The organism is Sphingomonas sp. 2SG, from assembly GCF_005503285.1.
GTDB lineage: Bacteria > Pseudomonadota > Alphaproteobacteria > Sphingomonadales > Sphingomonadaceae > Sphingomonas > Sphingomonas taxi.
Genome location: NZ_SCMZ01000014.1, coordinates 1 through 56,068, shown reverse-complemented (window position 1 = coordinate 56,068; position 56,068 = coordinate 1). Strand labels below are relative to the sequence as shown.

At 69.5% G+C, this 56,068-nt stretch carries 54 protein-coding genes, 1 tRNA gene and 1 pseudogene (1 of these 56 cut by a window edge); 27 read left to right on the top strand and 29 right to left on the bottom strand.

What is annotated here, in order from left to right; translation table 11 throughout:
- On the bottom strand, positions 1–2,495 hold the 5' portion of the coding sequence (pepN, locus tag FFS23_RS08070; protein ID WP_137898191.1) for an aminopeptidase N. 115 nt of this gene lie to the left of the window's left edge; 2,495 of the gene's 2,610 nt are visible here — the first part of the coding sequence; the start codon lies at positions 2,493–2,495; the stop codon falls past the left edge of the window.
- A 115-nt stretch (positions 2,496–2,610) separates the two neighbouring features.
- On the opposite strand from pepN, the gene FFS23_RS08065 reads away from it, so the two are divergent.
- Together FFS23_RS08065 and FFS23_RS08060 are read left to right on the top strand one after the other, a co-directional pair.
- The gene (locus tag FFS23_RS08065) at positions 2,611–4,281 is read left to right on the top strand and encodes a M28 family peptidase (RefSeq protein ID WP_137898190.1); all 1,671 of its coding nucleotides are present in this window, start codon (positions 2,611–2,613) and stop codon (positions 4,279–4,281) included.
- Between the two features lie 74 nt (positions 4,282–4,355).
- A complete protein-coding gene (locus FFS23_RS08060; RefSeq protein ID WP_137898189.1) occupies positions 4,356–5,174 on the top strand; it encodes a Rossmann-fold NAD(P)-binding domain-containing protein in 819 nt (272 codons plus the stop codon).
- On the opposite strand, the gene FFS23_RS08055 is transcribed toward FFS23_RS08060, so the two are convergent.
- From FFS23_RS08055 to FFS23_RS08035, 5 genes are all read right to left on the bottom strand, one after another.
- Complete coding sequence (locus FFS23_RS08055) at positions 5,084–6,001, bottom strand: DMT family transporter (RefSeq protein WP_137898188.1); 918 nt, start codon at positions 5,999–6,001, stop codon at positions 5,084–5,086. The two genes, FFS23_RS08060 and FFS23_RS08055, sit on opposite strands and share 91 nt — an antisense overlap.
- Complete coding sequence (locus FFS23_RS08050; RefSeq protein ID WP_137898187.1) at positions 5,998–6,999, bottom strand: threonine aldolase family protein; 1,002 nt, start codon at positions 6,997–6,999, stop codon at positions 5,998–6,000. The genes FFS23_RS08055 and FFS23_RS08050 overlap by 4 nt, the downstream gene beginning before the upstream one ends.
- Before the next feature lie 244 nt (positions 7,000–7,243).
- Entirely contained in the window at positions 7,244–7,534 is a 291-nt protein-coding gene (locus FFS23_RS08045) for a hypothetical protein (RefSeq protein WP_038664791.1), read from the bottom strand.
- Positions 7,535–7,593: 59 nt separating this feature from the next.
- Positions 7,594–8,256, bottom strand: a complete 663-nt coding sequence (locus FFS23_RS08040) for a cell wall hydrolase (RefSeq protein ID WP_137898186.1) — start codon at positions 8,254–8,256, stop codon at positions 7,594–7,596.
- A 1,207-nt stretch (positions 8,257–9,463) separates the two neighbouring features.
- The gene (locus tag FFS23_RS08035; RefSeq protein WP_137898185.1) at positions 9,464–11,617 is read right to left on the bottom strand and encodes a transglycosylase domain-containing protein; all 2,154 of its coding nucleotides are present in this window, start codon (positions 11,615–11,617) and stop codon (positions 9,464–9,466) included.
- Between the two features lie 112 nt (positions 11,618–11,729).
- On the opposite strand from FFS23_RS08035, the gene FFS23_RS08030 reads away from it, so the two are divergent.
- Complete coding sequence (locus FFS23_RS08030; protein ID WP_137898184.1) at positions 11,730–12,311, top strand: NADPH-dependent FMN reductase; 582 nt, start codon at positions 11,730–11,732, stop codon at positions 12,309–12,311.
- 18 nt (positions 12,312–12,329) lie between these two features.
- Here FFS23_RS08030 and FFS23_RS08025 read toward each other — a convergent pair whose 3' ends face one another.
- Positions 12,330–13,598 (bottom strand): dicarboxylate/amino acid:cation symporter, encoded by a 1,269-nt coding sequence (locus FFS23_RS08025; RefSeq protein ID WP_137898183.1) that lies wholly within the window; start codon positions 13,596–13,598, stop codon positions 12,330–12,332.
- 171 nt (positions 13,599–13,769) lie between these two features.
- On the opposite strand from FFS23_RS08025, the gene FFS23_RS08020 reads away from it, so the two are divergent.
- Entirely contained in the window at positions 13,770–14,843 is a 1,074-nt protein-coding gene (locus tag FFS23_RS08020; RefSeq protein WP_137898182.1) for a PLP-dependent cysteine synthase family protein, read from the top strand.
- Here the strand turns inward: FFS23_RS08020 and FFS23_RS08015 are convergent.
- The 6 genes from FFS23_RS08015 to FFS23_RS07995 form a co-directional block, all read right to left on the bottom strand.
- Complete coding sequence (locus FFS23_RS08015) at positions 14,759–15,403, bottom strand: hypothetical protein (RefSeq protein ID WP_137898181.1); 645 nt, start codon at positions 15,401–15,403, stop codon at positions 14,759–14,761. The two genes, FFS23_RS08020 and FFS23_RS08015, sit on opposite strands and share 85 nt — an antisense overlap.
- On the bottom strand, positions 15,400–15,642 hold the full coding sequence (locus FFS23_RS08010; RefSeq protein WP_038664807.1) for a hypothetical protein: 243 nt from the start codon (positions 15,640–15,642) through the stop codon (positions 15,400–15,402). Before FFS23_RS08010 ends, FFS23_RS08015 begins: the two co-directional genes overlap by 4 nt.
- Positions 15,643–15,866: 224 nt before the next feature.
- Entirely contained in the window at positions 15,867–16,748 is an 882-nt protein-coding gene (locus FFS23_RS08005; RefSeq protein ID WP_137898180.1) for a hypothetical protein, read from the bottom strand.
- A 24-nt stretch (positions 16,749–16,772) separates the two neighbouring features.
- Positions 16,773–16,937: a hypothetical protein gene (locus FFS23_RS20065; RefSeq protein ID WP_156143850.1), complete on the bottom strand. Its 165-nt coding sequence runs from the start codon at positions 16,935–16,937 to the stop codon at positions 16,773–16,775.
- The gene (locus FFS23_RS08000; protein WP_137898220.1) at positions 16,934–18,463 is read right to left on the bottom strand and encodes a helix-turn-helix transcriptional regulator; all 1,530 of its coding nucleotides are present in this window, start codon (positions 18,461–18,463) and stop codon (positions 16,934–16,936) included. Before FFS23_RS08000 ends, FFS23_RS20065 begins: the two co-directional genes overlap by 4 nt.
- 15 nt (positions 18,464–18,478) lie before the next feature.
- Positions 18,479–18,847, bottom strand: coding sequence for a CsbD family protein (locus tag FFS23_RS07995; RefSeq protein WP_137898179.1), 369 nt, complete (start codon positions 18,845–18,847; stop codon positions 18,479–18,481).
- Between the two features lie 378 nt (positions 18,848–19,225).
- Between FFS23_RS07995 and FFS23_RS07990 the strand changes: the two genes are divergently transcribed.
- Positions 19,226–21,679 carry a TonB-dependent receptor gene (locus tag FFS23_RS07990; RefSeq protein ID WP_171009421.1) on the top strand — a complete coding sequence of 818 codons (2,454 nt, stop codon included), beginning with the start codon at positions 19,226–19,228 and terminating at the stop codon, positions 21,677–21,679.
- Positions 21,679–22,545, top strand: coding sequence for a tyrosine-protein phosphatase (locus FFS23_RS07985; protein WP_137898177.1), 867 nt, complete (start codon positions 21,679–21,681; stop codon positions 22,543–22,545). Before FFS23_RS07990 ends, FFS23_RS07985 begins: the two co-directional genes overlap by 1 nt.
- 55 nt (positions 22,546–22,600) lie before the next feature.
- Here FFS23_RS07985 and FFS23_RS07980 read toward each other — a convergent pair whose 3' ends face one another.
- Together FFS23_RS07980 and FFS23_RS07975 are read right to left on the bottom strand one after the other, a co-directional pair.
- Positions 22,601–23,761, bottom strand: a complete 1,161-nt coding sequence (locus FFS23_RS07980) for an MFS transporter (protein ID WP_137898176.1) — start codon at positions 23,759–23,761, stop codon at positions 22,601–22,603.
- A 14-nt stretch (positions 23,762–23,775) separates the two neighbouring features.
- Positions 23,776–24,810 carry an aldo/keto reductase gene (locus FFS23_RS07975; protein ID WP_137898219.1) on the bottom strand — a complete coding sequence of 345 codons (1,035 nt, stop codon included), beginning with the start codon at positions 24,808–24,810 and terminating at the stop codon, positions 23,776–23,778.
- A gap of 90 nt (positions 24,811–24,900) precedes the next feature.
- Here FFS23_RS07975 and FFS23_RS07970 point away from each other — a divergent pair, with 90 nt between their 5' ends.
- From FFS23_RS07970 to FFS23_RS07955, 4 genes are all read left to right on the top strand, one after another.
- The gene (locus FFS23_RS07970) at positions 24,901–25,815 is read left to right on the top strand and encodes a LysR family transcriptional regulator (protein ID WP_137898175.1); all 915 of its coding nucleotides are present in this window, start codon (positions 24,901–24,903) and stop codon (positions 25,813–25,815) included.
- A gap of 99 nt (positions 25,816–25,914) precedes the next feature.
- Complete coding sequence (locus tag FFS23_RS07965) at positions 25,915–28,188, top strand: PAS domain-containing sensor histidine kinase (protein WP_137898174.1); 2,274 nt, start codon at positions 25,915–25,917, stop codon at positions 28,186–28,188.
- Entirely contained in the window at positions 28,185–28,718 is a 534-nt protein-coding gene (locus FFS23_RS20265) for a response regulator (protein ID WP_212742929.1), read from the top strand. The genes FFS23_RS07965 and FFS23_RS20265 overlap by 4 nt, the downstream gene beginning before the upstream one ends.
- A 4-nt stretch (positions 28,719–28,722) precedes the next feature.
- Positions 28,723–29,112: a hypothetical protein gene (locus tag FFS23_RS07955; protein WP_137898173.1), complete on the top strand. Its 390-nt coding sequence runs from the start codon at positions 28,723–28,725 to the stop codon at positions 29,110–29,112.
- A gap of 6 nt (positions 29,113–29,118) precedes the next feature.
- On the opposite strand, the gene FFS23_RS07950 is transcribed toward FFS23_RS07955, so the two are convergent.
- Entirely contained in the window at positions 29,119–30,507 is a 1,389-nt protein-coding gene (locus FFS23_RS07950; protein WP_137898172.1) for a glycoside hydrolase family 43 protein, read from the bottom strand.
- A 129-nt stretch (positions 30,508–30,636) separates the two neighbouring features.
- Here FFS23_RS07950 and FFS23_RS07945 point away from each other — a divergent pair, with 129 nt between their 5' ends.
- Positions 30,637–31,443, top strand: a complete 807-nt coding sequence (locus FFS23_RS07945) for a transglutaminase family protein (RefSeq protein ID WP_137898171.1) — start codon at positions 30,637–30,639, stop codon at positions 31,441–31,443.
- Between the two features lie 75 nt (positions 31,444–31,518).
- Here the strand turns inward: FFS23_RS07945 and FFS23_RS07940 are convergent, their stop codons facing one another.
- Together FFS23_RS07940 and FFS23_RS07935 are read right to left on the bottom strand one after the other, a co-directional pair.
- A complete protein-coding gene (locus FFS23_RS07940; RefSeq protein ID WP_137898170.1) occupies positions 31,519–32,214 on the bottom strand; it encodes a helix-turn-helix transcriptional regulator in 696 nt (231 codons plus the stop codon).
- A 95-nt stretch (positions 32,215–32,309) separates the two neighbouring features.
- On the bottom strand, positions 32,310–32,912 hold the full coding sequence (locus FFS23_RS07935) for a glutathione S-transferase family protein (protein ID WP_212742928.1): 603 nt from the start codon (positions 32,910–32,912) through the stop codon (positions 32,310–32,312).
- A gap of 142 nt (positions 32,913–33,054) precedes the next feature.
- On the opposite strand from FFS23_RS07935, the gene FFS23_RS07930 reads away from it, so the two are divergent.
- A complete protein-coding gene (locus FFS23_RS07930) occupies positions 33,055–34,212 on the top strand; it encodes an acetyltransferase domain-containing protein (RefSeq protein ID WP_137898169.1) in 1,158 nt (385 codons plus the stop codon).
- Positions 34,213–34,222: 10 nt separating this feature from the next.
- On the opposite strand, the pseudogene FFS23_RS07925 reads toward FFS23_RS07930, so the two are convergent.
- Positions 34,223–35,248: pseudogene (locus FFS23_RS07925) on the bottom strand (glycoside hydrolase family 43 protein); the annotation flags it as partial.
- A 96-nt stretch (positions 35,249–35,344) separates the two neighbouring features.
- Entirely contained in the window at positions 35,345–35,695 is a 351-nt protein-coding gene (locus FFS23_RS07920) for a winged helix-turn-helix transcriptional regulator (protein ID WP_349303954.1), read from the bottom strand.
- A gap of 107 nt (positions 35,696–35,802) precedes the next feature.
- Between FFS23_RS07920 and FFS23_RS07915 the strand changes: the two genes are divergently transcribed.
- The 3 genes from FFS23_RS07915 to FFS23_RS07905 all read left to right on the top strand — a co-directional run bounded on the left by FFS23_RS07915 (position 35,803) and on the right by FFS23_RS07905 (position 38,016).
- A complete protein-coding gene (locus FFS23_RS07915; RefSeq protein WP_137898167.1) occupies positions 35,803–36,537 on the top strand; it encodes an SDR family NAD(P)-dependent oxidoreductase in 735 nt (244 codons plus the stop codon).
- A 131-nt stretch (positions 36,538–36,668) separates the two neighbouring features.
- Positions 36,669–37,121 (top strand): carboxymuconolactone decarboxylase family protein, encoded by a 453-nt coding sequence (locus FFS23_RS07910; RefSeq protein WP_038664848.1) that lies wholly within the window; start codon positions 36,669–36,671, stop codon positions 37,119–37,121.
- Complete coding sequence (locus FFS23_RS07905) at positions 37,114–38,016, top strand: sigma-70 family RNA polymerase sigma factor (protein ID WP_137898166.1); 903 nt, start codon at positions 37,114–37,116, stop codon at positions 38,014–38,016. The genes FFS23_RS07910 and FFS23_RS07905 overlap by 8 nt, the downstream gene beginning before the upstream one ends.
- Here FFS23_RS07905 and FFS23_RS07900 read toward each other — a convergent pair.
- Positions 37,995–38,069: transfer RNA gene (locus FFS23_RS07900), tRNA-Thr, on the bottom strand. The genes FFS23_RS07905 and FFS23_RS07900 overlap by 22 nt on opposite strands.
- Positions 38,070–38,152: 83 nt before the next feature.
- On the opposite strand from FFS23_RS07900, the gene FFS23_RS20055 reads away from it, so the two are divergent.
- Positions 38,153–38,296: a hypothetical protein gene (locus FFS23_RS20055; protein ID WP_171009420.1), complete on the top strand. Its 144-nt coding sequence runs from the start codon at positions 38,153–38,155 to the stop codon at positions 38,294–38,296.
- A gap of 4 nt (positions 38,297–38,300) precedes the next feature.
- Here FFS23_RS20055 and FFS23_RS07895 read toward each other — a convergent pair whose 3' ends face one another.
- The 7 genes from FFS23_RS07895 to lgt all read right to left on the bottom strand — a co-directional run bounded on the left by FFS23_RS07895 (position 38,301) and on the right by lgt (position 46,054).
- Positions 38,301–40,103 carry an aminopeptidase P family protein gene (locus tag FFS23_RS07895; protein ID WP_137898165.1) on the bottom strand — a complete coding sequence of 601 codons (1,803 nt, stop codon included), beginning with the start codon at positions 40,101–40,103 and terminating at the stop codon, positions 38,301–38,303.
- 141 nt (positions 40,104–40,244) lie between these two features.
- Complete coding sequence (locus tag FFS23_RS07890; RefSeq protein WP_137898164.1) at positions 40,245–40,769, bottom strand: phosphoribosyltransferase; 525 nt, start codon at positions 40,767–40,769, stop codon at positions 40,245–40,247.
- A 336-nt stretch (positions 40,770–41,105) separates the two neighbouring features.
- The gene (locus tag FFS23_RS07885) at positions 41,106–42,431 is read right to left on the bottom strand and encodes a cystathionine gamma-synthase family protein (protein WP_137898163.1); all 1,326 of its coding nucleotides are present in this window, start codon (positions 42,429–42,431) and stop codon (positions 41,106–41,108) included.
- 215 nt (positions 42,432–42,646) lie between these two features.
- Entirely contained in the window at positions 42,647–43,408 is a 762-nt protein-coding gene (pgeF, locus tag FFS23_RS07880) for a peptidoglycan editing factor PgeF (RefSeq protein ID WP_137898162.1), read from the bottom strand.
- Positions 43,405–43,914 (bottom strand): GNAT family N-acetyltransferase, encoded by a 510-nt coding sequence (locus FFS23_RS07875; protein WP_137898161.1) that lies wholly within the window; start codon positions 43,912–43,914, stop codon positions 43,405–43,407. The genes pgeF and FFS23_RS07875 overlap by 4 nt, the downstream gene beginning before the upstream one ends.
- On the bottom strand, positions 43,911–44,897 hold the full coding sequence (locus tag FFS23_RS07870; protein WP_137898216.1) for a class I SAM-dependent methyltransferase: 987 nt from the start codon (positions 44,895–44,897) through the stop codon (positions 43,911–43,913). Before FFS23_RS07870 ends, FFS23_RS07875 begins: the two co-directional genes overlap by 4 nt.
- A gap of 248 nt (positions 44,898–45,145) precedes the next feature.
- On the bottom strand, positions 45,146–46,054 hold the full coding sequence (lgt, locus tag FFS23_RS07865) for a prolipoprotein diacylglyceryl transferase (RefSeq protein WP_038664861.1): 909 nt from the start codon (positions 46,052–46,054) through the stop codon (positions 45,146–45,148).
- Positions 46,055–46,119: 65 nt separating this feature from the next.
- Between lgt and FFS23_RS07860 the strand changes: the two genes are divergently transcribed.
- Entirely contained in the window at positions 46,120–47,805 is a 1,686-nt protein-coding gene (locus tag FFS23_RS07860; RefSeq protein ID WP_137898160.1) for a class I adenylate-forming enzyme family protein, read from the top strand.
- Positions 47,806–47,812: 7 nt separating this feature from the next.
- On the opposite strand, the gene FFS23_RS07855 is transcribed toward FFS23_RS07860, so the two are convergent.
- The gene (locus tag FFS23_RS07855) at positions 47,813–48,886 is read right to left on the bottom strand and encodes a DUF3667 domain-containing protein (RefSeq protein ID WP_137898159.1); all 1,074 of its coding nucleotides are present in this window, start codon (positions 48,884–48,886) and stop codon (positions 47,813–47,815) included.
- Positions 48,887–48,947: 61 nt separating this feature from the next.
- On the opposite strand from FFS23_RS07855, the gene FFS23_RS07850 reads away from it, so the two are divergent.
- From FFS23_RS07850 to FFS23_RS07805, 10 genes are all read left to right on the top strand, one after another.
- Positions 48,948–50,204 carry a glutamate-5-semialdehyde dehydrogenase gene (locus FFS23_RS07850; protein ID WP_137898158.1) on the top strand — a complete coding sequence of 419 codons (1,257 nt, stop codon included), beginning with the start codon at positions 48,948–48,950 and terminating at the stop codon, positions 50,202–50,204.
- Positions 50,205–50,243: 39 nt separating this feature from the next.
- On the top strand, positions 50,244–50,504 hold the full coding sequence (locus FFS23_RS07845; RefSeq protein WP_137898157.1) for a CopG family ribbon-helix-helix protein: 261 nt from the start codon (positions 50,244–50,246) through the stop codon (positions 50,502–50,504).
- A gap of 26 nt (positions 50,505–50,530) precedes the next feature.
- Positions 50,531–50,779: a type II toxin-antitoxin system RelE/ParE family toxin gene (locus tag FFS23_RS07840; RefSeq protein WP_171009419.1), complete on the top strand. Its 249-nt coding sequence runs from the start codon at positions 50,531–50,533 to the stop codon at positions 50,777–50,779.
- Positions 50,776–51,396: a nicotinate-nucleotide adenylyltransferase gene (locus FFS23_RS07835; protein ID WP_038664877.1), complete on the top strand. Its 621-nt coding sequence runs from the start codon at positions 50,776–50,778 to the stop codon at positions 51,394–51,396. Before FFS23_RS07840 ends, FFS23_RS07835 begins: the two co-directional genes overlap by 4 nt.
- A 10-nt stretch (positions 51,397–51,406) precedes the next feature.
- Complete coding sequence (gene rsfS / locus FFS23_RS07830; RefSeq protein WP_038664880.1) at positions 51,407–51,811, top strand: ribosome silencing factor; 405 nt, start codon at positions 51,407–51,409, stop codon at positions 51,809–51,811.
- 1 nt (position 51,812) lies between these two features.
- Positions 51,813–52,235 (top strand): 23S rRNA (pseudouridine(1915)-N(3))-methyltransferase RlmH, encoded by a 423-nt coding sequence (locus tag FFS23_RS07825; RefSeq protein WP_137898155.1) that lies wholly within the window; start codon positions 51,813–51,815, stop codon positions 52,233–52,235.
- A gap of 74 nt (positions 52,236–52,309) precedes the next feature.
- Positions 52,310–53,452 carry a murein hydrolase activator EnvC family protein gene (locus FFS23_RS07820; RefSeq protein ID WP_249340587.1) on the top strand — a complete coding sequence of 381 codons (1,143 nt, stop codon included), beginning with the start codon at positions 52,310–52,312 and terminating at the stop codon, positions 53,450–53,452.
- A gap of 99 nt (positions 53,453–53,551) precedes the next feature.
- Positions 53,552–54,916, top strand: a complete 1,365-nt coding sequence (locus FFS23_RS07815) for a S41 family peptidase (protein ID WP_038664886.1) — start codon at positions 53,552–53,554, stop codon at positions 54,914–54,916.
- A gap of 7 nt (positions 54,917–54,923) precedes the next feature.
- Entirely contained in the window at positions 54,924–55,406 is a 483-nt protein-coding gene (locus FFS23_RS07810; RefSeq protein ID WP_137898153.1) for a disulfide bond formation protein B, read from the top strand.
- Positions 55,403–55,963, top strand: coding sequence for a demethoxyubiquinone hydroxylase family protein (locus FFS23_RS07805; protein WP_038664890.1), 561 nt, complete (start codon positions 55,403–55,405; stop codon positions 55,961–55,963). Before FFS23_RS07810 ends, FFS23_RS07805 begins: the two co-directional genes overlap by 4 nt.
- Positions 55,964–56,068: the final 105 nt, after the last annotated feature.

Below are 56,068 nucleotides of genomic sequence, written 5' to 3'. Positions count from 1 at the left end.
CACCGTGCCAGCGGCGGCAGCAGCTTCGCCGCGGTTTGCGGATTGAGCTTGTCGAGCGCGATGAGCTGGTCGGCGAGGAAGCGATAGCCCGAACCGTCCGCCGCGTTGAACGCCCGCTGGTTCGCCCCGAACGCACCGACCAGCGCGCGGGCGCGATTGGGATTGGCGAGGGTGAAATCGGGATGCCGGGCGAGGTCGGCGACCAGCCGCCCGGTGTCGTCGCGCGACGACAGCGCCTGCGTCTGGAACCATTTGTCGATCACCAGCGAGTTGCCGGCATAGCGATGGTAGAAGATGTCGAGCGCCGCCTCGCGCTCGTCCGAATAGCCGTTGGCGAGCGTGCCGAGCGCACCCTGCCGGTCGGTCATATTGTCGGCACGCTCGAACTGGCGGAAGGCGATTGTCGCGGCGTCATCGGCGCCGCTCGCCGCGATATAGCCGAGCGCGACGCTGCGCAGCCGGCGATGGCCCTTCGCCGCCGGGCTGTAGACATAGGGGCCGTCCGGCGCGCGCTCGTAGGCGTCGCGCCACCGGTCGGCGAGGCGCAGCCCGAGCGCCCGGCGCAGCCCTTCGCGCGCGCGGAAGATCGCCTCGGGATCGACCATCGCGAGCTGGTCGCCGATGAACCCCTCCGACGGCAGCAGCACCGCCTCGGCGACGAACGCCGGATCGAGCGTGCGGTCGTCGAGCGTGTTGGCGACCGCAGTGATCACCGCGTCATTGTCGGGCCGCCCCTCGATCGTCGTCGCCACCAAAGTGTCGAGCATCAATTGCTGCATCGCCTCGTAGCGCGCGAAGGGATCGTCGTCGTGCGCGCTGAGGAAGGCGAGGTCGGCGGCCGACCGGTCGCTCTCGATGATCACCGGTGCCGAGAAGCCGCGGTTGACCGACAGCACCGGCCGTTCGGTGATGCCGTCGAACACGATCGTGCTCGCCGCCTCGTCGAGCAGCACCAGTTGCTCGTCGCCGAGCGCGCGGCCGGTCTCCGCGCCGAACACGCGGATGCGCAGCGGCAGCACCATCGGCTGCTTGTCGGGCTGGCCCGGCGTCGCCGGCACGTGCTGCGCGAGGCGCAAGGTCGCGCGGCCGTCGCCGGCTTGATGCGACAGGCTGGCGGCGACGCGCGGCGTGCCCGCCTGGCTGTACCACAAGCGGAACTGGGTCAGATCGCGGCCGCTCGCCTCCTCCATGCAGGCGACGAAATCCTCGCAGGTCGCGGCGGTGCCGTCGAAGCGGGTGAAATAGAGGTCGGTGGCGGCGCGGAACGCCTGCGGGCCAAGGATCGTCGCCATCATGCGGATCAGCTCGGCGCCCTTGTTGTAGATCGTCGCCGTGTAAAAATTGCCGATCTCGATATAGCTCTCGGGGCGCACCGGATGCGCGAGCGGGCCGGCATCCTCGGGGAATTGCGCGGCGCGCAGGCCGCGCACGTCCTCGATCCGCTTGACCGCCGCCGAGCCCTGATCCGCGGAGAAGCCCTGGTCGCGATAGACGGTGAAGCCTTCCTTGAGGCTGAGCTGGAACCAGTCGCGGCAGGTGATGCGATTGCCCGACCAATTGTGGAAATATTCGTGCGCCACCACCGCCGCGATCGCGTCGTAATCATAATCGGTGGCGGTGTCGGGATCGGCGAGGATGTAGCGGCTGTTGAAGATGTTCAGCCCCTTGTTCTCCATCGCGCCGAAGTTGAAATCGTCGACCGCGACGATGTTGAACACGTCGAGGTCGTATTCGCGGCCGTAGACGCGCTCGTCCCACGCCATCGCCAGCTCGAGCGCGTGGAGCGCATGCCGCGTCTTCTCGACGTCGCCGGCGCGCACCCAGATGCCGAGGTCGACGCTGCGGCCCGATTGCGTGGTGAACTGGCCGCGATTGACTGCGAGGTCGCCGGCGACCAGCGCGAACAGATAGGAGGGCTTGGGGAAGGGGTCGTTCCATTCCGCCCAATGCCGGCCGTCGTCGAGCTTGCCCGCCGCGACCGGATCGCCATTGGCGAGCAGCACCGGATAGCGCGCCGCATCGGCGACCATCCGTACCGCATAGCGGCTCAGCACGTCGGGCCGGTCGGGGAAATAGGTGATGCGGCGGAAGCCCTCCGCCTCGCATTGCGTGCACAGGATGCCGCCGCTGGCATAGAGGCCCATCAGCTGCGTGTTGCGCTCGGGTGCGATCTCCACCTCGGTCTCGATCATATGCGCGTCGCCGGCGAGCGGAACGACGAGCTGCTCGCCCTCGATCCGCCAATCGTCGGTGGCGACGCCGTCGACGCGCACCGCGAGCGGGCGCTGGCCGGCGCCGTCGAGCCGCAACGGATCGCCGCTGGCGTCGTTGCGCGTCACCGACAGCGTCGCGGTGACCCGCGTCGCGGCGGGATCGAGGTCGAACACCAGCCGCGTCTCCGGCACCAGCCAGGCGGGCGGGCGATAATCGTGGCGGCTGATCGCACCGGTCGCGGCGGGAGCGGGCTGGGCGATGGCGTTGAGGGCGTCGAGCATCCACCCTTTATAAGAACGCCGACGCCCGCTGCCAGTTATTCCTCCGGCCGGGATCAGCCTTGTGCTGGACCGAGGCGCTGATACGCTGTCCCGTCACCCACGTCAGGACCCCTGCATGATCCGTACTCTTGGCGCGCTCGCCGCGCTGACCCTCGCCGCGTCCGCACCGGCGCAGACCTCTACGCCCGCCACGCAGGCCAACACGGCCGCCGCGCAGGCCAATGCGCTGCTCAACCGGGCGCTGCCCGCCGATCAGGCGGCGATGAAGGCGCACGTCCTGTTCCTCGCCTCGGATGCGATGAAGGGGCGCGAGGCGGGCAGCCCCGAATTCGATATCGCCGCGCAATATGTCGCGGCGCAATTCTATGCCGTCGGCCTGCGCCCCGCCGGCGATGCGGGCGGCTATCTGCAGACGGTGCCGCTCGTCGTCTACAAGGCGGCGGACGAGGGGACGATGGCGTGGACCGCATCCGGCGGCAAAGCGCAGCCTTTGGTCTTCGGCACGGACTATATTCCCGCCGCCAATCCGGCGCGTGCCGAGACGCAGGTGGCCGCGCCCGTCGTCTTCGCCGGCCGCGGCATCGTCGCGCCGCAATATGGCGTCGACGATTATGCCGGCATCGACGCGCGCGGCCGGATCGTCGCGATCTTCGCCGGCGCGCCGGGCACGTTCGCGGGCGAGGAACGCGCCTATTTCGCCGCCGCCGCGACCAAGGCGCAGATCGCCGCGGCGCATGGCGCCATCGGCATCGTCATGCTCGAATCGCCGCGCCCCGCCGCGCGCCAGCGGCCGTTCTCGGCGAGCGGCTACGCCAATCCACGCACCACCTGGGCGACGCCGGCGGGCACCGGCACCAGCCCCGCACCGACCACGCCGGTGCTCGGCACGCTCAGCCAGGCCGGCGCGACGAAGCTCTTCGGCAGCGTTGCGTGGAGCAAGATCGCCGCGCAGGCCAAAGCGGACAAACCCGCTTATACGCCGCTGTCGCTGTCCGGCACGCTGTCGGCGACGACGCACACCGCCTTCACCCCGGGCGCGAGCAGCAACGTCATTGGCGTCGTGCCCGGCGCCGATCCGGTGCTCGCGAAGGAGGTGGTGATCCTCTCGGCGCATCTCGACCATATCGGCGTCAGCGCGGGCGGGGAGGGCGACCGGATCAACAACGGTGCGCTCGACAATGCGATCGGCATCGCCAGCCTGATCGAGGAAGCCAGACGCTTCACCGCCAGCGGCAAGCCGCCGCGCCGCACCGTGATGTTCCTCGCGGTGACCGGCGAGGAGAAGGGGCTGATCGGGTCGAGCTATTTCGTCGATCACCCGACCGTGCCGCTCGCCGACATCGTTGCCGACGTCAATCTCGACATGCCGGTGCTGCTCTACCGGTTCGAGGACATGATCGCCTTCGGCGCGCAGCGCTCGACGCTCGGCCCGATCGTGGCGCGGGCGGTGGGCGCGGTCGGCGTCGGCCTGTCGCCCGATCCGATGCCCGAACAGGGCTTCTTCACCCGCTCGGACCATTTCAACTTCGTCCGCAAGGGCATCCCCTCGGTCTTCCTGTGGCCGGGGATCAAGGGCGCGGGCAAGGCGCCGTTCGAGGATTTCCTCGCCAACCGCTACCACCGCCCCGGCGACGACCTGACCCAGCCGATCCTGTGGGACCAGGGCGTGCGCTTCGTTGCGACCAATTACGCGATCGCCCGCGAGATCGCCGACGGCGACGCGCGGCCGGTGTGGAACAAGGGCGATTATTTCGGCACCACCTACAAGGGGCCGATGGCACGGTAGGGTCCGAGCCGGTCGAAGGACGGCTTTCGGCAAACGGGGCTTCGCCAAGCCCGGCCCGAACGATAGGATAGGCCATGCTCCTGATCTTCGGCCTCGGTTACACCGCCGCGCGCATCGCCGCCGCCTGGCCCGGCGCGACGCTGGGCACGACGCGCGACGGCCGCGACGGCAGTCTGCGCTTCGCCGACGCGGCGGCGGTGCGGCCGGCGATCGCCGCGGCGACGCACATCCTGTCCTCGGTGCCGCCGGAGGGCGAGCACGACCCGGTGCTCGCCCGCTATGGCGATGCGCTCGACGGCCGCCGGCTATTCTATCTCTCCTCGACCGGCGTCTACGGCGACGCCGCCGGCGCCTGGGTCGACGAGAGCGCGCCGACCGGCTCCGGCCGCCGCGCCGCCCGCGCCGCCGCCGACGCCGCATGGCTGGCCCGCGGCGCGCGCGTCTTCCGCCTGCCCGGCATCTACGGTCCCGGCCGCTCGCCGCTCGACCGCGTCGCCGCGGGCAAGGCGCATCGCATCGGCCTGCCCGATCAGCTGTTCAGCCGCGTCCATGTCGACGATATCGTCGGCGGCGTGCTCGCCGCGCGCGACGCCCCCGCCGGCGCGTACAATCTCGCCGACGACCGGCCCTGTTCGCAGGACGAGGTCGTCGCCTTCGCCGCGCATCTGCTCGGCCTGCCGCCGCCGCCGGTGGTGGCGCTGGAGACGCTGAGCCCGATGGCGCGCGGCTTCTATGCCGAGAACCGCCGCGTCGCCAACGGCAAGGCGAAGCGCATCCTCGGCTGGCGTCCCGCCTATCGCGATTACCGGTTCGGCCTGCGCGCCCTCAACGCGATGACCAGCCCGACCCCGGTCAGCGCCGCCCCCGCCGCGGCGAGCGGCGACCAACGATAGCCCTCGAACAGCGTTGACAGCAGCATCGCGATCACCGGCACGATGACGCTCGAATAGGCCGCCTTGGCCGGCCCGATCACCCGCAGCACCCGGTAATAGAGCGGGAAGGCGACCGCCGAGCCGAACAGCCCGAGATAGACGATCCCCGCCCAGTAAGCGGCGCGCGTTTCGATCACCGGCGGCCCGGTCAGCCACCAGGCGACCAGTCCGTCGACGCCCGCGCCGATCAGCATCGACACCGCCAGCGTCGCCATCATCGGATAGCGTTTCGCGGTCGGCGTCGCCTGCAGCACGTTCGCCATCGACGCGGCGAGGATCGCGACGCCGGTGAAACCGATCCCGGCCAGCGTCGCCGCGGTCCCCGCCGGGCCGCTGCGCGCCTCGTGCAGGAACAGCAAGGCGATCCCCGCCATCGCCACCGCCGATCCCGCGATCAGCTGCCCGCCCATCCGCTGGCCGAGCAGGAGGCGCGCGAACAGCGCATTGGGCACCAGCAGGATCGCGAACACCACCGCGACGAGGCCCGAGGTGATATGATGTTCGGCGCGATAGACGAAGTTGAAGTTGAGGCAGAATTGCAGCACGCCGACCGCCGCGGCGAACGCCCAGCCGCGGCCGTCGAGCGCGAACCGTTCGCCCTTGACCCGGGCGACGATCGTCATCGCGATACCCGCGACGAGGAAGCGATAGGTCACCGACCAGCTCGGCGGCACCACGCCCAGTTGGTCGCGGATCACCAGCCAGGTCGATCCCCAGATCAGCGTCACCAGTGCGAAGGGGACGAGGATCGCCGCCCGCGTCGACCGGGGTGCGGCGGCCTCGCTCACAACTCCCCGATCGCCGCCGCGAGCCGCGCCACCTGATCGGCCGGGCTGTCCCACGCCGTCACCAGCCGGATCTCGCCCGCCGCCCAGTCATAGAAATCGAAACCCTGCGCACGCAATGCCGCCGCCTCTGCGGGCGTCGCCTGCAGGAAGACCTCGTTCGCCTCGACCGGATGGACCAGCCGCGCCCCCGCCGCCGCCGCCAGCTCCGCCGCGCGCGCATTGGCGGCGCGGGCGTTGTCGAGCCACAGATCGTCCTCGAGCATCGCCAGCACCTGCGCGGCGAGATAGCGGCCCTTGGAGAACAGCAGCCCGGCGCGCTTGCGCCGGTACAGCGTCGCCCCGGCAAGCGCGGGCTTGAAGAAGACGAGCAATTCGGCGCTCATCGCGCCGTTCTTGACGAAGCCGAAGCTCAGCGCGTCGACCCCCGCCTGCCACGTCACCGCCGCGGGCGAACACCCCAGCGTCGCCACCGCATTGGCGAAGCGCGCGCCATCCATATGCAGCCCCAGCCCGCGCGTCCGCGCCAGCGCCCCGATCGTGGCGACCTCGTCGGGCGTGTAGACGCGGCCATATTCGGTCGCATTGGTGATCGAGATCGCGTGCGGCTGGACGCGATGCACGTCGTTGGCGATCGCGTCGATCACCGTGGCGATCGTGCCGGGGGTCAGCTTCGCGCCCTCGCCGTCGGCGAGATAGAGTTTGGCGCCATGGGTGTAGAATTCCGGCGCGCCGCCCTCGTCGTTCTGGATATGCGCGTCGCGATGGCACACCACCGCACCGTGCGGCGGGCACAAGGCGGCGAGCGCGAGGCAGTTCGCCGCGGTTCCGGTCGGCACCCACAAGGCGGTCACCTCGGTGCCGAACAGATCGGACAGCCGCCCGTCGAGCGCCTGCGACCGCGCGTCGCCGTCATACGCGGTGTCGAGTATATTGGCCTGCATCAGCGCGGCCATCACCTTGGGATGCACCGGCGCGGCATTGTCTGAGAAGAAGCGCATGCCGAAAACCTTGCGGCGCGCGGCGGGCACCGTCAACCGGCGTTGGCGGGCGAATGGCCGCCGCTCCGACCGACACGTCGAAGGAACCCCACCCGTGCTCCTGCGAACGCAGGAGCCCAGGAGTCCGGAACGCTATAGCCCGTTGTCCTGCCTGGCCCTGGGCTCCTGCTTCCGCAGGAGCACGGGTAGGTTCGCGGACTTCCCCGACGAAGGCCGAGATGGCGGGGGACCGCCCCCCCCCAAATCACCCCAGCCGCTCGGTCAGCACGATCTCGCCCTCGACCTCGATATCCTCGTCGCCATCGAGATCGGCGTCCTCGGGCATGTCGAATTCCGCGCTCCAGTCGTACACCTTAGCCGCGCCGCCCTCGATCCACACGCGCACCGCGCCGCTGGTGATCTCGCCGCCCATCGCGCCGACGAAATCGGTGACCAGCGCATCGGCGGCGCTTTCGTGATCGGTCACGCCGGGGATGCTCGCCGCCTCGACCTCTTCGTCCAACTCGATGATCTGCGCCCAGAATCGTTTTGCCATCGTCTGCTTCCTTGCTGCGGGGGGCGGTCTTGCCAGATCGGCGGGCGAAAGGCTCGCCCCTAATGCCGCACGTAGAACAGGTGCGAGCGCACCCGCCCGACCTTGACCAGCGTATCGCGCCAATAGGGCACCATCCAGTCGGTATGGTAATGCGTCGCCCGCCCGACCGCGGCGAAGACATAGCCGCCGAGCGCCCGCCGCGCCGCGCGCCGTGCCGCGCCCCAGCCGAGATGCACCGGCCGCCGGGCGAACGATCCGTCGCAGGTGAACGAGAATTGGCAGCCCGTCGTCCGGTCCGATCCCTGATAGACGACGCCGCAGATCGTCTTGGGGAAACCCGGCGCGCGCACCCGGTTGAGGATCACCTGGATCACCGCCTGCTGCCCGCGGCGGTCGTCGCCGGCTTCGTAGAGCGCGGCGGTGGCGAGGCATTCCGCCGCCTGCTCGCGCGCCGCCGGGCCGCCTGGGAAGCGATAGGGCAGCGCGCGCAGCCGCCGCTTCGTCTCGATCGGCACCGCGGCGTTCGACGCGCGCGCCTCGTCCATCGTCAACGGCTTGGCGACCTGCGCCGCCGGCGGCAGCGCGAACCGCCACGGCCCGACCGACCCCGCCACCACGATCACCACCGCGACGACGCCGAGCAGCAGCAACCACCGCTCGGACGCGAGATCGTGTGCCTTGCGCCGCCCGCGCGGCCGGGAAGAGGTGCGTCGCTGCGCCATGACGCGACCGTCTAGCCGAGGCGGCCGCCGATGCCAGCCCGCCTGCGGTCCGGAACCGCGCCGCACGCACCCATAGTCCGGCGACATCGCGGGGGCGCTGGCCGGATCGGACGGCTTACGGAGAGGGCGAAGAGAAGATTTGTTCGCGCAGAGGCGTAGAGGCGCAGAGGGGTTCCCGCCTCGACCCCAGTGCTCCCGCGCAGGCGGGAGCCCAGGAGTCCCGAACGCGATCGGACGTTGCTCTGCTTGACCCTGGGTTCCCGCGTTCGCGGGAACACTGGATTGCTCCAGCGCCCGCAGATATCCCAAGAAGTAGAACGGGATCGCGCGAAGACGCGAAGACGCGAAGATGTTGCGTTCACCGCGGTCGCGGCCCTTTCCTTCAGGCGATTGCAAAGACAGGACCACGCAGCCCCACGCGATACATCTCCGCGCCTCCGCGCCTCTGCGCGAACAATCGTCCACGCCGAATCAACGCCCCTCCAGATGGCAGGGTCACCGCTTAAAGCGGCGGCAGCGAGGTTCGATCGGCTTCCCCCTCCAATCCGTCACCACGGACTGGTTCCGGGGTGACGGCGGAAACTTGGTGTGCGCCGGGCGAACGCAACCGCGCCTAGACGACCGGCCTGCACCCCGGCGCGACCATTCCCCATCGCGACGATCCTCCGTTCGACCCCAGTGCTCCCGCGCAGGCGGGAGTCCAGGAGTCCCGAACGCGATCGGACGTCGCTCTGCTTGACCCTGGGTTCCCGCGTTCGCGGGAACACTGGAGATTGTCCCAGTGCCCGCAGAAATCAGACAAAAAGAACGGGATCACGCGAAGACGCGAAGACGCGAAGATGTTGCGCTCACCGCGGTCGCGGCCCTTTCCCTCAGGCGATTGCGAAGACAGGACCACGCCGCCCCACGCGATACACCTCCGCGCCTCCGCGCCTCTGCGCGAACAAATCTTCTATGCCGATCCTCGCAAGGGCATAGGCCGGCGCTGACGGGAACGACATCCGGCACCGCGACGATGCGCGTAAAAGGGAGAAATCACGCCAAGACGCGAAGGCGTGCCGCACGACGTGGCCTGCTCCTGTCATCGCAACCGCATGATGGACAGGGCGACTATCGCGGCAAGCGCAACACCTTCGCGTCTTCGCGTCTTCGCGCGAACATATCTCTCGTCGCTACCCGTCCCGTGGCAGCTGGATACCGATCCGCCCTATTCCTCCTCCCCTTCGTCGCCGCCCCGTCGATCGCGCGGCGGCGGCGCGTCCGGCGGGACCGGCGCGCGGTCGCGGCCCGGCGCGATGCTGATGCTGCCGTCGCGGCCCATCTTCATCTGCATGCCGAAACCGTCGATCGTCCCCTCTGGCGCCGCGATATCGCCCGTCGGATCGTCGAGCGCCTCCTCGGGGCCGACGACCGCCTCGGGGTCCATCGCATTCTCCTCGATTACCACCGGCGCGACGACCGGCGCGATGTTGAGCGCGGAGACCATGAACTGGCGCCACAATTGCGCGGGGATGCCGCCGCCGTGCAGCCCGGCATTGGGCGAGCTGTCGTCGTTGCCGACCCACACGCCGACCACCAGATCGCCGGCGAAGCCGATGAACCACGCATCGCGGCTGTTCTGCGACGTCCCCGTCTTGCCGTAGGCGGGCAGCGTCAGCACCGCGGCGCGCCCCGTCCCGCGCAGCGACGAACCGAGCAGGTCGAGCATATGGTCGCGGATCCCGTCGGGCATCGTACGCGGCCCGCCGGTCAGCGACTGATACCAGCTCTTGCTCGCGCCGCTGTCTTCCAGCCCGCGCGGATGGACCGGATATTTGCCGTTGGCGACCGCCGCATAGGCCGCGGTCAGTTCGAGCAGCGACACTTCCGCGGTGCCGAGCCCGATCGTCGCCTCGTTGGGGATCGGCGTCGAGATGCCGAGGTCGCGCGCCGCCTTGATGACGTTGCGCACGCCGACCTCCTGCGTCAGCCGCGCCGCGACGACGTTGCTCGACCGGGCGAAGGCGCGGCGCAACGTGATCGGCCCGAGATAACGGTTGTCGTCGTTCTTCGGCTTCCAGCCGGCGATCTCGACGCGGCTGTCGTCGGCCATCGTGTCCGGCGTCATGCCGGCGCGCATCGCGGCGAGATAGACGAACAATTTGAACGTCGAGCCGGGCTGGCGGCGTGCCTGGGTCGCGCGGTTGAACGGGCTCTTGGCGTAATCCTTGCCGCCGACCATCGCGACGACGCGGCCGTCGCGGCGCATCGCCACGATCGCGACCTGCGCCTGCCGCAGCCCCGCCTGCCGCACGACGCGCTCGGCGGTATTCTGGAGCCGGCGGTCGAGCGTGGTCTTCACCGTCGCCTCGGTCTTGATCTCGCCCGCCTGGTCGCGCGCGTCGGGCAGCACCCAGTCGGCGAAATAGGTGCCGCTGGGCAATTGCGTCGGGCGGCTCGCCAGCACGCGCTGCGGCTCGACCTCGGCGGCCTCGGCCTTGGTGATGAAGCCCGCCTCGGCCATCGCGCGCACCACCAGCATCTCGCGCTTGCGCGCGCCCTCCAGATTGCTGGTCGGCGCCAGCCGCGACGGCGCCTTGACCAGCCCGGCGAGCATCGCCGCCTGGCCGACGTTCATCTTCTCGGGCTCGCGGCCGAAATAATGTTTCGACGCGGCGCGCAGGCCATAGACGTTGTCGCCGAAATAGACGTTCGACAGATAGCGCGACAGGATTTCGTCCTTGCTCAGCCATGCCTCGAGCCAGAAGGAGATCATGACCTCGCGGATCTTGCGCGCGGCGGTGCGGTCCGAATCGAGGAAGGCGTTCTTGGCGAGCTGCTGCGTGATCGTGCTGCCGCCCTCGCGCACCCCGCCCGAGCCGACATTGTGGACGAAGGCGCGCAGGATACCGCGCGGGTCGATCCCCCAATGCGAGCGGAAGCGGCGGTCCTCGATCGCCAGGAACGCATTGGTGACGTGCGCGGGCAGCTTGGCCGCGTCGACCGGCGCGCCGATGATCGCGCCGCGCCGCGCGATCGGCGTGCCGTCGTCGGCGGTCAGCGTGATCGACGGCGGCGTCGGCGGCTTGAGCGAGCGGCTCAGCGGCGCGGTGACCGCGAGCCAGCCGATCGCGATCACCAGCAGGATGATCCCCACGCCGATGCCGCGCACGATCCAGCGACCGATGTTGCGCGGGGTGCGCGGCGACGGCGGCAGGTCGCCGCCGGCCGGATCGTCGCGGTCGATGAAGTCGTCGAAGCGGCCGCCCAGGCGGTGGTCGCGCGGCGTCTCGTCGTCCAGCTCGTAACGCCGGCCGATGGAGTTGCGGCGATTGGTATCGACGGGTTCGTGACGCATCGGCTCGTCCCAGCGGTCAGCCATGAGGTGTATTACAATCCTAAAACAGCTGAGGCAAGGGCACGCGTCTATGCGTGAGGTTAGCGAAGTTTACCTTGGCTGGCGCCGTCCGTCGAGCCGCGCTATCGCAGGCGTCATGGCAGTCGATCCCGCTTCTCCCCCTCTCGTCGTCGGCATCGGCGGCACCATCGGCGGCATCTCGTCGACCGAGCGCGCGCTGCGCATCGCGCTCGACGCCGCCGAGCGCGAGGGCTTCCGTACGCGGATGTTCGGCGGCGCCGACATGGCCCGCCTGCCGCTCTACGACCCGCGCGCGACCAACCGTACCGCCGACGAGGAGGCGTTCGTCGACGCCGTGCGCCAGGCCTCGGCGGTGATCATCGCCAGCCCCGGCTATCACGGCAGCATCTCGGGCGTGGTCAAGAACGCGCTCGACCTGCTCGAGGAGACGGCGAAGGACGCGCGCCCCTATCTCGCCGACATGCCGGTCGGGCTGATCGCGACGGCCTATGGCTGGCAGGCGACGGGCTCGACGATCGCGGCGCTGCGCTCGATCGTCCACGCGCTGCGCGGCTGGCCGACCCCCTTCGCCGCGGCGATCAACACGCAGATCACCAAGTTCGATGCCGACGGCGGCGCGAGCGACCCCGCGGTGGTCGAGCAGCTCGGCATCGTCGGCCGGCAGGTCGCGCGCTTCGCCCCGCTCGCGGTCGCATAACGCCCCGCGGGCCGGGGATCAGGCGAAGACCGGTTCGGCCGCCACCGTCTCCGCCAGCAGCCCCTGCCGCTTGGCGACGATCGCCGGAATCAGCGCCTGCCCCGCGACGTTGACCGCGGTCCGGCCCATGTCGAGGATCGGGTCGATCGCCAGCAATAGCCCGGCGCCCTCCAGCGGCAAGCCGAGCGTCGACAAGGTCAGCGTCAGCATCACCAGCGCGCCGGTCAGCCCCGCGGTCGCCGCCGAGCCGAGCACCGAAACGAGCACGATCAGCAGATAGTCCGCGCCGTGCAGCGGGATATTGTAATATTGCGCGACGAACAGCGCCGCAACCGCGGGATAGATGGCGGCGCAGCCGTCCATCTTGGTCGTCGCCGCGAACGGCACCGCGAAGGCGGCATAGCTGCGCGACACGCCGAGCCGCTCGACCACCTGTTCGGTGACGGGCAGCGTCGCGATCGACGAGCGCGAGACGAAGCCCAATTGGATCGCCGGCCAGGCGGTGGCAAAGAAGCGCTTCGGGCTCATGCCGTTGGCGAGCAGCAGCAGCGGATAGACGACGAACAGCACGAGGCCGAGGCCGATATAGATGGCGACCGCGAAGGTGCCGAGCGCCGACAGCGACTGCCAGCCGTAGCGGACGATCGCGCTGCCGAGCAAAGCGCCGGTGCCGATCGGGGTGAGGCGGACGACCCAGCGCAGGATGCGGCGGAAGATCGCCAGCGCCGAGGCGTTGAAGGCGAGGAACGGCGCGCCGGCCTCACCCGTCCGCACCGCGGCGACGCCGATCGCGATGGCGACGACGATCAGCTGGAGGACGTTGAACGACAGGCCGGTCTTCGCCGTGCCGTCGGTCAATTTGGTCGAGGCTTCGAGGCCGAGGATGTTGGCCGGCACCAGCCCGCGCAGGAAGTCGAGCCACGAGCCCGCGGTATCGGGGCGCACCGCGGCGGCGGCGCTGACCCCGGCATGCGCGCCGGGTTGCAGCAATGTGCCGAGCGTCAGCCCGATCGACACCGCGATCAATGCGGAAAGGCCGAACCAGAGGAAGGTGCCGGCGACGAGCTTCGCGGCATTGTTGAGGTCGCGCAGCGCGGCGATCGAGGCGACGATCGCGGTGAAGACGAGCGGGACGACCAGCGCCTTCAGCAATTGCACGAAAATGTCGCCGACGATCTTCAGCCCCTCGGCGAGACCGGGCAGCGCGTAGCTGCGCGCGACGAAGCCGAGCGCGAGCCCGACCGCCATGCCGATGAAGACCTGCACGCCGAAGGGCGGGCGGGTCACTGTGCGAAGGTCCTGATCATCGCGGCAATGTAGGGAGCGGGGGGTGCCGGTGCGACGAAAGAAATGGTGGAGGTGGGTAAAGGTGGGGTCGGGGCGGGAGCCTCACGATTGCGCGCGTCGTCTAGTTGCCACCCTGTCCGTTTCCGCCTCACCCGTATAAAGCCCCCGCGCATGACCCATGGAACGGAAATCGACCGGCGCTGGCTGACCGAGGCGGTGCGGCGGATCGAGGCGGATTACAATCGCTCGGCGGATACCCATCTGATCCGCCTCGAACTGCCGCGCTTTCCCGGCATCACGCTGTATCTCAAGGACGAAAGCTCGCACCCGACGGGCAGCCTCAAGCATCGGCTGGCGCGTTCGCTGTTCCTCTACGCTTTGTGCAACGCGTGGATCGGGCCGCGCACCACGGTGATTGAGGCGTCGTCGGGGTCGACCGCAGTGTCGGAAGCCTATTTCGCGCGGATGCTCGGGCTGCGCTTCATCGCGGTGGTGCCGGCGCAGACCGCCGCGCCCAAGCTCGACGCGATCCGCTTCTACGGCGGCGAGATCCATGCGGTCGACGATCCGCGCACCGTCTATGCCGCCGCGCAGCGGCTCGCCGCGGAAACCGGTGGCCATTATATGGACCAGTTCACCTATGCCGAGCGCGCGACCGACTGGCGCGGCAACAACAATATCGCCGAGAGCATCTTCGCGCAGATGGCGGAAGAGGAATATCCGGTGCCGCGCTGGGTGGTGTGCGGTGCCGGCACCGGCGGCACCTCGGCCACCATCGGCCGCTTCATCCGCTATCAGCGCCATGCGACCCGGTTATGCGTCGCCGATCCGGTGCATTCGGTGTTCCACCGCCATTTCGCCGATCCGGGCGTCGTCGCGCTACCCGATGGTTGTGCGTCGCGCGTCGAGGGGATCGGTCGGCCACGGCTCGAGCCGAGCTTCATCCCCTCGGTGATCGACCGGATGATCGCGGTCGAGGATGCCGCCAGCCTCGGCGCGATGCGTGCGCTGTCGGAAACGCTCGGGCGATCGGTCGGCGGCTCGACCGGGACCAATCTCCACGCCTGTGCGCAGCTCGTCGCCGAGATGGCCGCGGCGGGCGAGCAGGGCAGCATCGTCACCCTGCTCTGCGACGGCGGCGACCGCTACGCCTGCACCTATTATGACGACGCCTGGTGCGCGACGCATGGCGTCGCCTGGAACGACGCGGCGGTGGCGATGCGTGGCTTCCTCGGCACGGGCTGACGGCGCGGCGGCAGCACCGGCGGCGCGAGCATCAGCCGATGCCCGAGCCGGTCGTAGAAGCGGCAGACGTCGATGATCTCGGTACGACCGGGCGCGAGCCGCGTCCCCAGCGGGTAACGGCGTAGTTCGTCACCCACGTCGGCGCGCCAGCCGGCGGTCATCATGCTGCCGCCGGCGACGTCGGGGCGGCGCACGACGCCGTTGCAATGGATCAGGCAGGCGCTGGAACGGCCGAGCGCGAGCAGGCGCGCCCGGTCCGCACCGGAAGCAAGCGGATGGACGCCATAGTCGCGCAATTTGTTGGCAGTATTGCGCTGCTCCTCGCGCACGACATGGCCCGCCGACGCACCGAGTTCATCGAGCAGGCCGTGGAGGAACCGATCGAGTTCGCGCAGGCAATTGGCGACGAAGCGCGCGCGGGTGCGGGCATGCGGGCCCTGCGGCCAGCCGTCGGCGATCACCGGACGCTCGGCGAGCGCGGCGAGGAAGGTCGCGCCGCGGGTCAAGGTGTCGTGCGCCGCCGCTGCCCCCCGCAGCGGCGTGACGCGAGTGTGGATCACGCCTCGCTGTGGACCGGATCGGACTCGGCATCCTCGGATGCGGCGAGGGTGCTGGCGGCGCGGGTAGCGGCGGCGCGCTGGTCGCGCATCGCCTCGGTCCGCTCGGCGCGCGCGGCCATCGCTTCCCACGAACGCGCGGCGCGCTCGCAGCGGTCGCGGACGTTGTCCAGATTGGCCTCGGACGCGTTGCTGCGCTCCTGATCGGCCTGCTTGCGGAAGAATGTGGCGTCGCTGGACATCGGGCACCTCGTCAGCGGTAGGAAGAGAGGCAGGGAAGGGCGAACGGCGCGGTCGGCACCGGCGCGTCACGTCGATATGCGACTATACGGACACCATAGATGGGCGCGAACCGCGCGATAAGCAAGTGACGCCGCCGCCGCGGTCCGATCGGACCGCGGCGGCGATGTGTCTTCCCCACAAGGGGGGAGCGGCAGGTCGAAGAACGCCGACCTGCCGCAGACACTCAGCGCAGGCGGCGGCGGGTGGCCGCCGTCGCGCCGAACCCGGCCGCACCGGCGCCGACCAGCAGCGCGAGCACGATGATGAACGAGGTACCGGCAGCGGCACCGGCGGCGGTGTCGGTCGCCGACTTGGCGGTCGCCACGGCCTTGTCCTTGGTCTTGACGAAGTCCGCCTTGGCGCGCGTCACCTGGGCCTGCGCCTCGGGACGGCTGATCTTGCGCTGCGCGGCGACGATGTCGACGACGCGGGCTTCGGCCTGTGCGCCGCCGGTGCCGCCACGGGCCATCGCGGGCAGCTGCTTGGCGATTTCCTTCTGCGCCTGTTCCGGCGTCATCTGCGCCGGATCGGCGGGGGCGGCGGACAGATAGGCGGCGGCCTCCTGACGCACGTCGCCCTCGTCGACGCCGGCGACCTCCGCGGCGCGCGGTGCGACCGCACCGACGCCCGAACCGGCGGCGCCGGCGACCGCACCGACGGTGCGGAACGCGCCGCCGATGATCCCGCCGACCGCCGAGGTCAACAGGTACAGCGTCAGGATCAGCGTCACGCCCCAAACCACCATGCCGTGGACGAGCGCATCGAAGCGATCGGTCGCGCCACCGACGCGCGCCGCGGCATAGCCGCCCGCGCCGAGCGCGACGATCGTGGTGATCAGCCAATAGATGCCGGCACCGATGCCGAAGCCGGCGGCGCCGGGCGTCGTCCCCTCGACCGGATCGACCATCGTCAGCCCGATCCCGGTGCCGAGGATGCCGAGCACCAGCTGGATCGCCACCGCGATCACCACGCCGGCGAAGATCGCGCCCCAGGACAGCCGCTTCGGCCCACGCAGGATCGCATTCTCTTCTGCCGGCGTCATTCCGGTCGTCGTTATCGTCGCCATAGTCACTCCTGTTGTCGTCTGTCGTTATCGGTCGTCGGATGGGCGGCCGGCCGGGCCGGTCGCGTCCGCTTTCCGTTCTGCGCGCCCCTTGCGCACCTCGGCATCGTCGCCGAGCAACTTGCCGATCGTCTCCCGCGCGGCGCCCTTGGCCGCGCGCGTCGCCGGATCGGCAGGTATCTTCTTGGTCATGCGGCACCTCGCTGCGCCGTGCCGCGCGCGATCGACCGCAGCGCGATCGCGCCGTCGTCGAAGCCGCGCGCCCGCGCCCAGGCTGCCGCCGCGGTCCGGCGGTTGACGCCGATCTTGGCGTAGATCCGCGCGACATGGTTGCGCACGGTGTTGCCCGAGACGTCGAGCGCCCGCGCGATGCTCTTGTCGTCGAGCCCGCGGCAGATCAGCGCCAGCACCTCGCGCTCGCGTGCGGTGAGCGCATCGAGCCCGGGGCCGTCGGCATCCGGCTGCGGCGCGCGCAGCCGTGCGAGCTTGTCCATGATCGAGCGGCTGAACCAGCTCGTGTCCTTCATCACCGCCTCGATCGCCTCGACCAGTTCGAGTTCGGTCGCCTTGCGCTGGGTGATGTCCTGGAACGCCCATAGCAGGCAGCTGGCGTTGCCGATGGTGATCGTCTCGGTCGAGACGACGCAGTCGATCGCGCCGCCGTCGCGCACCGCGATGCGCGCCTCGTGGCTGCGCAGGTCGCCGCCATCCGCGATCGCCGCCTCGACGTCGCCGCGCACCGTATCGTCCGCCCACAGGCCGAGGTCGGCGAGCGAGCGGCCGACGATCGCGTCGGCGGCATAGCCGGTCAGCGCGGTGAAGCTGGCGTTGACCTCGCACAGCACATGGCCGTCGCGCGCGCCGATCGCCATCGGCACCGGCGCCAGCTGGAAGGTGCGTGTGAATCGCTCCTCGCTGTGACGCAGCGCCGATTCCGCCTGCCGCCGCGGTTCGAGGTCGGCGAAGGTGAACAGCATGCAGGGTCGTTCGTCGAGATCGATCGGCTGGCCCGCGACGATGACCAATTTGGTGCCGCCGTCGGGCAGCGCCAGCTCGGCCTCCATCTGCGGGATCGTCCGTCCCTCGGCGAGTCGCTGCTTGGCGAGATCGCGCTGGTCGGCGCCGTGCAGCACGTCGATGTCGTAGACGGTCTTCCCCAGCACCGCGTCGCGATCCTGCCCGGTCATCTCCAGAAAGCCCTGGTTGACCTTGACGAAGCGCAGGTCGGCGAGGCGGCAGATCACCGCCGGCGCCGGATTGGCGTTGAACGACTGCTCGAACCGGTCCTCCGCCTCGTAGCGCGCGGTGACATCCTGGACGATCAGCACGACGCAGGTCGGCACGTCCTCGTCGGCATCGTTGAGCACCAGGCTGCGCACCTGATGCACCCAGCGCGGGTCTTCCTCGCCGGCGACGGTCACCTCGACCACCACTTCCGAGAAGGAATCGCCGGCCGCCACCCGCTCGATCGGATAATCGTCCGCCGCGAGCCGGTGGTTGTTGCGATAGCGCAGCTGGAAGCGCGCGCGATAATCGTCGACCGTCGCGCCGAGCTGATCGAGCCGTTCGACGCCGTGCATCGCCAGCGCGGCATCGTTCGCCCAGAGCAGGCTCTGATCGGGATCGATCAGGATCACGCCTTCGTCGAGACCGGCGATGATCTGGCGCAGGTGGCGCAGATCATTGGTCTCGCGCAGGCTCTTGGGCGACGTGGACATCGACACGCGCCGCGATCAGTCGCGCTGGCCGTGGATCAGCCAGGCGAGCGCATAGCCGCCCGCGGCCGCGGCGACGGCGGCCCACAGCACCGGCTGCTCGTCCAGGCTGCGCGCGACGACCCGCTTGCCGTGGCGCGCCGCCTCGGCGGCACGATCGGCGGCGTCGGTCACCGCCTCGCGGCCCTTGGCGGCGAGATGCGGCGCGGCATCGATCGCGTCCTCGGCGACCGACTGGGCGCGGCCGTAGAGGTTCTCCGCCGCACCGGCGACCTGATCGACGATCCCGTCGACCTGCCAGTCGCGGCTGTCGACCGCATCGCCGACGACCGTCTCGACCTTGCCGCCGACGTAGCGGGCGCCGCCATGCCATTCGTGCGTGTTCATCTCGATCTCCATGAAGAGCAATGCCCGACCCGCGCGGAAGGCGGACGGCCGACCGCGATCCGCTGCCCAAGGGCATCGGACCGGCCGAACGGATCAGGGCGAGTTGGGGAAGTCTCGCGAACGGTCGCGTGTGTATGACCGTTCTGGACATACAAACCTACGTTAGCCCAGTTGGTTCCTGGTAGCTTTGTGGGGGGTCGCTGATCGTCTTATACCCCCGATCGGGCCGCATCCGGCCGCCCAACCGACGCCGGCGCGGGTGGCGCCACCCGGCAGATATTTCGCATCGCAACATAAATGCGGTCGATCTGTCATGCATCCGAAACGAACGCATCGCACCGCGCAGCCATGTTTCGTTACGAAACGGGGGGCTCCGTCATGTCATTCACCACTTCCGCCATTGCGGCGCGGCTGCTCGCCGCGACCGCCGTCTGCTCCACCTTGATCGCGACGCCGGCGTTCGCCGCGGACGATCCCAAGAGCGTCGTCGCCGCCGACAAGACCCCGGAGGACGCGCCCGACCAGCTCACCGATATCGTCGTCACCGCCGAGAAGCGGCCGCAGAGCGCGCAGAAGACGCCGATCTCGATCAGCGTGCTGAGCGGCGACGATCTCGCCAACCGCCATGTCGTGTCGCTCGTCGATCTCGGCGACGGGTCGATCCCGTCGCTCAAGGTCGCGCCCTTCTACTCACGCAATTCGGCGCTGATCGTCAACATCCGCGGCGTCGGCGTGCTCAGCGACAGCAACCAGCCGGCACGCGACCAGGGCGTCGGCGTCTATATCGACGGCGTGTATCTCGGCCGCGCGCAGGGGCTCGGTACCGCGCTGTTCGACATCGAGAATATCGAGGTGCTCAAGGGCCCGCAGGGCACGTTGTTCGGCCGCAACACCGAAGGTGGCGCGGTCAACATCGTCACCAAGCGGCCGAGCGGCGAATACCATCTCAACACGATCGCCGGCATCGGCAATTATGGCGCCTACAAGGGCGAGGTGCATCTCGACCTGCCCGCGATCCAGGATATTGCGGTCAAGATCGATGCGGTCGTCAGCCACCGCGGCCCGCTGGTGCGCAATCCGCTCACCGGTGCCGACGGCTTCAACGCCTATGACAAGCGTGGCCTGCATTACGAATTGCTGTGGAAGCCGACCGCGGACTTCAGCGCCGATTATTCGTTCGACACCTCCTACGACGCCTCGACCCCGCTCTATCTCCAGTTGCTCGCGCCCGGCACCTACAAGCAGGCGCCGCTCGGCACCGTCCAGCCGCAGCGCGCGCGCGACGCCAACGTCGGCGTCCCGCAGCAGCCCAGCGTCGGCAAGGTCCGCGGCAACCAGCTGACGCTCGCCTATCACCCGGCGTCGGCGCTCACCGTCAAGTCGATCACCGCCTATCGCGCGATGACCCAGACCCAATATGACAACGGCTCCGCCGCCAGCACGCTGTCGGCGTCGACCGCCACCTTCGTCGGCAAGGATTTCGCTGGCAATACCATTCCGCTGCCGTTCGCGCGCTACAGCCTCGCCGATTTCCGCCAGAACCAGTTCAGCCAGGAGGTGCAGCTGATCGGCGACGTGGCGGAGGTGCAGTTCGTCGCCGGCGCGCTCTATTATCAGGAGCATGTCGAGGACAATGCCCGCGCCTTCTACACCAACCAATGCACCACTTCGGCCTGCACCGCCTATACGATCCTGCCGCCCAACTTCCGCACCGACGTGGCGAACTATGCGGCGCTGCCGCTCGATTACACCGCGCAGCGGATCGACCGCGCCAGCTATGTGAAGACCAGCAGCGTCGGCGCCTTCGGCCAGGCGACCTGGACGCCCGCCGCGCTCGACGATCGCCTCCACCTGACCGGTGGCCTGCGCTGGAGCCGCGACGCCAAGCAGGGCACGCTGCTGACGGTCAACGGCAAGCTGCCGGTCGACCGTCGCGGCGTGTCGCGCGAACTGCCGCTCGACGCGCGCTGGTCGCGGGTCGATCCGATGGTCAATCTTGCCGTCGATGCCACCCGCGACGTGCATCTCTACGGCAAATGGAGCACCGGCTATAAATCCGGCGGCGCCAATTCGCGCTCGCAGGAATATGACGCCTTCAATCCGGAAACGGTCTCGGTGTTCGAGATCGGCGCCAAGACCGAATTCTTCGATCGCCACGCCCGCTTCAACATCGCGGCCTATGCCGGCACGTACAAAGACATCCAGATCGACTTCCAGCGCCCCTATGTCGACGGCAAGAACGGCGCGACGACGCGGACGACGATCTCGACGCTCAACGCGCCCGGCACCGGCGGCATCCACGGCGTCGAGGCCGAGCTGACGGTGATGCCGGTGCGCGGGGTGACGCTCCACGGCTCCTACGCGCATACCTATGTCCACATCCCGCCGGCGGTGAATCCCTATCCCAATGCCAAGGGCGATCTGAGCACGCTCGCCGTGCCGATCTACCAGACCTACACGCCGAGCGACTCGGCCAGTGCCGCCGCCGATTTCGAGGTGCCGCTGACCGGTGCGACGCTGCGGGCGCATATCGACGGCAATTACGATTCGGGCTTCTACGCCAATTCCAACGACCCGGTGTATGTCGGCGCGAACAATCCGGGCAACGTCTACCAGCCGAAGGGCGATGCCGCGTTCATCGTCAACACGTCGCTGGCGCTCGCCGATATCGCGATGGGGCAGGGCGACGCGAAGGTGACGCTATCGGTCTGGGCACGCAATCTGTTCGACGAACAGCACGTCTTCTACAAGGCATTGTATGTCACCACCGGCCTGCAGGGCTTCTACAACGAGCCGCGTACGCTGGGCGGCCAGGTGCAGGTGACCTTCTGATGCGCATCATCCCCTCCGCCGTGGCGCTGGCGCTGCTCGCCTTGCTGCCGGGCAGCGCCGTGGTCGCCCTGTCGCAACCGGTCGCGACCGCGGCCACGGCGGCGCACCAACGGCTGCTGCCGTTGCAGGGCGGACGCAACTTCCGCGATCTCGGCGGCTATGCCACCGCTGATGGCCGGCACGTCAAATGGGGGCTGTTGTACCGCTCCGGTTCGATGCACGGGCTTACCGCGGCCGATTACGCTGAATTGCAGCGGCGCGGCCTCCGCGTCGTCTGCGACCTGCGCGACACGCGTGAGCGTGCCGCCGAGCCGGTCGATTGGCCCGCGCAGGGCGCGCCGCTGGTGCTGAGCGACGACTATCTGCTCGACACCCGCGACTTTCTGCCCGCCGGTGCTATGAAGGACTGGACCGCCACCGCCGCGCAAGCGGCGATGACCGCGAGCTATCCCAAAATGCTCGTCCAGTTCCGCAGTCAGTATCGCCGAATGTTCGCCGAGCTGCTCACCGGCCATGCCCCGCTCGCGTTCAACTGCTCGGCGGGCAAGGATCGCACCGGCATCGCCGCCGCCTTGCTGCTCACCGCGCTCGGCGTGCCGCGCGCGACGGTGATCGACGATTATCTGCTGACCAACCGCTACCTTGATGCCGCCAAGCTGCTCGCCAGCCCGGCGCAGGCCGACACGCCCTGGGCGCATCTGCCGCCCAGCGTCGCCGCAGCGCTGGCGGCGGCGGACCGACGTTATATCGAGGCGGCGCTGGCGGTGCTCGACCGGCATCCCGGCGGCGCAACCGGCTGGTTGCGCGATGAGATGGGATTGTCGGCGGCGGACATCGCCCGGCTGCGCACCGCCTATCTGGATTGACCGGGGCGCCAAGGGCGTAAGGAACCGCAGACGCAGGCCAGTCGCTGCCCGTCACCTATACGGGGCAGGCGGCGCGCGTCGGACGGCGGGCGGCGAGCAGCAGCACGAGCGCCGCAGCCGCCATCGCCGCGCCGGCGAGCGACACCGCGGGCAGGCCGAGCCCGGCGTCGATCACCCCGCCGCCGAGCGCCGCGCCGATCGCATTGCCGAGGTTGAACGCCCCGATGTTCATCGCCGAGGCGAGGTTGGGCGCGTCCGCGGCCGCCTGCATCACGCGCATCTGCAACGGCGGCACGATCGCGAAGCTCGCCACGCCCCAGATCAGGATCGCGACGGCGGCGGGAAGCGGCCAGTGCATCAGCCCGGCGAAGGCGACGAGCGTGAGCGTCAGCACCGCGAGCATAATCGTCAGTGCGCGTTCCACCGAGTGATCGGCGAGCCGCCCGCCGAGCGTATTGCCGACCGTCGCGCCAATCCCGAACAACATCAGCATCGCGGTGACATAGCCGGTCGAGCCGTGTGTCACGTCGTGGAGGATGGGCGCGATATAGGTGAAGACGGTGAATACGCCGCTGAAGCCGATCGTGGTCAGCGCCAATGCCAGCAATACCGGACCGCACGCGAGCACGCGCAATTCGGCACGCATGTCGTTCTCCGCCGGAGCGGGCAGCGAGGGGAGCGCGAGCCGCAGCGAGATCATCACGACGACACCGACCCCGGCGATCCCCGCGAAGGCGGCGCGCCAGCCGAGCATCTCCCCCGCCCAGGTGGCGAGTGGAACGCCGCCGATCGTCGCGATCGTCAGACCGGAGAACATCGCCGCGACCGCCCCGGCGCGACGCTCGGGGGGAACGAGCCCGGCGGCGACGACCGAGCCGACGCCGAAGAAGGCGCCATGGTTGAACGAGGTGACGACGCGCGCCACCATGAGCAGCCAATAGCCGCTGGCGAGCGCCGACAATAGGCTACCGAGCGTAAAGATGCCCATCAGCGCGATCAGCAGCGTCCGCCGGTTTACCCGCCCGGTGGTCAGTGTCATCAGCGGCGCACCGATCAAGACGCCCAATGCATAGGCGCTGACCAGCAACCCCGCGGCGGGGATCGTGACGCCGAGATCGTCCGCAATCATCGGCAGCATACCCATCGGCGCGAATTCGGTGACGCCGATACCGAATGCACCCAAAGCGAGCGCGAGGAGAGAGGGGTGGAGCTTCATGGATCGTGTCCCGGTCAAACGAGCGGCGGGTTGAGGCGGGCGAAGCCTTCCTGCTGGCGATAGGGGGTGTGCGGATAGGGCGGCAGCACGTCGCTCGCCGCATCGAGCGCGGCGATCTGCGCCGGGGTCAGCGCCCAGCCGACCGCACCCAGATTGTCGCGCAACTGCGCCTCGTTGCGCGCGCCGATGATGACGGAGGACACGGTCGGACGCTGCAACAGCCAGTTGATCGCGACCTGCGGCACGCTGCGTCCGGTCTCGGCGGCGACCGCCTCCAGCGCGTCGACGACGCGGTAGAGATGCTCGGGCTCGACCGGCGGCGCGAATTGCTCGGTGTCGTGCAGGCGGCTGCCCGCGGGGACCGGGCGGTCGCGGCCGATCCTGCCGGTCAGGCGGCCCCAGCCGAGCGGGCTCCAGACGAGCGCACCGACGCCCTGGTCGCGGCCGAGCGGCATCAGATCGGCCTCATAGGCGCGGCCGATCAGCGAATAATAGACCTGATGCGCGACCAGCCGCGGCCAGCCGTGGCGATCGGCGATTGCCTGCGCCTTCATCAGCTGCCAGCCCGGATAATTGGAGACGCCGGCATAGCGCACCTTGCCCGCCGCGATCAGCGCGTCGAGCGTCGCCATCAGCTCCTCGGTCGGCGTCGAGGCGTCATAAGCGTGGAGCTGGAGCAGATCGATGCGATCGGTGCCGAGCCGCCGCAGCGACGCCTCGACCGCGCGGATCAGCCGCGCGCGCGACACGCCCCAGTCCTGCGGCCCGTCGCCCATCGGCAGGCCGGTCTTGGTCGAGAGCAGCACCGCGTCGCGCCGGCCCTCGATCGCCGCGCCGAGCACCTCCTCCGACGCACCGTCCGAATAGACGTCGGCGGTGTCGAACAAGGTGACGCCGGCGTCGAGGCAGACGTCGATGAGCCGCCGCGCCTCGGCCGTGTCGGTCTGGCCCCAGGCCGAGAAGAGCGGACCCGTGCCGCCGAAGGTGCCGGTGCCGAGCGCCAGCACCGGCACGCGCAATCCCGATCCACCCAATTGCCGGTATTCCATCATCAACCCTTTCCCGGTTCGGCGTCACGTGCATAGATGCGGGGCGGATCGTCAGGGCGGAACCACCCGATCAGGCGAAGGATCTGTGCAATGGAAGCAAAGATAGCAGGCAACGGCGATCGCGCACGCTCGCTCGCCCTGTTCGTCGCGGTCATCGACGGCGGCAGTTTCTCCGCCGCCGCCAGGGGCTTGGATCTGACCCCGTCGGCCGTGGCGCGGGCGATCGACCGGATCGAGGCGCGGCTCGGCGTCCGGTTGCTGCTGCGCTCCACCCGCGGCCTCGCGCTGACTGCGGAGGGGCAGGCCTATCTCCTCGCCGCCCGGCGCATCCTCGCCGACCTCGACGATGCCGAACAGCAGATCGCCGATCAGGGCAGTCCGCGCGGCCGGTTGCGGGTGAGCGCGGCGTTGGCACACGGCCGCCTGTGCGTCGTGCCGCTGCTCGGCGATTTCGCGGCGGCCTATCCGCATATCCTCGTCGATATCGCACTGACCGATACGCTGATCGATGTCGCGGGCGGGCAGGCGGATGTCGCGATCCGCTTCGGCCCGCTCGCCGACAGCGCGCTCACCGCGCGTAAGTTGGGCGAGAGCGGCCGAGTGATCGTCGCCTCGCCCGACTATCTCGCGCGCCACGGCACGCCGACGGTGCCGGAGGATCTGCACGCGCACAATTGCCTCAATTTCAACTTTCGCCGTGCCGAGCCGACCTGGCCCTTCCGTCGCGATGGCCAGGATATCTCGCTCTGCGTCGAAGGCGGCATCGTCGCCAACAACGGTGAGACGCTGGGGCAGCTCGCCACCGCCGGCGTCGGCGTCACCCGCGTCGGCCGGTTCAGCGTCGCCGCCGAGATCGCCGATGGCCGCCTCGTGCCGCTGCTGGAAGCGTATAATCCCGGTGACGTCGAGCTGATCCATGCGGTGTTCGTCGGCGGTGCGCATTTGCCCGCGCGGGTGCGGGTGTTCGTCGATTTCCTCGCCGAGCGGCTCGCCTCGCCCGCGTAACCGCCGCTCCGGCTTGGTTTGGTGCTAAGTCGATGAATTATTTATACCAAATCTGACGCCAATCGATGCATCGCAACGTCATCCGTGCGTTGTTGGCGGATGGACGACCCAGCAACGATCGCCGATCTGCGCCAGCGCCTCGCCCGCGCCGAGGCGGCGCTCGTCGAAAGCGAGGCCCGATTGGCCGCCACGCTCGACAGCGTGCCCGTCGGCGTCGCGATGCTCGACACGGCGGGCCGGATTCTCGTCTCCAACGCGCAATATCAGCGGTTCTGCCCGACCGGGACGATGCCGTCCAACGATCCGGAGCGGCTCTGGCGCTGGCGCGGCTGGGACAAGGATCGCCGGCCGCTCGAACCGACGGATTTCCCCGGTGCCCGCGCGGCGCGTGGCGAATGCGTCGTTCCCGGCCAGGAGCTGCTCTACATTAGCGACGACGGCGAGGACATCTGGGTCCGGGTGGCGACCACGCCGCTGCGCGATGCCGAGGGCCGGATCGTCGGGCAGGCGAGCGTGATCAGCGACATCGACACGCTCAAACGGACATCCGAATCATTGCGCGACGCCGAGCGGCGGCAGACGTTCCTGCTCACCCTCAGCGACGCGATGCAGTCGATCGACGACGCCGCCGGCATCCGCGACCGGGTCACCGCGATGGTCGCGACGTGGCTGGCGGTCGACCGCTGCCGCTGGACCGACGCCAGCGACGAGAAAGGCATCGGGCGCGACCCCGGGGATGCGGCGGCGCTGCACGCCGGCCGGCCGGTCGTCGCGCCCGATGGCGGCGGGGGGCGTGCGCGGATCGTCGTGCCGGTGATGCGCCGCGGCCGGCTGGTCGCGACGCTCGGCGTCGAGGACGACCACTCCCGGACGTGGCAGCCGGCCGAGCTGGCGGTCCTGCACGACGTAGCGGAACGCGCCTGGGTGGCGATCGACCACGCCCGTACCGCCGCCAGCTTCCGCCAACGCGACGCCGAGTTCCGCGAGGTGCAGGCGCGCGCGCAACAATTGATCGACGGTATCGCGACGACGATCTGGGAAACGCCGCCTGACGGCGCGATCGTCACCGACAGTCCGAGCTGGCGCGCCTATACCGGGCAGAGCTACGCCGACTATCGCGGCTTCGGCTGGCTCGACGTGCTGCATCCCGACGATCGCGCCGCCACGATGCAAGTCTGGCTGGAGGCGCTGCGCCGGTGCGAGCCGATCGACCTCGAATATCGGCTGCGCGGGCGCGATGGCGCCTATCGCTGGATGAACGCGCGGGCGATCCCGCTGCGCGATGCGACCGGCGCGGTGCAGAAGTGGCTCGGCATGAACATCGACATCGACGTCCGCAAGCATCTGGAAGAAGCGGTCTTCGATAACGAACGCCGCATGCGTGTGCTGGTCGAGGGCGTGCCGCAGTTGTTGTGGCGCGCGCGGCTGGCGGGCGACTGGTTCTGGGCGAGCCCGCAATGGTCGGCGGTCACCGGGCGGCCGGAGCACGAGGGCCATGGCAGCGGCTGGCTCGACTTCGTCCATCCCGACGACGTCGCCGCGGTTACCGATGCCTGGGCGCTGGCGCAGGACAGCGGCGGGTTCGACGTCGAGCATCGCCTGCGCCATCAGGACGGCGCCTATCGCTGGTTCAGCACCCGCGCGCTGCCGATCCGCGACGGGTGCGGGCGGATCGTCGAATGGCTCGGCACCTCCAACGACATCGACGCGCTGCGCCAGGCGCAGGACCGGCAGGAGGTGATGGTCGCCGAGTTGCAGCATCGCACCCGCAACATCATCGCCATCGTCCAGTCGGTCGCCGAGAAGACGCTCGAGGGAGCGGGCTCGCTGGAGGCGTTCGAACAGCGTTTCAACGACCGGCTGCATGCGCTCGCGCGGGTGCAGAGCCTGTTGTCGCACGCCGCCGCCGGCCAGCGGGTGACGTTCGGCGACCTGCTCGATTCGGAACTGGCCGCGCTCGGCGCCTTCCATCGCGAAGGCGTCGCCGGGTCGCTGGTCCTCGACGGTCCGCACGACGTGCCGCTCCGGTCGGGGGCGGTGCAGAGCCTCGCATTGGCACTGCACGAACTCGCCACCAACGCGGTCAAATATGGCGCGCTGAAGGGACGCGACGGCAAGCTCAGCGTGCTGTGGGACGTCGAGCGCGCCGACGACGGGATCCTGTGGCTGAACGTCGACTGGCGCGAAAGCGGCGTGACGCTGCCGCCGGTCACCGCGAGGGCGCGATCGGGCGGCTACGGCCGGCAGTTGATCGAACGCGCCTTGCCCTATCAATTGGGGGCGAAAACGAGCTATGCCTTCACCGATGATGGCGTCCACTGCCGCATCGCGGTGGCGATGGTGTCGGATCGGGCGGGTGGGGAGTTTGGATGATGGCTGAGACGCTGCTGCAAAACCGCCGGGTGCTGGTCGTCGAGGACGAATATATGGTCGCCGATGCGATGGAGCGGAAGCTGCGCCGCGCCGGCGCGGTGGTGCTCGGCCCGGTTCCCTCGGTCGCACAGGCGCTGGATCTGCTCGCGCTGGAAGGGGATATCGACGGCGCGGTGCTCGACATCAATCTCGGCGACCAGAAAGTCTATCCGGTCGTCGATCTGCTGCTGGCGCGCGGCACGCCCTGCGTCTTCGCCACCGGCAACGATCGCGCCGACGTACCGCCGGCCTATGCGCATCTGATCCGGTGCGAGAAGCCGATCGACGGTGCCTGCCTCGTCTCGGCGCTGGCCGGTGGTGCGCGGCCCGCGCCGGTCGCCGACGTCCGCCCGGCGGCGTTGCGGCAGATGCGCTACCAGTTGCTCGACCATGTCGAGCGCGCCTCCGACCTCGGCCATACGTTGCTCGCAGCGAAATTGTGCGAGGCGCTCGACGCCCTCGATTCGCTCGACGTGGCATCGGAGGCCTGAGTCGATGGCGGCGCGGGATGTGGACGGCCCGGCGGCGACCGGCCATGGCGACCGGCTGAGCGAGGCGGCGCGCGCGATTCTCGTCAACCGGCGGTCGCGACTCGATCTGCTGCCCGCCGAATTGTTCGGCGAATGGCCGTGGGAGGTGCTGCTCGTCTTGTTCGTCGCCGATGCCGAGGGGCGGCGGCTGACCGGGCGGACGATCACCGCCGAGCTTGCCTGCACGCCGCTGACCATGGCGCGCTGGATGCAGCATCTGGCGCGTACCGGGCTGGTCGTCGGCGACACCAGCGACGATCCCGACGCGCCGCTCACCCTGTCGCCGGCGGGGATCACCGCGCTCGAAGCCTATCTCGACACCACCTTGCAGACCGCGCACCTGCTCGGCGTGTGACCGCGGTCAGCGGGCGAAGCGCCAATAGTCGATGTCGAGCAGCGAGCCGGGGCTCCTGCCGCGGAACACCAGATACAGATCGTGGACCCCGCGCGCGCCGGCGACATCGGTAGTCCGCTGCTGCCATCGTCCGGCCGCGCCGGTCACCCCGACCGGCAGCGTGCCGAGCAGCGGACCGTCGACGGCGTCGGCATGCAGCTCGATCCGGGCCTCCGGCGTGCCCCCGGCGACCGCGGCGGTGAAGCGTTTCGCCCCCGGCATGCCGAAATCGACCCCGGCGACCTTGATGTAGCTGCGATCCGTCGCGCGGGTGACGTAAACGCGCGCCGCGTCCTGCGCGGTGGTGACGCCCGGCGCCCAGTCATAAGCGCGATCGATCGGACGCTTGATCCGCCCGGTCCAGGCGATCGTCTCCGCCTCGACGCGCGCATAGGGATCGAGCGTGCCGATCTGTGGCGCGCGCGTCCGGTCCCACCAGCCGAGGTTCGGGATCGTCCCGTCGGCATTGTAGCTGAATTTGGCGACCGCGACCGAGCGCCGCTCGTGATGGATCGGGGTGAGCGCGAAGTTCAGCTCGTAATGGAAGCCGAAGACGTAGGAGCCGCCCTTATAGTCGATGATGCCGGGATGGTTGCCGGTCGAGCGCGGATCGTGACGCATGATCTCGCCCTTGTAGACCCACGGGCCGGTCGGCCGGTCGCTCATCGCATAGCCGATCCCCTCGGAACAGCAGGTCGAGGCGAACGCCATGTAATAGCGGCCGTTGCGCCCGTAGAACCACGGTCCCTCCTGATAGTCCCTGATCCGCGGCAACTTGGTGATCGGGCCGCTATAGGACACCATGTCCTCGTTGAGCTTCACGTACCACAAATCGGGATTGCCCCAGTAGAGATAGGCCTGGCCGTCGCGGTCGATCCACACCGTCGGATCGAAATAGCCTTCGCCCGGTGCGATCAGCGGCTTGCCGAGCGCGTCGCGGAACGGCCCCGCCGGCGTGTCGGCGACCGCCACCGCGATGACGTTGCGCGGTGAGCCGGCGACGGTGATCGGCGCATAGAGATAGAATTTGCCGCCGCGCGCGATCACCTGCGGCGCCCAGGCGTCGTTGGTCTGCGACGCCCAGGGAAAGGTTTTGAGCGAGGCGACGACGCCGCGGTCGGTCCAGTTCGCCATGTCGGTGGAACTGTAGAGTCGCCAGTCGAGCATCTTGAAGCCGTCGGCGTCGTCCTCGTCGTGGCTGGTGTAGAGATAGACGACGCCGTCGTGGACCAGCGGCGCGGGATCGGCGGTGAAGCGGGTCTGCACGATCGGCCGTTCGACGCCGGCATCGGGCGCGGCGGCGCCCAGCAGCGCGACCGGCGCGATGATGCGGAGCAGGGCGGCGGTCGTCGTCATGGCGCGGGTCCTCTCGCTGGCGCCGCTTCGCCGCGGCTCGTCGTTGTATCGGCTTAGCGCATGGCGGCCGGGTCGCAACCGGCCGATGGTCGCGGTTGCGGAACATCGCCGCGCGCCCATCTTGGCAGGATGGAAGATGATCTCATTCGCCTTGGCCTGCTCGACGACGAGGACATCATCCTCGATCACGCGGCGCTCGCGCTCGCCCTGCTCGACCACGAGGCGGGCGACGACGAACCCGGCCGCGCGCTGATCGACGCGATCGCCGACCGGCTCGACGAAGTGGCGCCGGGCGTGACCGGTGCGCGGGCGCAGGCCGAGCGGCTCGCACAGGTGTTCGGCGCCGAATTCGGCTTCGTCGGCGATGCCGCGACCTATGACGATCCCGCCAACGCCGACCTCATCCGGGTGATCGAGCGCCGCCGCGGCCTGCCGGTCAGCCTGTCGATCCTCTACGTGGCGGCGGCGCGGCGGCTCGGCTGGACCGCGCATGTGCTCGACGTGCCCGGTCATGTGCTGGTGCTGATCGGCGACGACGTCGCGCCGGTGATGATCGACCCGTTCCGCGGCGGCCGTCCGGTCGGCGCCGAGGAACTGGCGACGATGGTGCAGGCGATGACGCCGGGCCAGACGCCCGCGGTCAGCCACGTCGCCGCAATGCCCAATCGCGCGGTGCTGGTGCGGCTGCTGCTCAACCAGGCGACGCGTGCCGAGGCGGCGGGGCACGGCCGGCGCGCGCTGACGCTCTATCAGCGGATGACGGCGATGGCGCCGGCCTATGGCCATGGCTGGTGGGAGCGGGCGCGGCTCGAACTGGTCGACGGCGATGTCGCGGCGGCGCGGCGCAGCCTCACCGCGATGCTGGAGATCACCCGCGAACCGGGCCTGCGCGCGCGCATCTCCGGCCTGTTGTCCTCGCTTGCCGCGGCCGCCTAGGACCGATCGACGTTCAGGCTTGCCGAGAAAACGCCAACCCCTGGCGGGGGCGATTTTGTCGAAGGGCGTATCCGCCTAGCGTTCCCGCCGCGCCGCCATCATCGCCAGCCAGCGGCGGCGCAGCGTCGCCCGATGTTCCGGATAGCGCGTCTCAAGGAAGTCGATCGCGACCAGCCGATCGGTGCGGAACATGCGGAAATCGCCGCGCAGCTCGCACCAGGCGATCAGCATCCGGACGCTGTCGAGATAGCCGACGAGGAACGGCCACACCGTACGCTCGCTTTCCCGACCGTCGGCATCGCTATAGCGGATCGTCAGCTTGCGGCCCTGCAGGCTCCAGGCGCGCAACCGGGCGACATCGACGCCGGCATCGCCGCGTTCGTGCCATGCCGGCGGGGTGATCACCGCCGGATCCTCGATCGCGGTGCGGAGGTGCGGCGGGATCACCGCCGCGATCTTGGCGAGCACGTCGGCGGCGGCGCGCGCGAGGCCATCGTCGGCATGGACCAGCACCCATTGCGCGCCGAGCACCACCGCCTCCACCTCGTCCGAGGTCAGCATCAACGGCGGCATGTCGAATCCGCGTTCGAGCACATAGCCGATCCCCGCCTCGCCGCGGATCGGCACGTGCTGCGCGATCAGCGCGGCGATGTCGCGATATACCGACCGCCGGCTCGTCTCCAGTTCCGCGGCGATCGCCTCGCCGGTCAGCGGACCGCGGGCGCGGCGCAGGAGCTGGACGATCTCGAACAGGCGGTCGGCACGACGCATGGATGCAGCCTAGACGCGGGCGAGCAGCGGGACGAGCAGGATCGGCACCGCGGCGACCACGAAGCCGCTCAGCCCCAGCCACAGGTCGCGCGCGGTCACGCCGCCACCTGCGGTGCCGCATCACGCGCCATGGCCCGCAGGAAGGCGGGGCGGGCCGCGAGCCGTTCGGCATAAGCCGCGATCGCGCCGGCATCCGGCAGCACCTGTCGCGCCCAGTCGAGCGTGCCGCCGAGCATCACGTCGGCGGCGCTGAACCGCGACCCGAGCAGGAACGGCCCGCGCGCCAGGGCATCGTCGATCCGGCGCAGCGCTGCGCCGAAAGCGGTGGGCTCGGGCGCGCCGGGCGCTGCGGCGAGACGCTGGAACAGGGCAGGACCGAATTCGCCCTCTACCCAGCTCAGCCAGGTCAGATACGGGCCGCGGTCCGCATCGCCGATCGCCGGCGCCAGCCCGGCCTGCGGCGCGAGGTCGGCGAGATACAAAGCGACCGCGGCGCTCTCCGTGACCAGCGCGTCGTCGTGGCATAGCGCCGGCACCTTGCGGTCGGGATGCGGGTTGGCGGGATCGGGGCCGTCGCCGCTGCCGTCGCGATAGCGAATCGAGACATAGCGGAGATCATGCGGCAAGCCGAGTTCCTCGATCAGCCAGAGGATACGCGTCGAGCGCGAATGCGGGGCGTGGAACAGGGTCAGCATCATCCGTTTCTCCGCGGCCGGAATGGCCGTCGGCACCCGCATTAGCGAGGGGCTGTGGCCACCGTGGTGGCAGCAGTCGAGCCTTGCCTTTTCCGGTATGATGTAACATCGCGCAAAGCGAAAGGAGTTCATTCTGCCAGACCCGATGTCTTCGCGCGCTGACGCCACGACGGTACGACCGCCCCGCATTGTGTCGATCGACGCGCTGCGTGGGCTGGTGATCCTGCTGATGCTGGTCGACCACAGCCGCGAATTCTTCTTCCTGCACGCGCAGGTCGCCGATCCCATGGATCTGCGCACGACCGCGCCGGCGCTGGTTGCGACCCGGCTCGCCGCGCATCTCTGCGCACCGGTGTTCGTCGCGCTGACCGGACTCGCCGCCTGGCTCTATGCCGCACCGCGCGGCGGCCCGGCGGCGGCCTCCGCCTTCCTCGCCAAGCGCGGGCTGTTCCTGGTCGCGCTCGAATGGACCGTCGTCAATTTCGCCTGGACCTTCGACATCACGCCGGCGACCGTCTTCCTGCAGGTGATCTGGGCGATCGGCCTGTCGATGATCGCGCTCGCGGCGCTCGTCCATCTGCCGCGTGCGGCGCTGGCCGCGGTCGGCCTCGTCATCCTGCTTGGCCACAATCTGCTCGATCCGGTCAGCATCGCGCCGGGCCAGCCGGGGCATGACCTGTGGGCGATCCTGCACGATCGCGGCTTCATCGATCTGCCGTGGGGCGGGCGGGCACGGACCTCCTATCCGGTGCTGCCGTGGATCGGGGTGATCGCGCTCGGCTATGCGATCGGGCCGTGGTTCGCGCGCGACGTCGCGCCGGCGTGGCGGCGGCGGCGCCTGCTGGCGACGGGGCTGGCGATGCTGACCGGCTTCGTCGCGCTGCGGCTGGTCAACGGCTATGGCGACCCGGTGCCGTGGCAGGCGGGCGACGACGCGCTCGTCACCGCGCTGGGCTTCCTCAATCTGACCAAATATTCGCCGTCCGCCGACTTCCTGCTGCTCACGCTCGGCCTCGGCGCGGGGCTGCTCGCCGGGCTGGAGGCGCTGCCGCGGCGGCCGGCTGCGATCTTGGCGGTCTTCGGGGGTGCGCCGTTGTTCTTCTACCTGCTGCACCTCTACCTGCTCCATGCCGGCAACCGCGTCGTCGCGGCTGCGATCGGGAAGGACGGTCTGGTCAGCGTGCCCGCGGTCGGCTGGCTGTGGTTGATCGCCGCCGCGGTCGCCGTGCCCTGCTGGTTCGCCTGCCGCCGCTTCGCCGCGGCGAAGCGGGAGAGCGACGCCTGGTGGCTGCGCTACCTTTGACCGCTCAGCGCAGCGGCCCGTTCGCCACCGGCGGGTCGAACACCGGCGTGCCGTCGCCGCGATAGGTGATCGGCTGGATGCGGGTGTGGCGGTTGGGGTCGAACAAGGGATCGCCCTTGATCGCCGCATAGTCGCGCGCATGGAACACCAGCATGTCGCGGCCCTGCTCGTCGACGGTGAAGCTGTTGTGCCCCGGCCCGTAGACGTTGTGCTCGGGCGACGAGGTCATCACCGGCACCGGGCTCTTGCTCCACGCCTTAGCGTCCATCAGATCGGCGTCGGCGCGGGCGGTCAACATGCCGAGGCAATAGCGCGCGTCGGTGGCGCTCGCCGAATAGGTCATGAACAGCCGCCCGTGCCGCGCCAGCACCGCCGGTGCCTCGTTGACCTTGTAGCCGCGGGTTTCCCAGTCGAGGTCCGGCACCGACAGGCGCACCGGCTTCGCCGCCAGCGTCAGCGGCGTGGCGAGTGGCGCCAGATAGAGGTTGCAATTGGTCGCGATCCCCGGCTCCTTCTGCGCCCATGCCAGATAGCGCGTGCCGCGATGGACGAAGCTGGTCGAATCGAGATTGAACGTATCCCACGGTGTCTCGAGCTGGCCGAGCACCGACCAGCTGCCGGTCATCGGATCGACGCCGTCGCAGACGATCGCATAGGTGCGGATATGGAAGACGTCGGCGCCGCCGCCGCTCGGTCCGGCGGCGAAATACATGATCCACGTCCCGCCGATCCGATGCAGTTCGGGCGCCCACAGGAAGCCGGAGAGCGCCCCGCTCGCCTCATGCCGCCACAGCACCTTTTCGCTCGCCGTCGACAGGCCCGCCAGCGTGCGCGACCGGCGCAGCACCAGCCGGTCGTATTCGGGTACCGAGCCGGTCATGTAATACCAGCCGTCGCTGTGCCGGAAGACCTGCGCATCGGCACGCTGGCGGACGAGCGGGTTGACGATCGGCACCGCCGCCGTCTTCGCCAGCGCCGGCGCGGCGACCGCCAGCGCGGCACCGGAGAGGAACAGGCGGCGGGACGGTTCGGTCATCGGTGACGCTCCTGACGGCGGACGGCGCTGACGGCCACGTCCGTTACGGACGGATCGTCGGCACCTGCTCCGTCCAAGTCAAGGCGGGGCACCCGGTCATTCCGCCGCGCGCGTCCAGGCGTCGCGTTCGGCGAAGACGCGCGCCACCTCCGCCATATTCTCCGAACCCCAGACGCATAAGGGCGCCAGCGCCGCCGCCAGGCTGTGCCCGAGCGGGGTCAGCGTATAATCGACGCGCGGCGGCACCTCCTGATGATCGTGGCGAGCGACGATGCCGTCCGCCTCCAGTTCCTTGAGGTGCTGGATCAGCATTTTGTCGCTGACCCCGCGGACCGCGCGGCGCAGCTCGCCGTAGCGGCTCGGCGACTGGCACAGGAAATAGACGATCAGCGGCTTCCACTTGCCGGCGATGATACGCAGCGTCGCGTCGAGGCCGCAGGAAAACACAGGGGGTGAAGCAATATCGTCCATATTCCGGTACTTACCAAAAGGTGCATACTTGTCGATAGGTTTGCACGCCGCCAGCTCTGCCGCTCCTCGAATGGAGACAGGCTATGAACAGATTGCAGGGCAGGACGGCAGTGGTGACCGGTGGCGGCAGCGGCATCGGTCTGGCATCCGCCAAACGGTTCATCGACGAAGGCGCGTTCGTCTATATCTTCGGGCGGCGGCAGGCGGCGCTTGATGCCGCGCTGGCGACGCTCGGTGACAAGGCGCGCGCGGTGCGCGGGTCGGTCGACGACCTCGCCGATCTCGACACGCTCTACGACACGGTCCGGGCGGAGCGCGGCCAGCTCGACATCCTGCTCGCCAATGCCGGCACCGGTGCCTTCGCCGCGCTCGGCGCCATCACCCCGGAGCATTACTACCAGATTTTCGACGTCAACGTGAAGGGCCTGCTGTTCACCGTGCAGAAGGGCCTGCCGCTGATGCGGGCCGGCGGGTCGATCATCCTGACCGGATCGACCACCGGGGTGATGGGGACGCCGCAGTTCAGCGTCTACAGCGCCACCAAGGCGGCGGTGCGCAATTTCGCCCGCAGCTGGGCGCAGGACCTGCGCGGCACCGGCATCCGCGTCAACGTGCTCTCGCCGGGACCGACGCGCACCGACCTCGCGCTCGAGGTCGTCGGCACGGAGGCGTTCGAGGCGATGGGCGCGACGACCCCGCTCGGCCGGCTCGGCGACCCCGCCGAGACCGCGGGTGCTGCGGCGTTCCTGGCGTCGGACGACAGCAGCTTCATGACCGGCAGCGAGCTGTTCGTCGACGGCGGCATGGCGCAGATCTAACGGCACGCGGCCCGGAGGCGCCGCGTCCGGGCCGCGACAGCCGTGCGATCGAAGGGCGGGCGGCATGTCACACCTGCCACGCCTGTCTCGTCTTCTCGCCGGGCGCGATCCTGCGCCGAGGGAGATCGACGATGACGCCACGTATCCGCAACCCCCATGCGCTCGCCCCCGAAGCCGTCAGGGCGATGGCTGCGCTGGAACAGAGTTTCACGCACAGCGGGCTCGACCATAATCTGCTCGAACTGGTCAAATTCCGGGTGTCGCAGATCAATGGCTGCGCCTTTTGCCTCCACATGCACTCGGGCGATCTGCGCCGCCACGGCGAAACCGAATTGCGCCTCTACATGCTGACGGCCTGGCGGGAGTCGACGCTCTACACCGATCGCGAACGCGCGGCGCTCGGCTGGGCGGAGGCGTTGACGCGCTTGCCCGAGACGCAGGCGCCCGATGTCGACTATGACGCGCTGGCGGCGGCATTCACGCCCGGCGAGCAGGTCTGGCTGACGATGGCGATCGGGGCGATCAATATCTGGAACCGTGTGCAGGTCGGCTTCCGCGTGCCGCATCCGGTGGACGATGGCTGACGCGGCGGCGTTCGAGGCGGAGCGGCCGCGGCTGCTCCGCCTCGCCTATCGGATGACCGGTTCGTTCGCCGAGGCGGAGGACGTGGTGCAGGACGCCTGGCTGCGCTGGGCACGGGCGGACGCGGTGGCGTCGCCGGCGGCATGGCTGACGCAGGTCGTCACGCGCCTGTGCCTCGATCATCTCAAATCGGCGCGGGTACGCCGAGAGACCTATGTCGGCGCGTGGCTGCCGGAGCCGCTGCTCGTCGTCGACGGGGCGGAGGAGATGGCGGACGACCTCACGCTGACGCTGATGCTGGCGCTCGAACGCCTGTCGCCGCTGGAGCGCGCCGCCTTCCTGCTCCACGACGTGTTCGACGTCGCGTTGCCCGAGGTGGCGGCGGCGCTCGACCGTGCGCCGGCCGCGGTGCGGCAACTTGCGGCGCGGGCGCGTCGTCACGTCGGCGAGGCGCGGCAACGCTATCCGGTGGGGCGCAGCGAGGCGGCGCGGATCGCCGGTGCCTTCTTCACGGCGGCGCGCGACGGCGACGCGACGGCGCTGTCGGCATTGCTCGCCGAGGATGTGATGATCCACGCCGACGGCGGCGGCCGCGTCCTCGCCTTCCGCAATGCGATCCGCGGCATGGACCGCGTCCTGCGGCTGTTCGCCGGCCTGCACCGCAAATATCGCGGCGAGCCGGCCAGGCTGCTGCACGTCGGATCGATCGACGGCCTGCCGGGCTATGTCAGCCGCGAACGCGGCGACGTGCTCCAGACCACGGCACTGGCGGTGCGCGACGAGCGCATCACCGCGATCTACATCGTCCGCAATCCCGACAAGCTGCGCCATCTCGCCGAGTTGCTCCGCCAAACGGCGGGAATGTCAGAGAAAAATGGTGCTGCCGGTGAGGATTGAACTCACGACCTCAGCCTTACCAAGGATGCGCTCTACCACTGAGCTACGGCAGCACTCGACCCGTTCGGGCGAGGTGCGCCTAGAGACGACCCGGGACGCATTGTCAAGCGCTTGTCGTCGCGGCTAGGCAGATCGCATGGCGGACAAGGACGAACGGGCGCAGCGGCTGGCGGCGCAATTGCGGGCGAACCTGCATCGGCGCAAGGCGCAGGCGCGTGCCGCGGCCCAAGCCGTGCCCGCCCCCGATATTCCGGAAAAGCCTGCACAGCCCGACGGATAACCACTCAGCCGAGCGGCGTGCATTTCGCCGCGAGCCAGGCGCGCTCGTCCGCGTCCAGTTCCGGGCCGATGCGGGCGAGCACCTCGGCATGATAGGCGTCGAGCCAGTCGCACTCGTCGCGGGTGAGCAGCGCGGGGTCGATCAGCGTCCGCTCGATCGGTGCGAAGGTAAGCGTCTCGAAGCCGAGCATCGCGCGATCGGGATCGCCGCCGGCGATCGTCACCGGGATGGTGAGCAGCAGATTCTCGATGCGGATGCCGTATTCGCCGGCCTTGTAATAGCCCGGCTCGTTCGAGAGCATCATGCCCGCACGCAGCGGTTCGAGCGAGGCGCCGCCGGGGTAATTGGGCGCAGCGATCCGCTGCGGCCCCTCGTGGACCGCGAGATAGCTGCCGATGCCGTGGCCGGTGCCATGGCCGAAGTCGAGCCCCGCCTCCCACAACGGCCGGCGCGCGAAACCGTCGATCTGTGCGCCGCTGGTGCCGTCGGGGAAGATCGCGGTGGCGATGGCGATATGGCCCTTGAGCACGCGGGTGAAGCGGTCGCGCATCTCGGGCGTCGGCGCGCCGATCGGCATGACGCGGGTGACGTCGGTGGTGCCGTCACGATATTGCCCGCCCGAATCGATCAGGAACAGCTCGCCGGGGCGGATCGGCGCGTTCGATTCCTCGGTGACGTGATAATGCGGGCTGGCGCCGTGCGCCCCGGTCGCCGAGATCGTGTCGAACGACGTGTCGAGCAGCAGCCCGGTTTCCTCACGAAAGGCGAGCAGGCGGGCGGCGGCGGACAATTCGGTCTCGCCGCCCTTGGGGCATTCGGTCTCGACCCAGCGCAGGAAGCGGGTGAGCGCGGCGCCGTCGCGCAGCGAGGCGGCGCGATGGCCGGCGACCTCGACGGGGTTCTTGCGCGCCTTGGCGAGGACGACGGGGTCGCGCAGCGGCAGCACCCTGGCGCCCGCCGCGTCCAGAGCGTCGAAGATCGCGGCGACGGCGCGTTCGGGATCGGCGGCGACGCGCTTGCCGGCATAGCCACCGAGCGCCGCGGCGAAGGCATCCCGAGGGTGCAGGCGGACGGCGTTGCTGAGATGCTGGCGGACCGCATCGTCGATCTTCTCGGGGGCGACGAACAGGTCGGTGGTGCCGTCGCTGCCGACGATCGCATAGGACAAGGCCACCGGCGTGTGCGCGACGTCGCCGCCGCGAACGTTGAGCGTCCAGGCGATCGAATCGAGCGCGGTGAGCACGACGGCATCGGCGCGCTGGTCGGCCAGCCAGTCGGCGATGCCGGCGCGCTTGGCCGCGGAGGATTCACCGGCATAAGCGTCGTCGTGCGGCCCGAGCGTCGCAGGCGAGGGGGCGGGGCGGTCGTGCCACACCGCGTCGACCGGATTGGCCGCGACCGGGACGAGCGTCGCACCGCGGTCGGCGAGCGCGGCGGCGGTATCCTTCACCCAGCCTCCGGTGTGCAGCCACGGATCGTAGCCGATGCGCGCGCCGTCATCGACGTTGGCGGCGAGCCAGCCGGCGACGCTTTCCTGCGGCACCGGGACATAGGCCCAGTCGTCGCCCGACACCTGCTCGCGCACCTGCAACGTATAGCGGCCGTCGGTGAAGATCGCGGCGCGGTCGGCGAGCACCACCGCGCTGCCCGCCGAGCCGCCGAAGCCGGTCAGCCAGCCGAGCCGCTGCGCATAGGCGCCGACATATTCGCTCATATGCTCGTCGGTGAGCGGTACGACGAAGCCGTCGAGCCCGGTGCGGGCGAGTTCGGCGCGGAGCGCGGCGAGGCGAGCGTGATGGGGCGTCATGGGAATGTCCGTAGGTTGGGGCATCTGGCCCTCCGATACTACCGTTCGTGCTGAGCCTGTCGAAGCACGGTGAGACTTATCTGCCCTTCGACAGGCTCAGGGCGAACGGGGGGAGGGCGGATCGGTAAGGCAAAGCGCCGCTTAGGCGATCCGGTCGGGGACTTGGGCGGCGTCGTCGGCGAGCGACTGTTGCGGCGCGACCGCCTCCCACGGGAAGACGAACCAGTCCTTGGTGTCGCGTCGGTCGATCGTGAGCGCGGCATAATCGACGCGCTCGGCCGAGCTGGAGTTGTCGATCAGCGTCGCGAAGCGCAGCACCGCCGCGGTCGCGCCGGCCTGCGCCAGCGTCTTGCGGATATGGCCGATCGTCCGGCCCGAATCGTTGATGTCGTCGACGAACAGCAGTTTCTCGCCGGCGCGCGTGCGTTCGGCGAGGCGGACCAGCGGCGCTTCGGCGAAATCCTCGACCTGGCTGGAATAATCGACCGAGAGCATCGGCAGGCCGGTGGCGTGGCTGAGATAGACCGCCGGCGCGAGGCCGCCGCGGCCGATGCCGATGATGAAATCGGGCGTCCAGCCGCCGTCGCGCACCGCGTCGGCGAGCGTGTGGACCGCGGCGACGAAATCGTCGTGCGCGATGTGGGTGAATGTGGGAAGCGCGGGCATCCGCTTATAATCGTGGCATTGCCGCATCGGGGCAAGGCAATGTGGTTCGCGCGAAGACGCGAAGACGCGAAGGTGTCCCGCCCGCCGCGGACGTGGCCCGTTCTCCACGTCCGTGGGACGGGTGAGGCAGCCTGCAACGCGACCTCTTCGCGCCTTCGCGCCTTCGCGTGATTCATTTTCGCGCAGAGACGCGAAGACGCCGAGATGGTGCGTGCGAGGCGAGCGACGTGACCTAGCCCTGTTTGAAGAGCGCCTGCGGCGCAGAAGGGCGGAACCCCTCTGCGCCTCCGCGTCTCTGCGCGCAGAACCCTTCTTCGCGTCGCCGCGCGACCCCGATCAGATCGCGTTCAGCGCCTGATCGAAGTCGGCGATCAGATCGTCGGCATCCTCGACGCCGATCGAGATGCGCACCAGATTGTCGGTGATGCCGAGCGCCGCCTTGCGCTCCTCGGGCACCGACAGATGCGTCATCGCCGCGGGATGGCTGGCGAGCGTCTCGGTGCCACCGAGCGACACCGCGAGCTTGGCGATGCGCAGCGCGTCGAGGAAGCGGAATGCCTCCGCCTCGCCGCCCTTGACGATCAGCGAGAAGGTCGAACCCGCGCCGGTGCAATGGCGGCGGTAGATGTCGGCCTGGCGCTCCATTCCCGGCGTGTCGGGCAGGAAGCCGAGATAGCCGACGCGCTCGACCTTGGGATGGTCGCGCAGGAAGGCGCAGACCTTGACCGCATTCTCGCCGGCACGGCTCATCCGCAGCTCCAGCGTCTCGAGGCTGCGCAGCAGCATCCACGCGGTATGCGGATCGCAGATCGTGCCGATCGTGTTGCGCATCGAGCGGATCGTGTTGATGTGCGCCTTGCTGCCGAGCACGCCGCCCGCGACGAGATCGCTATGCCCGCCGGCATATTTGGTGAGGCTGTAGACGACGATATCGGCGCCGTGGCGCAGCGGCTGCTGCCACAACGGCCCGAGGAAGGTGTTGTCGATCGCGATCGGCGGCTTCTCGTCGGCATCGGCGAAGATCGCGTCGCGGCTTGCCGCCACCGCCTCGATATCGACCAGCGCGTTGGTCGGGTTGGCTGGGCTTTCGAGATAGATCAGCGCGACATGGCCGGTCCTGGCTTCGGTCATCACCGCGTCGATCTCCTCGCGCGTCGCACCGGCGGGGAAGTCGAGCCACTTGACCCCGAACTTGCCGAGGATGCGGCCGATCAGCGTCTCGGTCGCCGCATAGAGCGGGCCGGAGTGGACGATCGTGTCGCCCGGCTTGGTCATCGCGAGGAACAGCGTGGCGATCGCCGACATGCCGCTGGAGAAGGCGAGGGCATCCTCGGCCTCTTCCCAGATGCCGAGCCGGTCTTCGAGGATCTCCTGATTCGGGCCGTTGAAGCGCGAATAGACGAGGCCGTCGGCGCCGCCCGGGCGCTTGCCGGTGACGCCCTCGAAATGGCGCTTGCCCGCGGCGGCATTGGGGAAGACGAAGGTCGAGGTGAGGAAGATCGGCGGCTTCAGCGCGCCTTCCGACAGCGCCGGGTCGAAGCCGTGGCCCATCATCATCGTCGAGGGACGCAGCTTGCGGTCGCCGATCTTCTCGACGCCGATGTCGGTGGCGGCAGGGCTCGGGGTGCCGCCGGCGCCGGTCAGTTCTGCTTCGTCGGGCATGGTCTTCTCCTTGATGGCGAAGAGCATAGCCGCGGATCGTAACGGATGACACCAGTTTGCGGTTGGTGGTGGGAGATGTGGGCGGACGCGTCCCAGTTCGTCATCCCGACGAAAGTCGGGACCCATGGATACGGTGCCGTCCGCGACAGTGCGCATCATCAGCCGCCCGCACCCATGGGTCCCGGCTTTCGCCGGGATGACGAGGAGGGCGATCCTTACCCAACGCCGATCACGCTGATCTGCCGCCCGTAATCCGCTTCGCCGCGGTGCGTCGCACGGCGGAAGCTGTAGAAACGCTCCTCGTCACTATAGGTGTCGAGTCCGAGCGCCTCGATCCGCGTCACGCCCGCGGCGGCGAGGCGATGCGCGACATAGGCTTCGAGATCGAACTGGTGATGATCGGCGCGGCCGTCGGCGAAGAAGCGCTCGTTTGCCGCGTCCGCTTCGGCGAAGGTGCGCAGGAAGCCGTCGTCGACCTCATAGGAGGCGCGCGCGATGCACGGCCCGATCGCGGCGACGATCCGCTCGCGTCGCGCGCCGCGCGTCTCCATCGCGGCGAGCGTCGCATCGGTGACGCCGCCGAGCGCACCCTTCCAGCCGGCATGCGCCGCACCGACGACGCCCGCATCGCGATCGGCGAACAGCACCGGCGCGCAATCCGCGGTGAGGATACCCAGCAGCAGCCCCGGCCTGTCGGTGACCAGCGCATCCGCCCGCGGCCGCGCCGCCTCGGCATAGGGCGCGGTGACGACCACCGCTTCGGCCGAATGGATCTGGTAGACGCCGAGCAGCGCCGCGCCGGGCAGCACCGCGTCCGTGGCGAGGCGGCGGTTCTCGGCGACCGCGGCGGGATCGTCGGCCGAGCCCAAGCCGGCGTTGAGCCCGGCAACCATGCCGTCCGACACGCCCCCGCGGCGGCCGAAAAAGCCATGCGGCACGTCGCCGAGGCGGCGCGCGCGGATCACCTCGACGCTCACAGTGCGAGCCGCATCAGATGGTCCTCGTCGGCATGATTGCCGACCATGAAGGTGTAGATGCCGATCTCCTCGAAGCCATAGCGTTCGTAGAAGCGCCGCGCGCGATGGTTGTCGACATAGACCGACAGGAACAGCTCGCCCGCGCCGCGCGCCCGCGCGGTGGCGATCACCCAGTCCATCATCCGCGCCGCCAGCCCGCTGCCCTGCTGCGACCCGCGCAGGTACAATTGGCGCAGCTCGATCATCGTGCCGGCGGGCGTCACCGGCAGCGAATGCGGCCCCAGCTTCGCGAACCCCACCGCCGCGCCGTCGTCCTCGGCGAGCAGGAAGGCGAAGGCGGGGTCGGCCAGCTCCGCCCGCCATTGCTCCACCGTCAGCCCATCGAGGAAGCTCGCCAGATCGGCGGGGTCGTAGAGCGAACCGAAGGTTGCGGTGAAGCAATCCGCCATCAGCGCGGCGATCGCCTCGGCATCGGCAACCGTCGGGTTGCGCAGCCTCGCGGTCATGCGCCGAACGCCGCCGGAGTGGGCCAATCGTGGTGCGTCACCGCCAGCGCCTTGAACAGCATCCCCATGTTTCCCATCAATCGCGCGCGGTCGGCGAGGATCGTCTCGGTCCGCTCGGGCGCATGGCGGGCGAGCGCGGTGGCACGGCCGTCGATGCCGAGCTGCCCGAGCAGGTCGCGCTGCGTCACCGGCCCCCAGGCGACCGCGCCCGCCGCCTGCGCCGCGGCGGCGAGCGTGGTGAAGTCGACATGCGCCGAGAGATCCACCTCGCCCGGCGTCTCGAACGGATTGGCGAAGCCGTGGCCGCGCACCGCCTGCAACGTCTCGCCGAGCGCCGGCCCCTCGTAGCCGTAATCGACTGCGAGCAGCGCGCCGCCTTGTACGGCGATGCGGCGGCCGAGCGCCTGCATCACCGCGACGCTCGCCGGCGAAATCTCCAGCACCGACCCGGCGGGGACGTCGTGCAACGGCTCGGGGAGCAGGTCGACCGGTACGGCCTTGCCCGCGATCGGCAGGAACAACGTATCCTGACAGGCGACGAGCCGTTCGTGCCAGCCCTCTCCCCGGCGGACGAGCTGGCGGATCGGCAAGGCGTCGAAGAATTCGTTGGCGACGACGAGCAGCGCGACGTCGGTGGGCAAGGTGTCGACGCCGTCGTGCCACGTCGCGCCCGGCACGCGCTCGGCCTGCGCGGCACGGAGGACGGGGCTGGTCTCGACGAAATGCACCGCGGGGACGAGGCCCGCCTTGGCCATCGCGCGCAACGCATCGGCAGCGAGCGTACCGCGGCCGGGACCGAGCTCGACCCAGGCGACTGCCGGCCGGCCTGCGCGGTCCCACAGATCGGCGCACCACAGGCCGATCAGCTCGCCGAACATCTGGCTGATCTCGGGCGCGGTGACGAAATCGCCGCGCGCGCCGAACGGGTCGCGCGTCGCATAATAATGCGCGTTGGCGGCGGCCATGAACTGCGACACCGGCATCGGCCCGGCAAGGGTGATCGCGCGCGCGAGACGGTCGGGGAGAGGGGCTTCGGTCACCCGCCCGAAATGACGGTGTGTAGTGGGCGGCGCAAGGGTTTAGCCGCCCTCCGCCTTCCTTCGTCATCCCCGCGAAGGCGGGGATCCAGACGCGCGGGTCCCCCTTTAAGCCGCTACGTCGGCGTGTATGGATCCCCGCCTCCGCGGGGATGACAGATGTGTGGGGGAGGGGTGGCCGAGGATAACTCCCCCTACGCCACGCTCTGCGTCCCCGCGATCGGCTCCACCCGCGTGCGGCGTTTCGGCGCAGTCAGCACGAGGTACAGGCCGCCGGCGATCATCGGTACGCACAGCCACTGGCCCATATGGATGCCGGTCGCCTCGATAAACGAACCGCGGAACTGCGCATCGGGTTCGCGGAAGAATTCGACGATGAACCGCGCCACGCCATAGCCGAGCACGAACAACCCGACGAGCTTGCCCGGCTGGTAGCGCGCCTTGGTCCGCCAGAAGGCGAACCACAGGATCGCGAACAGCACGATCCCCTCCAGTCCCGCCTCGTAGAGCTGGCTGGGGTGGCGCGCCGGCTCGGGCACGTCGAACGGCACGGTCCGCTCGAACACGATCGCCCAGGGCACGTCGGCGGGCTTGCCCCACAATTCGCCGTTCACGAAATTGGCCAGCCGGCCGAAGAACAGCCCGAACGGCACCACGCAGGCGATGTAATCGTGGACCCGCAGCCAGTCGAGCTTGTGCTTGCGCGCGAACAGGATGATCCCGATCGACGTGCCGATCACGCCGCCGTGGAAGCTCATGCCGCCGTCCCACAATCGCAGGATGCGGATCGGGTGGAGCAGCATCTCGGGCGCGTAGAACAGCACATAGCCGATCCGCCCGCCGAGGATGATGCCGAGCGTCGCATAGAAGACGAGGTCGTCGGCATGGCGCCGCGCCATCGGCGCGCCGGGCTGGGCGAGCAATTTGAGCAGATACCACCAGCCGACGAGGATGCCGGCGATATAGGCGAGGCTGTACCAGCGCAGCGTGAAGAAGCCGATCGAGAAGATGTCCGGGTGCAGCCCCAGATCGGCAAAACGGATGTGGCCGCCGCCCGCCGGGACGGCGGTGGGGGCGGCAGCGGCGAGCAACGGCAGGATCAAGGCTTTCCCCCAGGGTTTGGCGTCTGCATAGTGGGCCAAAGGCACAAGACCAAGCGGAGAGAGATATGAGGACGACGCTCGACGTGCGCATGGACGCGACCATGGCGGCGCTGACCGCGCCCGGCGGCATGCTGCCGCTCGGTAGGGTGCAGCGCGACGGCCGCGACTATCCGGTCATCGCCGCCGCGCCGCCCTCGCTCCCTTATTATTTTGCCCATTATTGTCAGGAACATGCGGACAAGACCTTCCTCGTCTCGGGTGACGAGCGGCTGACCTTCGCGCAAGTGTATGCGGTCGCGACCGGGGTCGCCCAGGCGCTGGTCGCCGCGCACGGCATCGCGCGCGGCGACCGCGTCGGCATCGCGATGCGCAACTCGCCGGCGTGGATCGTGCTCTACATGGGTGTGGTGATGGCGGGCGGCGTCGCGACCCTGCTCAACGGCTGGTGGCAGGCCGAGGAACTGGCGGCGGCGATTCGCGAGGTCGAGTGCGCCCTGGTCTTCGCCGACGCGCCGCGGGCGAAGCGGCTCGCCGGCGTGCCCGCGCCGGTGGTCACGATCGACGACACGTTGCCGCTGGCGCAGGCGCTCGCCGCGGTGACCGCCGCCGGCCAGCCCGACATGCCGCTGCCCGCCGTCGGCGCGGAGGATCATGCGACGATCCTGTTCACCTCGGGCTCGACCGGCCAGTCGAAGGGCGCGCTGTGCGATCACCGCAGCGTGATCCAGGGCGTCTTCAACTATCTCGCGCAGGCGCTCACCATGCTCGGCATCGCCGCGCAGGACGGCAACGCGCCGACCGAACAGCCCTCGACGCTGCTGACGCTGCCGCTGTTCCACGTCACCGCGGAGGTGCCGGTGCTGCTGCAGAGCTTCGCGATGGGTCGCAAATTGGTGCTGATGCCGAAATGGGACGCTGGCGAGGCGATGCGGCTGATCGCGCAGGAGCGGATCAGCTATTTCGTCGGCGTGCCGCTGATGAGCTTCGAGATCCTGACCCATCCCGATCGCGCCGATTACGATCTCTCGACCGTCACCGATTTCGCCGCCGGCGGCGCGCCGCGCCCGGTCGAGCACGTCCGCCGCATCGATGCCGAGATGGGCGGCGGCGCGCCGCTGATCGGTTACGGGCTGACCGAGACCAATGCGGTCGGCACCGGCAATTGGCGGACCAACTATCTCGCCAAGCCGAACAGCGCCGGCCGCGCCTCGCCGCCGCTGGTCGATCTCGCCATCCTCGACGATGCCGGCGCACCGGTGGCGCAGGGCGCGCGCGGCGAGGTGGCGATCCGCTCGATCTGCAACTTCCTCGGCTATTGGAACCGGCCCGAGGCGACCGCGGCCTGCATGACTGCCGACGGCTATTTCCGCACCGGCGACATCGGTTATCTCGACGCGGACGGCTATCTGTTCATCGTCGACCGCAAGAAGGACATCATCATCCGCGGCGGCGAGAATATCTCGTGCCAGGAGGTCGAGGCGGCGCTCTACGCGCATCCCGCGGTGGCCGAGGCGGCGGTGTTCGGCCTGCCCGACGCGCGCTTCGACGAGGTGCCCGGCGCGGTCGTCCAGCCGCGCGACGGCGAGACGCTGAGCGAGGGCGAACTGCAGGCGTTCCTGTCCGACCATATCGCCGCCTTCAAGGTGCCGACCCGCATCTGGATCGCCGACGCGCCGCTGCCGCGGCTGGGGACCGAGAAGATCGACAAGGTCGCGCTGCGCGAGACGTATCGGGCGCTGGTCGCGGCCTGAGCGGCCGCTAGTCGGTCAGGCCGTGCATCAGCAGCAGCGCGACGAAGGTCAGCAGCGCCGCCCAGGCGAAGACCAGCAGCGCCGCGGTCCGCCACAGCGCCGAAACCCTGCGCAGCGTATAGGCGCCGCGCAGCTGGCGGTACATGTGCAGCGGCGGCAGCGCGAACACCGCCAGCACGATCCAGCCACTGCCCAGCCCCGCGACGCCGAGCAGCATCAGCGCGATTACCATCAGCATCATGAAGGCGAGGCTGTAGGTGACGAAGATCGCATGGTCGTACAGGCCGAAGCGCCGCCGCCACAGGAACAGCAGGGCGACGAACGGCGTCGAGATCGGGATCAGCAGCCAGCTGTATTTGTAGGCGCTTGATTGCAGCTTGTAGAGCGCGAGACCCGGGTTCTTGCTTGCCTTCTGCAATCCATGGTCGAGTTTCCCCCATCCCGTCTTCGCATTGGTCATCGCGAAGGGGATGTCGCCGGTTTCACCGCCGTTGACGCGTTTGAGCGCGGCGATGGCGGTGCGCAGCGAGGCGATGTCCTTGTCGACCTGTTCCGTCGGCCTGCCCGCGGCGACCAGCTGCGCGCGCTGCGCCTCCGCTTTGTCGAGCCCCTGCTGCGCCTTCTCGGCACCGCGCGCCAGGCCGACGACGTTGCTGTTCATCCGCTCGGGCGTGACCAGTTCGGCGATGTCGCCGCCGAGCGCGCTGATCGTCGCGAACATCAGGAAGACGGTGAACAGGAACAGCGCGAGCGGCGAGACGAAGCGCGCACGCTCGCCGGCGACGTAGCGGCGGGTGAGGTCGCCGGGCCGCCACAGCAGCATCGGCAGCGTCCGCCAGATCTTGCCTTCGAAGTGGAAGACGCCATGCGCGATCTCGTGGCCGATCGCGCCGACGCTGCGATGGACGTGGCCGCTCTGCCCGCAGGCATGGCAATGCGCGCCGATCAGCCGCGTCCCGCAATTGAGGCACAGGCCACTGCCGTGGCCATGGCTTGCGTGTTCGCCCGCATGGGGCTCGACCGCCCGTGCGCCGAGCGCCCCGGTGATGAGGTCGCCTGCTGCTGTGATATCCCCCGACATGGCATGGACGTAGCAAGAGTGCGATCGTGGCGCGAGAGGGGAGATTGTGGTAACGAACCTTATGGCCGACGCAGAGAATCCGACCGAATTGATCGCCGAGATGGGACGGCGCGCCCGCATCGCCGCCGCCACGCTGGCAGGAATGCCGACCGCCGCCAAGGCCGCCGGGCTGCGCGCTGCGGCCGCGGCGCTGCGTTCTGCGGAGGCGCCGATCCTCGCCGCCAACGCGCGCGACATGGCGGCGGGCGAGGCGCGCGGCCTTTCGGCGGCGCTGCTCGACCGGCTGAAGCTCGACGCGAAGCGGATCGACGGCATGGCCGCGGGGGTCGAGGCGGTGGCGGGGCTCGCCGATCCGGTCGGGCAGGTGATCGACCGCAGCGAGCGGCCTAACGGCCTGCAACTCAGCCGCGTCCGGGTGCCGATCGGGGTGATCGGTATCATCTACGAATCGCGCCCCAACGTCACCGCCGACGCCGCGGCGCTGTGCGTGATGGCGGGCAATGCCGCGATCCTGCGCGGCGGATCGGAGGCGGTGCACAGTAACCGGGCGATCCATGCGGCGCTCGCGGCGGGCTTCGCCGCGGCGGGGCTGCCGGCGGATGCGGCGCAACTGGTGCCGGTGACTGATCGCGCCGCGGTCGGCGCGATGCTGGCGGCGGAGGGCGCGATCGACCTCGTCGTACCGCGCGGCGGCAAGAGTCTGGTCGCGCGCGTCCAGGCGGAGGCGCGCGTGCCGGTGCTCGCGCATCTCGACGGCATCAACCACGTCTATGTCGACGGCTCCGCCGATCCCGCGATGGCGCGGGAGATCGTCGTCAACGCCAAGATGCGCCGCACCGGCATCTGCGGTTCGATGGAGACGCTGCTGATCGATCGCGCCTTCCCGTCGGCGGCGATGCTGGTCGAGGCACTCGCCGGAGCAGGCTGCACGGTGCGCGGCGATGCCGATATCGTCGCGGCGACCGGCGTCGCTTCGGCCTCCGCCGAGGATTGGGACACCGAATATCTCGACGCGATCGCCTCGGTCGCGCTGGTCGACGGCGTCGCGGGCGCGATGGCGCATATCGCGCGGCACGGCTCGCACCACACCGACGCGATCGTCGCGGCGGACGAGGGCGTCGCGGAGCGCTTCCTCGCCGACGTCGACAGCGCGATCGTACTGTGGAACGCCTCGACTCAATTCGCCGACGGCGGCGAGTTCGGCCTCGGCGCCGAGATCGGCATCGCCACCGGCCGCCTCCACGCCCGCGGGCCGGTCGCGCTGGAGGGGCTGACGACCTACAAATGGATCGGGCGGGGGACTGGGCAGGTGCGCTGACGAGTTGAGAAGTGGTCGCGCCGCGCCTATACTTGCGGCATGGCCAGCCTTCTGCCGATCACAACCGAAGTCGACGCCGATACGATGGCACTGGTCGATAGCGTCGCGTTGCGCCGTGGTATGAGCAGCCGGGAATTCGCGGCCCAGGCGATCCGTCGTGCAGCGGAGACCGACGCCGATTTTGACTCCTTCATTCAGGCCGGCATCGACTCGCTGGATCGCGGCGAAGGTGTGCCGCACGAACAGGTCATGGCCGAACTTGATGCGATGATTGCCAAGCATCGGGAACGATGCGGATAATTTGGTCGCCGCTCGCGCGCGACGACTTGGCGGCGATCAACGGCTGGCTCACGCGCGAGGCGTCGCCGGCGATTGCGTTGCGGATGCTCATCGCGATCCGCGACCGGGCGCGTTTCCTCGAGAATTTTCCCCGGGGCGGGCGGCCACATCGTCATGGCCATAGAATCCTGCGTATTTTCGACACGCCTTATCTGCTGCGTTACCGTATCCGCGACGAAGCGGTCGAAGTGATCCGCGTTCATCATGAGCGGGAAGATTGGCAAATCGAATTTTGACCCCCACCGGCATTCTCGGCGGGTCGTTCAACCCCGCGCATCGCGGGCATCGTGCGATCACGCTCGCCGCGATCCGCGCGCTCGATCTCGACGAGGCCTGGTGGCTGGTGTCGCCGGGCAATCCGCTAAAGGACGGGGTCGGCGACATGGCGCCGCTCGCGATGCGGCTCGCCTCGGCGAAGCGGCAGGCGCGCCGCGCGCCGATCCGCGCGACCGATATCGAGGCGCGGCTGCACACCCGTTACACGCTTGACACGTTGCGCAAATTGCAGCGCCGCTACCCGCGTCGGCAGTTCATCTGGCTGATGGGCGCGGACAATCTGGCGCAATTCCATCGCTGGCGCGGCTGGCGCGAGATCGCGCGTACGATGCCGATTGCGGTGATCGCGCGTCCGGGGTATGAGCGGGCTGCCCGGGCGAGCGTCGCCATGGGTTGGCTGCGACGCTTCCAACGGCCCGCAAGCCACGCGAAGCATTGGACGATGTGGAGATTGCCGGCACTCGTGCTGTTGCGCTTCCGCCCCGACCCTACCTCCGCTACCGCGGCCCGTGCGGCCGATCCCGACTGGCACCGGCGCCACCCGGCCCAGCAACCCAGGAGTCCCCTTGGCGACTAACCCCCAAGCCGTGCGTCCGGCCGACCCGGCCGAAGTCGACGCGCTGCACCGGCTGATCATGGCGTCTCTCGAAGACGATCAGGCCGAGGACGTGATCACCATCCCGCTCGCCGGCAAGTCGACGATCGCCGATCATATGGTGATCGCCAGCGGCCGTTCGACGCGTCAGGTCGCCTCGATGGCGAACAAGCTCGCCGAGAAGATCAAGGCCGAATTCAAGCGTAGCGTACGGATCGAAGGCCTGCAGACCGCCGACTGGGTGCTGATCGACGCGAACGACGTCGTCGTCCACCTGTTCCGGCCCGAGGTGCGCACCTTCTACAATCTGGAACGGATGTGGCAGTTCGGCGATACCGTGTCGTCGTCGCTGAAGCCGCTGCCCGTTCCCCCCGCCGCTTCGACGCCCGAGGCCTGACATCCTTCTGCATGTCGTGGCGCGCGGACGGATCGGACGTTCGCCCGAGGCCGAGCTGGTCGCGCGCTACCTCAAGCGGATCGTCTGGCCGACGCGCGTCACCGAGCTGCCCGACGCCGGCGGCAAGCTGCCCGCGCTCGAGGCGCAGACGGTCCGCGTGCTGCTCGACGAAAAGGGCGAAGTGCTGGGGTCGCTCGACTTCGCGCGCCGGCTGGAGCGCTGGCGCGACACCGGCACGCGCGAGGTGCGCTTCCTGATCGGTGCGGCGGATGGCTTCGGCGATGCCGAGCGCGCCGAGGCGGACCTGTTGCTGTCGTTCGGGCGCGCGACCTGGCCGCATATGCTGGCGCGGGCGATGCTGGCGGAGCAATTGTTCCGCGCGACGTCGATCCTCGCGGGACATCCGTACCACCGGGAGGGGTGATGGCCGGCGCGTCGCTGTCATCCCGCCGCGACGGGAGGGCGTCGAGAGCGCCGGAAGGGGGCAGGCGGATCGCTGTGTGGTGCCTCGCGCTGCTCGCGCTCGCGCTTCCCGCGCAGGGCCAGACCCTCACCGATCAACGCCAGCGCCTCGCCGCTGCCCGGCGCGACGCCACGCTCGCCGCACGCCGCGCCGACGATCTCGCCCGCGATGCCGCCGCCGAACGCGACGCCGCCGACAAGGCACGCGCCGAGGAGGCGGCGCTGACCGCCCGCGTCGCCGCTGCCGAAGCGACCCTCGCCGCCGCTCGTGCCCGGCAGGCGATCGTCGCGCGGCTGCTCGCCGACCAGCAGGGCCGTCTCGCCGCGCAGCAGCAACCCGTCGCGCGCCTGCTCGCCGCGCTGACCGCACTTGCCCGCCGCCCCGCGCTGGTGGCGATCGCCCAGCCCGGCTCGGTCGACGATCTCGTCCACGTCCGCGCGGTGCTCGGTGGCGCGCTGCCGGTGGTCCGGGCGCGTACCGACGCGGTGCGTCAGGCGATCGCGCGCACCCGCGCCTTGCAGGCCGACGCCGCGCTCGCCGCCACGGCGCTGCGCGACGGGCGCGTGCGGCTCGAAGCCGATCGCACCGCGCTCGCCCGTCTCGAGGCGACGCACCGCCAGCGTAGCGAGACGCTCGGCCGCACCGCGATGAGCGAATCGGACCGCGCGCTGGCGCTCGGCGAGCGTGCCCGCGATCTCGTCGATTCGCTCGGCGCCGGCGATGTCGCGCGCGTCCGCGCCGCCGATCTCGCCGCCCTGCCGGGGCCGCTGCCGCGCCCGCTCGCTGCGGGCAGCATCGCGCCGACACCCGCTCGCGGCGTCTATCGGCTGCCGGTACGCGGTCGCCTCGTCACCGGACTCGACGAGATTTCCGACGCCGGTGTCCGCGCGCGCGGCCTGACCTTCGCCGTCGCCGCCGATGCGCCGGTAATCGCGCCGGCGGGCGGCATCGTCCGTTATGCCCGCGCCTTCCGCGGCTATCGCGGCATCGTCATCATCGATCATGGCGATGGCTGGACCAGCCTCGTCACCGGCCTCGGCGCGACCCGCGTCCGGGCCGGCGAGCGCGTCGCCGCGGGCATGCCGCTCGGTCGCGCGGCCGCCGGCGAGGCGCCGCAGATCACCGTCGAGCTGCGCCGCCGCGGCCGGCCGATGGACATTGCCGCGCTGCTCGGCTGAGCCGGCCGCGAAGTCAGCCTGCATTCAGCCGCGCTGCGCTTTGCTCCGGCCCGAGAATGCGGCTAAACGAGCCAAGTCTCTCCGCCTTCAGGATGTTCGATGGCCCGTCCGCTACTTACCGCGACTGCACTCCTCGGCTCGCTGTCCCTCATCCCGCTCGCGACGCAGGCGATGGCCGCGGTCGACACCGATACCTATCGCGAATTCGACCAGTTCCTCGACGTCTTCAACCGGATCAAGTCGGACTATGTCGACAAGGTCGACGACCAGAAGCTCATCAAGGGCGCGATCCAGGGCATGCTCGCCAGCCTCGATCCGCATTCGAGCTACGTCGACGCGCTCGACTATGACAATCTGCGCATCCAGACCGAGGGCAATTACGGCGGCCTCGGCCTCACCGTCCAGATGGAGGACGGCGCGGTCAAGGTCGTCGCACCGCAGGAGGATGCGCCCGCGCAGCGCGCCGGCGTCAAGTCGGGCGATTACATCACCCATATCGACGGCAAGCTGATCTATGGCGAGACGCTCGACGAGGCGGTGGCGCTGATGCGCGGCAAGCCGGGCACCAAGATCAGCCTGACGCTGGTGCGGCCCGGCCAGACCAAGCCGGTCGAGGTGACGATGAACCGCGAGGTGATCGTCCAGAAGCCCGTAAAATGGGAAGTCCGCGGCGACGTCGGCTACGTCAATATCAACACCTTCTCGGAAAGCACCGGCGCCGACACCCGCGCCGCGATCATGGCGATCGACAAGAGCCTCGGCCACCGCCCGCTCGGCTATGTCGTCGATCTGCGCGACAATGGCGGCGGCCTGCTGACGCAGGCGATCGCGGTCAGCGACGCCTTCCTCGATCACGGCGAGATCGTCTCGCAGCGCGGGCGAGAAAAGAGCGACATCGAACGCTATTTCGCCAAGCCCGGCGACGACGCGCACGGCCTGCCGGTCGTCGTGCTGACCAACCCCGGCACCGCCTCCGCCTCGGAGATCGTCGCCGGCGCGTTGCAGGACCATCACCGCGCGCTGGTGATGGGCGAGCGCAGCTTCGGCAAGGGTTCGGTGCAGACGCTGCTGCCGCTCGGTCCGCAGACCGCGCTGCGCCTCACCACCGCGCGCTATTACACGCCGTCGGGCCGCAGCGTGCAGGAGGGCGGGATCGAGCCCGACATCAAGGTGCCGCAGATCAGCGACCCCGATTTCAAGTCGCGCCCGGTGTTCCGCGAGGCCGATTTGCGCCGCCACCTCATCAACGAGGTCAAGGCGGACAACAAGATCCTCGAGGAGGACACCAAGGACGATCCGCGCTTCGCGATGACCGCCGACCAGCTCAAGAAGCAGGGCATCGACGACTTCCAGCTCTATTATGCGCTGAAGACCGTGGCGCGGCTCGGCGGCCCGGCGCAGGTCGCCGCCGCGACCAAGCCCCGCCCGATCCCGGCGGCGACGCCGACCCCGCCGGCGAAGTGAGGTCGGAATGACCCGTAACGAGCGCCTCGCCCGCTGGATCGCGCTGCTGCTGCCCGCGGCGCTGCTCGCCGGCGCATGGGGCTCGCAGCTCGTCGGGCATCTCTACCCGTGCGAGATGTGCCATTGGCAGCGCTGGCCGCATTATGCCGCGCTGCCCTTCGCTTTGCTCGCCTTCGTCGTGCCGCAGCGGAGCATCGCCAAGGCGTTCGTCATCGTCGCCGCGCTGCTCATCGCGGTGTCGGGCGCGATCGGCGTCGCGCATGCCGGGGTCGAATATCATTGGTGGAACGGCTTCACCGCCTGCACCCAGACGGTCGACCTGCGCGGCCTCGGACCCGACGCGCGGCTGGCGGCGCTGATGAGAGCACCGGTGATCCGCTGCGACGTCGCGCAATGGAGCCTCGGCGGGATTTCGCTCGCCGGCTTCAATGCGATCCTTTCGCTTGGCGGCGCCGGTCTTATCTTGTGGCTGATGAGGAAAGCGCGATGACGGCAGAGACCCCGCAGCCCGCCCGCCGGTGGAAGCCCGGCGACCGGCGCGAACCGACCGAGGCGATGATCCGCGTCGATCAGGCCGGCGAATTCGGCGCGATCCGCATCTATGCGGGTCAGCTCGCGGTGTTTGGCGATCGTCATCCGGCGAGCCGCGCGATCCACCATATGGCGAGCCAGGAGGAACGCCACCGCGCCTTCTTCGACGATCTGATCGTCAAGCGCGGCGTCCGCCCGACGCTGCTCCAGCCGATCTGGGACAAGGCGGGGTTCGCGCTCGGCGCGATCACCGCGGCGATCAGCCCCAATGCGGCGATGGCCTGCACCGCGGCGGTCGAAACCGTGATCGACACCCATTATCAGGAGCAGCTCGACGAACTCGGCGCGAGCGAGCCCGAGCTGACCGAAGCGATCCGCGACTTCCAGGCGGAAGAGCTGGAGCATCGCGACCATGCGCTCGCCGCCGGCGCCGAAAATGCCATCGCCTATCCGGTGCTGAGCGGGCTGATCCGGCTCGGTACGCAGGCGGTGATCGCCGCGGCGAAGCGGATTTGAGAGGAAGACCCATGCGTAGGATCATCGCCACCGCCCTGTTGCTGACCGCCGCCGCGGCGCCGGCCCAGCAGGCGACGCCCGGCGCGGCGCAGGTGACGTCGACCC

Bases quoted from the DNA above. Each gene is read 5' to 3' on its own strand.
- FFS23_RS08065 (WP_137898190.1), top strand. From the start codon at position 2,611: ATGATCCGTACTCTTGGCGCGCTCGCCGCGCTGACCCTCGCCGCGTCC.
- FFS23_RS08060 (WP_137898189.1), top strand. From the start codon at position 4,356: ATGCTCCTGATCTTCGGCCTCGGTTACACCGCCGCGCGCATCGCCGCC.
- FFS23_RS08050 (WP_137898187.1), bottom strand. From the start codon at position 6,999: ATGCGCTTCTTCTCAGACAATGCCGCGCCGGTGCATCCCAAGGTGATG.
- FFS23_RS08045 (WP_038664791.1), bottom strand. From the start codon at position 7,534: ATGGCAAAACGATTCTGGGCGCAGATCATCGAGTTGGACGAAGAGGTC.
- FFS23_RS08040 (WP_137898186.1), bottom strand. From the start codon at position 8,256: ATGGCGCAGCGACGCACCTCTTCCCGGCCGCGCGGGCGGCGCAAGGCA.
- FFS23_RS08035 (WP_137898185.1), bottom strand. From the start codon at position 11,617: ATGGCTGACCGCTGGGACGAGCCGATGCGTCACGAACCCGTCGATACC.
- FFS23_RS08030 (WP_137898184.1), top strand. From the start codon at position 11,730: ATGGCAGTCGATCCCGCTTCTCCCCCTCTCGTCGTCGGCATCGGCGGC.
- FFS23_RS08020 (WP_137898182.1), top strand. From the start codon at position 13,770: ATGACCCATGGAACGGAAATCGACCGGCGCTGGCTGACCGAGGCGGTG.
- FFS23_RS08010 (WP_038664807.1), bottom strand. From the start codon at position 15,642: ATGTCCAGCGACGCCACATTCTTCCGCAAGCAGGCCGATCAGGAGCGC.
- FFS23_RS08005 (WP_137898180.1), bottom strand. From the start codon at position 16,748: ATGGCGACGATAACGACGACCGGAATGACGCCGGCAGAAGAGAATGCG.
- FFS23_RS20065 (WP_156143850.1), bottom strand. From the start codon at position 16,937: ATGACCAAGAAGATACCTGCCGATCCGGCGACGCGCGCGGCCAAGGGC.
- FFS23_RS08000 (WP_137898220.1), bottom strand. From the start codon at position 18,463: ATGTCCACGTCGCCCAAGAGCCTGCGCGAGACCAATGATCTGCGCCAC.
- FFS23_RS07995 (WP_137898179.1), bottom strand. From the start codon at position 18,847: ATGAACACGCACGAATGGCATGGCGGCGCCCGCTACGTCGGCGGCAAG.
- FFS23_RS07990 (WP_171009421.1), top strand. From the start codon at position 19,226: ATGTCATTCACCACTTCCGCCATTGCGGCGCGGCTGCTCGCCGCGACC.
- FFS23_RS07985 (WP_137898177.1), top strand. From the start codon at position 21,679: ATGCGCATCATCCCCTCCGCCGTGGCGCTGGCGCTGCTCGCCTTGCTG.
- FFS23_RS07980 (WP_137898176.1), bottom strand. From the start codon at position 23,761: ATGAAGCTCCACCCCTCTCTCCTCGCGCTCGCTTTGGGTGCATTCGGT.
- FFS23_RS07975 (WP_137898219.1), bottom strand. From the start codon at position 24,810: ATGGAATACCGGCAATTGGGTGGATCGGGATTGCGCGTGCCGGTGCTG.
- FFS23_RS07970 (WP_137898175.1), top strand. From the start codon at position 24,901: ATGGAAGCAAAGATAGCAGGCAACGGCGATCGCGCACGCTCGCTCGCC.
- FFS23_RS07965 (WP_137898174.1), top strand. From the start codon at position 25,915: ATGGACGACCCAGCAACGATCGCCGATCTGCGCCAGCGCCTCGCCCGC.
- FFS23_RS20265 (WP_212742929.1), top strand. From the start codon at position 28,185: ATGATGGCTGAGACGCTGCTGCAAAACCGCCGGGTGCTGGTCGTCGAG.
- FFS23_RS07955 (WP_137898173.1), top strand. From the start codon at position 28,723: ATGGCGGCGCGGGATGTGGACGGCCCGGCGGCGACCGGCCATGGCGAC.
- FFS23_RS07950 (WP_137898172.1), bottom strand. From the start codon at position 30,507: ATGACGACGACCGCCGCCCTGCTCCGCATCATCGCGCCGGTCGCGCTG.
- FFS23_RS07945 (WP_137898171.1), top strand. From the start codon at position 30,637: ATGGAAGATGATCTCATTCGCCTTGGCCTGCTCGACGACGAGGACATC.
- FFS23_RS07940 (WP_137898170.1), bottom strand. From the start codon at position 32,214: ATGCGTCGTGCCGACCGCCTGTTCGAGATCGTCCAGCTCCTGCGCCGC.
- FFS23_RS07935 (WP_212742928.1), bottom strand. From the start codon at position 32,912: ATGATGCTGACCCTGTTCCACGCCCCGCATTCGCGCTCGACGCGTATC.
- FFS23_RS07930 (WP_137898169.1), top strand. From the start codon at position 33,055: ATGTCTTCGCGCGCTGACGCCACGACGGTACGACCGCCCCGCATTGTG.
- FFS23_RS07915 (WP_137898167.1), top strand. From the start codon at position 35,803: ATGAACAGATTGCAGGGCAGGACGGCAGTGGTGACCGGTGGCGGCAGC.
- FFS23_RS07910 (WP_038664848.1), top strand. From the start codon at position 36,669: ATGACGCCACGTATCCGCAACCCCCATGCGCTCGCCCCCGAAGCCGTC.
- FFS23_RS07905 (WP_137898166.1), top strand. From the start codon at position 37,114: ATGGCTGACGCGGCGGCGTTCGAGGCGGAGCGGCCGCGGCTGCTCCGC.
- FFS23_RS20055 (WP_171009420.1), top strand. From the start codon at position 38,153: ATGGCGGACAAGGACGAACGGGCGCAGCGGCTGGCGGCGCAATTGCGG.
- FFS23_RS07895 (WP_137898165.1), bottom strand. From the start codon at position 40,103: ATGACGCCCCATCACGCTCGCCTCGCCGCGCTCCGCGCCGAACTCGCC.
- FFS23_RS07890 (WP_137898164.1), bottom strand. From the start codon at position 40,769: ATGCCCGCGCTTCCCACATTCACCCACATCGCGCACGACGATTTCGTC.
- FFS23_RS07885 (WP_137898163.1), bottom strand. From the start codon at position 42,431: ATGCCCGACGAAGCAGAACTGACCGGCGCCGGCGGCACCCCGAGCCCT.
- FFS23_RS07875 (WP_137898161.1), bottom strand. From the start codon at position 43,914: ATGACCGCGAGGCTGCGCAACCCGACGGTTGCCGATGCCGAGGCGATC.
- FFS23_RS07870 (WP_137898216.1), bottom strand. From the start codon at position 44,897: ATGCCGGTGTCGCAGTTCATGGCCGCCGCCAACGCGCATTATTATGCG.
- FFS23_RS07860 (WP_137898160.1), top strand. From the start codon at position 46,120: ATGAGGACGACGCTCGACGTGCGCATGGACGCGACCATGGCGGCGCTG.
- FFS23_RS07855 (WP_137898159.1), bottom strand. From the start codon at position 48,886: ATGTCGGGGGATATCACAGCAGCAGGCGACCTCATCACCGGGGCGCTC.
- FFS23_RS07850 (WP_137898158.1), top strand. From the start codon at position 48,948: ATGGCCGACGCAGAGAATCCGACCGAATTGATCGCCGAGATGGGACGG.
- FFS23_RS07845 (WP_137898157.1), top strand. From the start codon at position 50,244: ATGGCCAGCCTTCTGCCGATCACAACCGAAGTCGACGCCGATACGATG.
- FFS23_RS07815 (WP_038664886.1), top strand. From the start codon at position 53,552: ATGGCCCGTCCGCTACTTACCGCGACTGCACTCCTCGGCTCGCTGTCC.
- FFS23_RS07810 (WP_137898153.1), top strand. From the start codon at position 54,924: ATGACCCGTAACGAGCGCCTCGCCCGCTGGATCGCGCTGCTGCTGCCC.
- FFS23_RS07805 (WP_038664890.1), top strand. From the start codon at position 55,403: ATGACGGCAGAGACCCCGCAGCCCGCCCGCCGGTGGAAGCCCGGCGAC.